Raw genomic sequence first — 55,283 nt, 5'->3', positions numbered from 1 at the left:
CGAGTCTCCCATGATCCGTACGACCGCTGACCGCAGCGTCGGCCTAGAAACCGCTGACCCGAAGCGTGAGGTTCAACCGGCCGGTCAGCCCCAACTCCGGCGGCGCCGTACCCGCGTACACCCGTGGCACCCCGTGATGTGCGAGCCGGGACGCGCCGCCGAACACGAACAGGTCCCCGCTGCGCAGCTCGACGTCGGTGTACGGCCGGGTCCGCGTCGCCGTGTTCCCGAAGCGGAAGAGGCAGGTGTCGCCGAGGCTCAGGGACACCACGGGCGCGTCCGACTTCTCGTCGCTGTCGCGGTGCATGCCCATCCGGGCGTCGGCGTCGTAGAAGTTGATCAGCGCGATGTCGTAGTCGACGGCACCGTCGTACGCCGCTGCCGTGGCCGCCTTTCGCCCCAGTTCGCCCAGCCACTCGGGGAACGGTTTCACGGGCGAGCCGTCGCCGTCGACGGCCGTACTCGCATAGCCGTAGGGATACCAGTGGCGGCCGAGACAGACCTGCCGGGCGGTCATCGTGCCGCCGCCGGGTGTCCGCACGGTGCGCAGGCCGGCGGGTGGGCGTGCCCAGTCGCGGCAGGCGTCCAGCAGCTCTCGTTGACGCTCCGCGTCCAGCCAGTCCGGCACGTGCACCGCGCCCGGCGCGATCTCCGTACGGGCTCTGGGGAACAGTTCGGCGTCCATGGTTTCCATCCTGCCCGACCGGGCCGACGGGGCGTGAGCTGCGGATCGGTAGGGTGGGGCCACGATGACCGACCGTATGGCGACTCCCTGGTCCGAGCTGACCCTGACCCGTTTCCCCGCCGATCCGCGTGAGCGGATGCGTGCCTGGGACGCATCCGACGACTACCTCCTCGGGTACCTCGCGGAGTCCGGGACCGATCTGTCCGGCACGGTCGTGGTCGTCGGCGACCGCTGGGGTGCGCTCACCACGGCGCTCGCGGCTCACCGGCCGACACAGATCACCGACTCGTTCCTGGCCCAGGAGGCGACTCGGGCGAACCTGCGGCGGGCAGGCGCGGACGAGGATTCCGTGCGGCTTGTCACCACCCAGGATCCGCCGCCGGAGCGGGTCGACGTGCTGCTCGTGCGGGTTCCGAGGAGCCTGGCGCTGCTCGAGGACCAGTTGCTGCGGCTGGCTCCCGCGCTGCACGAGGGCACGGTCGTCGTCGGCACCGGCATGGTCAAGGAGATCCACACCTCGACGCTGAAGCTGTTCGAGCGGATCATCGGCCCGACCCGGACCTCCCTCGCGGAGAAGAAGGCCCGGCTCATCCACGCCACCGTCGGTCCGTCGGTGGACCGGGGTGCCAGTCCCTGGCCGTACCGCTACGAGCTGCCCGACGGCATCGGCCCGGCGTCGGGTCACCCTGTCGTCAACCACGCGGGCGTCTTCTGCGCCGAGCGCCTCGACATCGGCACCCGGTTCTTCCTCCCGCATCTGCCGGAGCCGTCGGGCGCCTCCCGGGTGGTGGACCTGGGCTGCGGGAACGGAGTGGTCGGTACGGCGGTGGCGCTGGCCGCACCGGATGCCGAGCTGTTGTTCGTCGACGAGTCGTTCCAGGCGGTGGCCTCGGCGGAGGCGACGTACCGGGCCAACGGGTTGCCGGACGCGCGTGCCGAGTTCCGCGTCGGCGACGGGCTGGCCGGGATCGCGGACGAGAGCGTCGACCTCGTGCTCAACAATCCGCCGTTCCACACCCACCAGGCGACGTCGGACGCCACGGCCTGGCGGATGTTCACGGGCGCGCGGCGGGCTCTGCGGCAGGGTGGCGAGCTGTATGTGATCGGCAACCGGCATCTCGGCTACCACCTCAAGCTGCGGAAGCTGTTCGGCAACAGCCGGATCGTCGCGAGCGACGCCAAGTTCGTGGTCCTGGCGGCCGTGAAGCAGTGAGTTGAGTTCAGTTGGCCAGATGGTTCGGCGGTAGTCGGGTAAGTAGTCGGGCAGTGGATTTCGACCACTTCACCGAGTGGTCGTGGCTGTCTCGCCCCGCAGGGCGCGGGGTGACGCGCCGAGTTCTCGTCGGCATGCCTTGTTGAAGGCCTGCAGGTCGGGGATGCCTACGGAGGCGGCCACGGCGGGGATGGAGAGGGTCGAGGCGCGCAGCAGGTGGCGGGCGCGGTCGAGTCTGCGGCGGCGGACGTAGCCGACCACCGTGTCGCCGGTCGCGGCCTTGAACAGCCTGGTCAGATGGTTGTGCGAGACACCGGCAGCCTGGGCGACGGCGGGCACGGTGAGCGGGGCGGCCAGTCGGCCCTCGATGTACGCGATGGCGGCGCCGACCGCCGGGTGCGGGCCGGGTCCAGGGCATTCGGTGTCCGGGGCGAGGTGGGCGATGCGCCACAGCGCGGTCCAGATCTCGGCTCTCGTGTGCTCGGGTGCCCGCGGCACGGCGGCGACAGCCGCGAGCAACAGCCCTGTGAGGTTGGGGAGTTCGGGTCCGGCGTCCTGGACGACGGGTACCGTGCGGGACGGGCCGACGGCCGGGATGCGCAGGTGTGCGTAGAGATGCTCGGAGCGGCCCTGGTAGCGGAAGCGGACCGTGCTGCCGGGCGGTACGAGGCTGACCCGGCCCGGGCGGACCGCGTGCACTGTGCCGTCGACGGTGAGCTCGGCCTCGTACTGGTAGAGATGCAGCTGCCACAGCTCGGGCAGCCGGAAGACGTCGGTGCGGCTCGCGACGCCGTGCACGCCGACGCCGGCGTTCGCCACGTGGGGCGGCTCACCGAGGTACAGCTCCGTTTCGCGCATGGTGAAAAACTACCAGCACCCGTCGCTGTCAGCTCAGGACGCCGATGATCTGGGTCACCGCCCGCGCCATCGCCTCCCGGCCCACGCTGAGGTACCTGCGCGAGTCGACCGCCTCGGGGTGGGCGTCGAGGAACTCCCGGATGGCGCCGGTCATGGCGATGTTGAGGGCCGTACCGACGTTGACCTTGGTGATGCCTGCCGCGACGGCGGCCACGAGCTGGTCGTCCGGTACCCCGGACGAGCCGTGCAGGACGAGAGGGACGTCCAGGGTGGCGGACAGCTGTTTCAGGAGGTCCTGGTCGAGTGCTGCCGTACGGGTGGTCATGGCGTGCGAGCTGCCGACCGCCACGGCCAGGGCGTCCACTCCCGACTCGGCGACGAAGGCACGCGCCTCGGCGGGGTCGGTACGGGCACCGGGTTCGTGCGCGTCCAGCGGGGCCCGTCCGTCCTTGCCGCCGACCTGTCCCAACTCGGCCTCGATCCAAAGCCCTTGTGCATGTGCCCAGTCGGCGGCTGCCCGGGTCGCGGCGAGGTTCTCGGCGTAGGGCAGTCGGGCCGCGTCGTACATCACGGAGCTGAATCCGGCGCCGGGTGCCTGCCGCAGCAGGTCGTCGCTCTGTACGTGGTCGAGGTGCAACGCGACGGGAACGGCGGCGCGTTCGGCGGCCGAGACGGCGGCGCGAGCCAGCGGGAGGAGCCGTCCGTAGCGGAATCTGACGGCGTTCTCGCTGACTTGGAGGACGACGGGTGAACCCGCCTTCTCGGCACCGGCGATGACGGCCTCGACATGCTCCAGGGTGATGATGTTGAACGCGGCGACCGCCGAGCGCGCGGTGGCGGCCCGGGTGATGAGCTCGCCGGTGGTGACGATCGGCACCTGTCACTCCTTTCGGTCAACAACTGCGTGAGACGGGGATGTTGACGGGGCCTCAGGGTGTGAGGATCACCGAGCGGGTGAGGTGACGCGGGCGGTCCGGATCGAGGCCCCGCGCCGCCGCCACCGCGACCGCGAGTCGCTGCGCGCGCACGAGTTCGGCGAGCGGATCGAGAGTCCCGGCCACCCACAACGCCCCCGTGGCCCGCACCTGTTCGGCCAGCCCTTCCGGTGCCTCGCCGAACATCCAGGTCGCCGTACCCCGGGTGGTGACACTGATGGGACCGTGCCGGTACTCCATCGCCGGGTACGCCTCGGTCCAGGACAGGGACGCCTCTCGCATCTTCAGCCCGGCCTCGTTGGCGAGCCCCACCGTCCAGCCCCGGCCGAGGAAGGTGAACTGCGCGCACTCGACGAGTCCTTCGGGCAGCGGGGTCGCCAGCGCCGTACGGCAGGCGTCGACCACGGCCTCGTCGTGCAGTCCGAGGTGGGCGCGGAGAAGGGTGAGGGCGGTGGTGGCGAACCGCGTCTGCACGACGGACCGTTCGTCCGCGTAGCCGAGCACGACGAGGTCATCGGCGGCCTTCCTCACGGGAGTTCGGGGGTCGGCGGTTATGGCGGTCGTCCGCGTCCGCGCACCCCCGGGCGCGCCGCCCCGCAGTCGCCCGAGCAGTTCGAGCACCTCGGTGGTGGTGCCGGACCGGGTGAGGGCGACGACCCGGTCGTAGAGGCGGCCGTAGGGGAACTCGGAGGCGGAGAAGGCGTCTGTCTCGCCCTGGCCCGCCCCTTCCCGCAGGGCCGCGGCGGCCTGCGCCATGAAGTACGAGGTGCCGCAGCCCACGATCGCGACCCGCTCCCCCGCCACCGGCAGCGCGCCGGCGTGCCCGGCCGCCTCCGTGGCGGCGCGGGTCCAGCACTCGGGCTGGCTGTTCAGCTCGTCCTCTACATGGGTCATGCCCTGCCCCTCCACCAGCGAGTCAATGCGATGCTCATTTCTGCAAGATATAGCTAGCTTTCGAGCAAAATCAAGCATACGACTGAAGGAGTGGTGTGAACTTTCGGTGCGCTAGGGTCGCCGAAGATCGCCGAGGATCGAGGAACGGAGAGTCCGGATGTCCCGGGACGCCCGCTGGAAGACCCTGCTGGAGCTGCTGGTCGAGCAGGACCGGCTGGAGGTCGAGGAGGCGGCGGCCGAGCTCGGGGTGTCGGCCGCGACGATCCGCCGCGACTTCGACCAGCTCGCCGAGCAGCAGATGCTCGTGCGCACCAGGGGCGGCGCGGTCGTGCACGGCGTGTCCTACGAACTGCCGCTGCGCTACAAGACCGCTCGCCGCGCCTCCGAGAAACAGCGCATCGCGAGAGCGGTCGCGGGCCTGATCACCCCCGGTGAGGCGGTGGGCCTGACGGGTGGCACGACCACGACGGAGGTGGCGCGCGCGTTGGCCGTACGCAGCGATCTGACCGCTGGTTCGCCCGCGCTGACGATCGTCACGAACGCGCTGAACATCGCAGGCGAGCTTGCCGTACGGCCCCAGTTCAAGATCGTGGTGACGGGCGGGGTCGCACGCGCGCAGTCGTACGAACTGGTCGGGCCGCTCGCCGACGGTGTGTTGGGCCAGATCACGATCGACCTGGCCGTGCTGGGTGTGGTCGGCTTCGATGTCACGCACGGCGCGGCGGCGAACGACGAGGCGGAGGCCGCGATCAACCGGCTGCTGTGCGAGCGCGCCGAGCGCGTGGTGGTCGCCGCCGACTCCACCAAGCTGGGGCGCCGGGCGTTCGCCCGGATCTGCGCGGCGGAAGCCGTGGACACTCTGGTCACGGACACGGCGGCGGACGAGGAGACGGTGGGTCGGTTCGAGGAGGCCGGACTCAGGGTGATCACGGTCTGAGCGGCGGACCGGCGCCCGGTGCCCGGTGCCGAAGCGCTCAACTCCCTTGATTCACCCGGCACTTCTGGCGTTGTCGAGCCGTGCGACACGGGCCACGTTCTCCCGGTCCTCGGCGTCCCCGCTCGCCTCGGCGGCGAACCAGGCGTCGAGGATCTCCTTGAGCAGCGGCTCCGACGTCAGACGCAGGCTGAGCGCGAGCACGTTGGCGTCGTTCCAGCGGCGCGCGCCGTCCGCCGTGTAGGCGTCCGTGCACAGGGCCGCGCGCACACCTGGCACCTTGTTCGCGGCGATGGACGCGCCTGTACCGGTCCAGCAGCACACGACGGCCTGGTCGGCCCTCCCGGCGGCGACCTCGCGGGCCGCCGCCTCGGAGCAGGCGGCCCACTGCGGATCGTCGCCGGGGCTCAGCGCCCCGTACGGCACCACTTCGTGGCCGCGGTCGCGCAGTTGCCCGAGGAGCGCGCGAGCCACGGGTTCGTCCATGTCCGAGGAAACGGAGATCCGCATGCCCGGAGACTACCCAGCCGACCGGCTCCTACGGTGAGCAGCAGCCCTCGCGTCGCATCTGGCGGCTGACCTCCAGCCAGTCCTCGGCCGAGGCCGACTGCCGTGGGTCGAGGCCCCGTGCGGAGCTCGGCTCGAAGGCGTCGACCAGGTCCGCCTGCTCGAAGGGGATGCCGCCGCGCAGGACCGCCACGGTGCGGATCAGGGTGGCGAAGTCGGTGAACGGGTCGCCGTCCACGACCGTCAGGTCGGCGAGCTTGCCTTCTTCCAGCGTGCCGAGGTCCGCGTCGGCGCCGAAGACCCGTGCGGGCAGCAGGGTGGCGGTGCGCAGCGCCTCCGCCGGTGACAGTCCGGCGCGGTGCAGTGCGCGCATGGACAGGTGCAGGTGCAGGCCCACCGGGACGAGCGGCTGGTCCGTACCGAGCGCGACCAGGCCGCCCGCCGCGAGGATCCGCCGGTAGACGTCCAACTCCCGGTCCAGAGTCGCAAGTTGGGCCTCGGCGGGTGGCAGCCCCGCCTGTTGCCGGACGAGCGCGGTGTCCCACGGCGGCATGAGTGTGGTGACCCGCGGGTCGTCCGCGAGCGCGGGGTCGGCGCCGAGCAGCGGAAACGCCGTGAACGGGGTGGCGACGAGGTGGAAGTCGGTACGGGTGTAGATCTCCTCCACGTCCTGGTAGGCACGCCCCGTGGCCGTCGTCGCGTGCCCGAACTCCAGTCGCTGCGTGGCCTGCAGATGGGTCGTCAGATCCTGGCCCAACTGCACGCCGGGGCTGCACAGATGGCTGCCGCTGCGTACACCGAGCCGTTCGTGGGCGAAGTCGGCGGCCTCCTTCATCACCCAGCCGGGGGCTCGTACGTACGTCTTCACGAAGTCCCACTCCAGCGCCTCCGCACGTGCCAGTGAGCGGCGCAGGCCCTCGGGGGTGCGGTGGGCGCGGGCCATGCTGTAGGCGACTCGGTCCCCGTCGAGCAGTTCGCCGGTGGACAGCAGCCGGGGTCCGGCGAGTGCGCCTGCGGCGACCGCCTCCCGGATGCGGGCCTGCTCGTACGCGAAGCCGCCGAGGGAGACGGCTGTCGTGATGCCGTACGCGATCTGCAGCGCGGTCTGACGGCCGCCGTACGTGGACTGCCAGGGGTGGGTGTGCGCATCCCACAGGCCCGGGATCACGGTGCGTTCGCTCGCGTCGATCCGGCGCACGGCCGGGCGGCCGGCCAGGTGCGGCGCGACCTCCGCGATCCGCCCGCCCCGGACGACGACGTCGATGTCCTCGCGGACGTCCGGCCCGGTGCCGTCCCAGAAGCGGCCCGCGTGCACGACCGTGTCGGCCGGTCGGGGCCTGCGGTAGTCGAGCGGGACGCGGACGGTACGAGTGCCGCCGTCGGCGATGTCGATCAGGCGCAGGGTGCCCGCCGAGAGGTAGAGGAGGGTACAGGCATCGGCGGACCAGGACGGATGGTCGGCCGGTTCGGTGGTGAGCCTGCGGGGCTCCCCGTCGGGGGTGCCGTCGGCGCGGACCGGCAGCAGCCACAGGGCCGACTCGACGACGACCGCCATCCAGCGGCCGTCCGGGGACCAGACGGGGCCACAGGCGTAGCGGTCGGCGATCGAGGTGTGCGGGGCGACAGCGTGCAGGGCGGCGGTGCCGGTGGTGGTGTCGACGACCCGGATGAGGTTGTAGCCCTCGCGGAAGCGCTGGTTGACGCGGTTCCGGTCGCACAGGGCGACGTACCGGCCGTCCGGCGACCAACTGGGCCGGCCGGGCAGGCCACCGGCGCCGAGCGCTGCGGCGAGGACCCGTTCGGCGCCGTCGGGCAGGTCGCGCACCACGAGGTTGCCCGACATGTCCAGGCAGGCCAGCCGTGTCCCGTCGGGCGAGAGGGCGGGGAAGACCCGGCCGCCTCCGGCGAGCACGGTCTCCGCGCCGGAGGCGAGGTCGCGGCGCCGTACGGTGAACAGGCCGTCGCGGTCGTCGGCGTATACCAGCGCTGTACCGTCGGGCGTCCAGGTCGGCGCCAACACATAGCGTGTGGTGGGGACTTGGAGAATCCTGCGGGGCGGACGGCCGCCCTTGGTGCCCGCGGTCCACAGCGCGTTGAGCGCGGCGAAGGCAACGGAGCGGCCGTCCGGGGAGAGTGCGGGCAGGTGGAGGGCGCGGACGGGACGGGTGGCGGTGCCCTCGAAGTCGTACGTCTTGACGCGGTGGTCGGGCCGCTGCACGGGCAGCGTGGCCGTGAACGGGATCTCCTCGCTGTCGTCCGGCGCGGCCGGGTCGAGCAGGCGGAAGTGGCCGTCGATGTTCAGCAACAGCCGTTCGCCGTCCGCCCAGCGAGGCGGCGCCGGGAGAAGGTCGCCCTCGACGGCGATCGTCGTACCGTCCACGACGAGGGTGCAGGAGGCGGCCGGTGCGGCCGTGGTGCGGAGGTAGGCGAGGCGTCCGGCGGGCGAGACGGCGGGGGTCATGAGCTGGGCGCCGGAGCCGTCGGTGTGCTCCGTGGTGACCGGGCCCGAGCCGTCGGCGGCCACCGACGCCACGGTGGCCGCGCGGAGGGTGCCCGGTGCGGGGACGGTCCCGCGCACGAACAGCACCCGCTCGCCGTCGGGTGACCACGTGGGATCGAAGTCCTCCCAGGCGGTGTCCTGCCCGGGGCCCTGCTGTCCGGGGCGCCCGGTGAGCCGGGTCAGCGCGCCGGTGCGCACGTCCACGACCCACACGCGGTACGGGGCTCCGGTCACGGTGTCGCCCCCGCGCTCGGAGGCGAACGCGATCCGGTTGCCGTCCGGCGACCAGGCCGGCCCCCGGTCGTCCCACGGCCCCTCGGTGAGCTGCCGCAGCCCGCTGCCGTCGGGCCGCAGCGTCCAGAGGTGGAAGCCCCCGCCTCGGTAGGCGCACACGACGAGACGGCTGCCGTCGGGCGAGAACTGCGGGCGCGTGGGTTCGAGCCCGGGCGAGGTCAGCGCGACGGCGGTTCCGCCGCCACGCGGCACGGACCACAGCACGTTCTGGACCTCGGCGACCAGCCGGTCACCGGAGGGGGCGAGGGTCGCGGAGCCACCCGTGGCGGCGGTGAAGGTGAGACTGGTCGCCGCACGTGGCGCGGCGGTCGCGACCGGCGTACCGGCGTTGGCGAGCGCGGTGCCTGTGGCGGTGGCCTGGAGGAATCTACGGCGGGAGAGCGGGCCGGTCCGGGTGTCGTCCGGGGTGCTTGAGGTGTCTTGGGCGTCCAAGGGAGCTCCCGATGCACGGAGTTGGCGTGTCGGACAGGTCGGGCAGCAGCGTCCAGTGGGAAACGTACGGGGCGGAGCCCGTTTCCGGACCCCGCCCCGATGCTTCTCGGCCGATCTTCACCCGGTCCCCGGTCCCGGAAGCTGCGTGCCGGGTGTCAGCAACAGCGGCTCTGCGGGTGGGTCTCCCGGTGCCGGGTGCGCAGTACCTCGTACTCGCGCCGGGTCGGTACCGGGGCGTGCGGGTGGTGGCCGAGGTGGCGTTCGCGGAATCGGTCGTACTCGGCCTCTCCGGTCAGCTCGCGCAGATACCAGCGCACGTACCGGAACACGGCCCGCGCCCCGCTGCCTGCTCTCATGAGCGGGCCCCCACCAGCGGCTCGGCGGCGTCCTCCCGCACGTCGATGCGGGACTCGACGTACGGCGACTCGGTCGTCGGGAACGGGACGGGCGAGCGTACGGCTCGTACGCACACCACGGCCGCGTTGGCGATGACCACCACGACGAGGAGCAGGAACACGGCGATCAGGACGCCGTCGACCGTGGAGTTGGTGACCACGGTGTGCATGTCGTCGAGGGTCTTGGCAGGAGGCAGGACCTGACCGGCGTCGATGCCGTCGGAGTACTTGGCGCGCTGGGCGAAGAAGCCGACCCGGGGGTCGTCGGAGAAGATCTTCTGCCAGCCGGCGGTGAAGGTGATCGCGACCACCCAGGCGAGCGGAACGCCGGTGACCCAGGCCCAGCGCAGTCGGCCGGACTTGATCAGCACCGTCGTGCAGACGGTGAGGGCGATGGCCGCGAGCAGCTGGTTGGCGATGCCGAAGAGCGGAAAGAGCTGGTTGATTCCGCCCAGCGGGTCGGTGGCGCCGGAGTGGAGGAAGTAGCCCCAGGCGGCCACGACGAGTCCGCTGCACAGCCAGATGCCGGGCTTCCAGTTGACCCGGCCGATGGGCTTCCAGACGTTGCCGAGCATGTCCTGGAGCATGAAGCGTCCGACCCGGGTGCCCGCGTCGACCGTCGTGAGGATGAACAGTGCCTCGAACATGATCGCGAAGTGGTACCAGAAGGCTTTCAGGGCCGCCCCGCCGAAGATCCCGGAGAAGATCTCCGACATGCCGACGGCGAGGGTCGGCGCGCCGCCGGAGCGGGCGATCAGCGTCTGCTCCTCCACGGCCTTCGCCGCCTGCGTCAACTGGTCGGGAGTGATGGTGAACCCGAGTCCCGCCACCGCGTGGGAGGCGGATTCGGCGGTGGTGCCGAGCAGTCCGGCGGGGGCGTTCATGGCGTAGTACAGGCCGGGTTCGAGGGTGGCCGCGGCGATCAGGGCCATGATCGCGACGAACGACTCCATCAGCATGGCGCCGTAGCCGATCATCCTGACCTGGGACTCCTTCTGGATCAGCTTCGGAGTGGTCCCGGAGGCGACCAGTGCGTGGAATCCCGAGAGGGCGCCGCAGGCGATGGTGATGAAGAGGAACGGGAAGAGCGAACCGGCGAAGACCGGGCCGGTGCCCGAGGAGGCGAAGTCGCTCACCGCGTCGGCCCGCATGACGGGCGCGGCCACGACGACCCCGACGGCGAGCAGCGCGATGGTGCCGATCTTCATGAAGGTGGAGAGGTAGTCGCGGGGCGCGAGCAGCATCCACACCGGGAGGACGGAGGCGACGAAGCCGTATCCGACCAGGCAGAAGACCAGGGTCGTCGGGCTGAGGGTGAAGGTGTCGGCGAGCGAGGAGTTCTGGATCCAGCTGCCGCCGACGATCGCGAGCAGCAGCAGCGCGACCCCGATGAGGCTGGTCTCGACGACCCGGCCGGGGCGGATGACATGCATCCAGAAGCCCATGAACAGGGCGATGGGGATGGTCATGGCGACGGAGAAGGTGCCCCACGGGGAGTGGGCGAGCGCGTTGACCACGACCAGGGCGAGCACCCCGAGCAGGATGATCATGATGGCGAAGACGGCGATCAGGGCCGCCGCGCCGCCCGCCCGTCCGATCTCGTCCCGGGCCATCTGCCCGAGCGACTTGCCGTCCCGCCGCATGGACAGGAACAGCACCACCATGTCCTGCACCGCCCCGGCGAAGATCACTCCGGCGACGATCCACAGGGTGCCGGGCAGATACCCCATCTGGGCCGCGAGGACCGGCCCCACCAGTGGCCCGGCGCCCGCGATGGCGGCGAAGTGGTGGCCGAGGAGCACGCGGCGGTCGGTCGGCTGGAAGTCGACGCCGTCATCGAGGCGTTCGGCGGGTGTGGCCCGGCGGTCGTCCGGCTTCAGGACGCGCCGGACGATGAAGCGGGAGTAGAAGCGGTAGGCGATGGCGTACGAGCCGAGGGCGGCCATCACCAGCCAGACCGCGGAGATCTCCTCGCCCCGGGCCAGCGCGAGGACTCCCCAGCCGACCGCGCCGACCAGCGCGACAGCGGCCCACAGCAGGATCGAGCGTGGCGTCATCCGGGAGGGACCGGAGGGCGTGGACGGCGGGCCCTTCGGCGCCGGTAGGGCGGATTCGGGCATGGCTGATGCGGGCATGGCGGCTCCTCACCTGACGGTGATGGGTGATTGCTGGGATGCGACGGGCGTGCGCTGTTCAGCGAGGGTGGCGTGGGTGGCCGGCCGACCCGGTCAGGGGTCGCGGCCTTCTTTCCCGGTCAGCGCGTATGCGGCGAGCAGGCAGACCCCGCTCCCCGGTACCCAGGCGAGCTGGTACCAGTAGAAGAACGGCGTCCCGGCGAGATACGGGCTCTCACCGGCGTACCAGGGGACCCACAGCAGCCCGGCCGCGGGCGCGAGGAGCAGCACGGCGACGGCGACGTACCGTAGCCGCCGGTGTCCGGTCCGTGCCATGGTCTGCGCTCCCTTCCCGCTCGTTGTGGGTCTGTGCAAGAGTTGCCCACCCGACGGAAACGGTTGACATCGAATTTCCGTCAGATTTCCCGCCGGTTCCCTGTCCTCCGAACCGGCCCTCCGCGCAACTCTCCGGCGAGGGCTTCAGGCACACCAAGGACGGTGACCCATGGCGGACAGCGCCATGACCGCGACGTTCCTCGCCGTGATCGGCGGGGCGTCGCTGCTCGCCGTGACCGCGCGCCGTCTGCGCCCCAGCGACCGGCTGCCATCGCTGGAGGGCTGGGCACTGGCCGACCGGAGCCTCGGCCCGGTGTGGACCTGGCTGCTGCTCGGCGGCACGATCTTCACCGCGTACACCTTCACCGCCGTGCCCGGACTGGCGTACGGCAACGGGGCGCCCGCCTTCTTCGCGGTGCCGTACACGGTGATCGTCTGCCCGCTCGCGTTCGTCCTGCTGACCCGGCTGTGGGCGGTGGCCCGGCGGCACGGGTACATCACCGCCGCCGACTTCGTGCGCGGCCGGTACGGCTCGCCGCCGCTGGCGCTGGTGGTCGCGCTGACCGGGATCCTCGCGACGATGCCGTATCTGGCGCTCCAACTCCTGGGCATACGTGCCGTGTTGACCGCCGGAGGTCTCTATCCGCGAGGCGCTGCCGGGGACCTGGTGATGGTGGCGCTGTTCGCGGGGCTCGCGGTGGCGACCTACCGGCACGGGCTACGCGCACCGGCCGTCATCTCGGCGCTCAAGGCGGTGGCCGTCTTCGTCTCGCTCGGCGTGGTCTGCTGGCTGGTCCTCGACCGGTTCGGCGGGCCCGGGCCCGTCTTCGACGGGGCGGCGCTCCGCCTCGGCGGAACGGACACCGCCCACTCGCCGCTGATCCTGTCCCCCGCGCAGCAGCCGGCGTACGCCACGCTCGCCCTGGGCTCCGCGCTGGCGCTGCTGATGTATCCGCATGTGCTCACCGCCAGTTTCGCGGCCGACGGCACGCGCACCGTCCGCAAGGTCACCGTGGCGCTGCCCGCGTGGACGGGGTTGCTGGCGCTCTTCGGCTTCCTCGGCATCGCGGCCCTGGCGGCGGGGGTACGGGCACCGGAGGGCGGTGCCGAGGCGGCGGTGCCGATGCTGGTCGACCGGTTGATGCCGGGGCCGCTGGCGGGCCTGGTGTTCGGCGCGATCACCGTGGGCGCGCTGGTCCCGGCCGCGGTGATGTCGATCGCGGCGGCCACCAGCTTCGTACGCAATGTGTACGTCGAGTACGTGCATCCGACGGCCACGCCGAAGCGGCAGGTGCGCATCGCCAAGGCGGTGTCGCTGACCGCGAAGGTGGGGGCCGTCGCGTTCGTGTTCGGGCTGCGCGACCAGGACGCCGTCAATCTCCAACTGCTCGGCGGTGTCTGGATTCTGCAGATCTTCCCGGCCGTCGCCGTCGGGCTCTTCACCGGTCGGCTGCATCCGCGCGCACTGCTCGCCGGGTGGGCCACCGGCATGATGGCCGGAACGTTCATGGTCGTGCGGGAGGGCTTCTCGTCCATCGTGCCGTTCGGTCCCGCCGACCAGCCCCTGCAGATCTACGCGGGGCTGGCCGCCCTTCTGCTCAACCTGGCCGTCGCCGTGCTCGGCACCGCCGTCCTCGAACGTCTCGGCGTCCCGCGCGGCGCCGACGCGACCGACCTGCCGTCCTGCCTGACCGTCAGGCGGCGCCCCGAGACGGGAGCGAACACCCCGTGAGACGCAGACAGCACACACCCCTGCCGGTGATGCCACCGTTGGCCGCGGCCCTGGCCGAACCGGCCGTCACCGCGCCGCCACATCCACGGCCCGCCGCCCCGAGCGAGATCCTCGCCCCCGTGGCGAGCGATCCGGCCGAGGCCGAACGGGAGGCCGCCCTCGCCGGCCTCTTCGAGGTGCACTACGCCTCGATGCTGCGGCTGGCCGTCCTGCTCGGCGCGGACGACCCGGAGAACGTGGTGGCCGAGGCCTATTACCAGCTCTACCGGAAGTGGCGGCGGCTGCGGGAGACCGGGGCGGCGGAGGCCTATCTGCGCTCCACGGTGTGCAATCTGACCCGGATGCGCATCCGCCACCTCCAGGTGGCCCGCAGGCATGTGGAGAACCCGCCCCTGCCGGACGACGCGGTCGCCTCCGCCGAGAGCACCGCTCTGCTCCACGACGACCAGCGCGTACTGATCGGCGCCCTCCAGCAGTTGCCCGCCCGGCAACGCGAGGCGCTCGTCCTGCGGCACTGGCTGGGCCTCAAGGAGAGCGAGATCGCCGCCGCGATGGGGATCTCCTGCGGATCGGTCAAGACGCACACCGCACGCGGCATCGCCGCTCTCACCAAGGCGATGGAGACACGGCGATGAACGACACCAGCCCGGACCGGGCCGACGAGAACTTCACGGAACAGGACGTCACGGAGCCGGATCTCACAGAACAGGACCGAACAGAACGGCAGTTGCGCGCCGCCCTGGAAACACTGGCCGGCGGGGTGAGCGCCGCCGCCTCCCCCGACGCCTACCGCACGGCGCGCGGCGACTGGCTGCGACGGGAGCGACGCCGCCGACTCGTCCTCGCGGTGCTGATCACCGTCGTCTTCACCCTCGCCGTACTCATCGGCCTGTGGGTCCTCAACCACGCCCCGACCGACCCCGGCGTCATCTTCTCGGGCACACGGAACGCGGTGGTTCCCGGGGCGGTCTCGGGCGTCTCGCCCTGAGCGTCACTCTTGCCCCTATCGCCGATCTCGCCCTAGCCTCATTTTGTGTCACAAATAAACAAAACCCGAACACACAACCCGGTGCCGGGAAACTCCCTCACCCGACTCCGTATCGCCCTCACCGTGTTCTTCGCCCTCGACGGCTTCGTCTTCGCCGGCTGGGTCGTGCGCATCCCCGCCGTCAAGGAACAGACCGACGCCTCCGCCAGCGCCCTCGGCCTCGCCCTCCTCGGCGTCTCCGGCGGAGCCGTCGTCACGATGATCCTCACCGGCCGCCTCTGCCGTCGCTACGGCAACCACCAGGTCACCGTCGCCTGCGCCGTCCTCCTCTGCCTCAGCGTCGCCCTGCCACCGCTCACCCACTCCGCCCTCGCACTCGGCGCCGTCCTGCTGATCTTCGGCATGGCCTTCGGCGGCATCAACGTCGCCTTCAACAGCGCCGCCGTGGACCTGGTCGCCGCACTGCGCCGCCCGGTCATGCCGAGCTTCCACGCGGCGTTCAGCCTCGGCGGCATGATCGGCGCCGGACTCGGCGGACTCGTGGCCGGCGTCCTGTCCCCCACGCGCCATCTGCTCGGCCTGACCGTGTTCGGTCTGCTCGTCACCCTCTTCGCGGGCCGCGTCCTGCTGCGCCACCAGCCGCCGGGTCCACCGGAGAGCTCGGCGCAACAGGCCGGCACCTCACACCGTACGGACCCCCGCGTACGTCGCCTGGTGATCGTCTTCGGTCTGATCGCCCTGTGCACGGCCTACGGCGAAGGAGCCCTGGCCGACTGGAGCGCGCTGCACCTGGAGCAGGACCTGGACGCCACACCGGGTCTCGCGGCGATCGGCTACTCCTGCTTCGCGCTCGCCATGACGATCGGCCGCCTGACCGGTACGACGCTCCTCGAACGCCTGGGCCAGACCCGCACCCTGGTGTACGGCGGTACGACCGCGGCGGCCGGCATGCTGCTCGGCGCGCTCGCGCCCTCCCTGTGGCCGGCGCTTCTCGGCTTCGTCATCACCGGTCTCGGGCTCGCCAACCTCTTTCCCGTCGCCGTCGAACGCGCCGGCGCCCTGGCCGGACCCGACGGAGTCGCGATCGCGTCCACCCTCGGCTACGGCGGCATGCTCCTGGGCCCGCCTGCCATCGGGTTCATGGCCGACTGGTTCTCCCTGCCCACCGCCCTCACCAGCGTGGCCGTGCTGGCGGCCCTCGCCGCCCTGATCGGCGTGACGACGCGACACGCGGCGACGAACTGACGGCACGTCGATCGGCGCCCGGAGAATCAGCCGACGACGCGGGACCCGGTGTCGTACGTGGTCTCGTCGAAGTCGGCGTGCAGGCCCGCGCCGGTGAGATCCCAGGCCCACAGGCCGACGAACGCGCCGGTGAACCCCAGTGACCGGATCTGACCGTCCACGATCTCCTCGGCGTGTTCGTCGGACAGCACGGTGGCGTCGAGGGACGGGCCGAGGGAGCGCCAGCCGGGGCCGGTGTCGTAGCGGAAGCGAAGTGCGGCGCCGTCGAGGTCGAGGCCCAGCCGGAGCCCGGTGGTGTCGCCGAGGCGTACCTCGTCCGCTTCGTCGACGCTCACCGCGCCACGGTCGCAGCTCGCCACACGCAGCACCGTCTCGCCCTGGTCGTCGGCGGTGAGATGCAGGAAGTACCAGGCGCGGGAGTTGTAGTACGCGGTGATCCCGGCCAACTGCTGGACGCCGTACGGCCGGTACTCCACCGTCGCCTCGAACACGCAGCGCGCGGCGGTCACCCGGCGGGCGACCAGGCTCACGCCGGTCAGGCTCTGCGGTGAGCGTCCGCCGCGCAGCCGCAGGTGCGACGGGCGCTCGGTGAGGGAGAGCCAGTCGGGAGCGGCGGGGCGGCGCAGGGTGGACCAGTCGGGGCCGAGGGTCGGCCGGTCGAAGCCGTCGTACTGCCTCGGGCGCGTGTCGCCGCCGCCGTGGGGGGCGTCTTCGGGGTCGGTGGGCGGCAGGTCCGGGGCGGGTACCTCGACGGCGGGCAGGCCGGTCGGGGTGCGGGGCCAGCCGTCGGCGGTCCAGGTGATGGGGGTGAGCGCGGTCTCGCGGCCCAGTACGCACGGCCCGTGGCGGCCGAGGGGCCGGGCGACGAGATACGCCATGTACCACTCACCGCCGGGCGTCTGCACCAGGCTGCCGTGCCCGGCCTTCTGGAGGGGCAGGTCGGGGTGGTCGCGGGCGGTGATCAGCGGGCCGAAGGGGTCACGTTCGTAGGGGCCGGCCAGGGTGGCCGAGCGGGCCACGGTGACCTGGTGGTCGTAGCCGGTGCCGCCGTCGGCGGTCAGCAGGTAGTACCAGGCACCGCAGCGGTAGAGGTTGGGGCCCTCGATCCAGCCGGCCTGGGGCGGCAGCACGATCCTGACCGGATCGCCGGTCGTGCGGCGCGCGGCACGGTCGTACGCGGTCGCCTCAAGTCCCGCCGAGCCGCCGCGCCCCGGACGCCAGTCGTGAACCATGTTCACAAGCCAACTGCGGTCTCCGTCGTGAAACAGGGACGCGTCGAAGCCACGCGCGTGCAGCGACACCGGGTCGGACCACGGGCCGTCGATCGACGGGGCGGTCGTCAGGTAGTTGGGGCTGTCGGTGAAGCCGCCCGTGTACGTCGACACGTTGCTGTAGACGAGGTGGAACAGGCCGTCCACGTGGCTCAGACTCGGCGCCCACACCCCGCCTGAGTCCGGCCGCCCGGTCAGCTCCAGCAGCCGCGCGCTGTCGAGCGCCCCGCCGAGGGACCGCCAGCGCACGAGGTCTCTGGAGTGGTGCAGTCGTACGCCCGGGAACCACTCGAACGTCGACGTCGCCACATAGAAGTCCGGTCCCACCCGGACGATGGACGGATCGGGGTGGGAACCGGCCAGGACGGGATTGCGGATGACCCGTGCGGTCGGCTGCCCCATGAACGCCCACTCCCTGACCTGCGCCGGACCAGCCCTGCCAGATGACGGGCCGATGATCGGATACTCGGATGATCAAGGGGACCGTAGTGTCGAACACGTTCGCAAGCAACGCCCTGTCCACAGTCCGGTCCTGCCCAAAACCCGGTTGCCCGGCCGGAACGGCGCTGGGACAGTCATGACCATGTCTGTCTTCTCCGCGTACGACGGAACCAAGCTGGCCTGTCGAGAACTCGGGGAGGGACCGCCGCTCGTCTGTCTGCCCGGCGGCCCGATGCAGGACTCCGTCTATCTCGGCAACCTCGGCGGCCTGTCCGCGCACCGTCGCCTGATCATGCTCGACCTCCGGGGCACCGGCCGGTCGGCAGTACCGGAGGACTTCGCGTCCTACCGCTGCGACCGCCTCGTAGGGGACGTCGAGGCCCTGCGCGAGCACCTCGGCCTGGACCGGCTGGACCTGCTCGGCCACTCCGCCGGCACGAACCTGGCCGTGCTGTACGCGGCCCGGCACCCCGAGCGCGTCGGCAGACTCGCGCTGATCACCCCGAGCGTGGCGGCCCTCGGCATCACCGTCTCCGGCGACACCCGGATCGGGACGGCGCGGTTGCGCCGGGACGAGCCGTGGTTCCCGGAGGCGTTCGCGGCCCTGGAGGCGCTCGTCGCCGGCCGCGGCGACGCCGACACCTTCCAGGCCATCGCCCCTTTCTGGTACGGCCGTTGGGACGAGACCGCCCGCACCCACCGGGCCGCGGAGGACGGGCAGCGCAATGCCGAGGCCGCGGCCGTCTTCGCCGGCGAGGGTGCCTTCGACCCGGCCGGCACCCGGGCGGCACTCGCCCGTCTCGCCTCACCGGTCCTCGTACTGGCCGGGGAGGTCGACCTCAACTCCCCACCGCCCGCGATGGCCGAGCTCTCGGGACTGTTCCCGCACGCCCAACTGGTCGTCCAGGACGCGGCCGGACACTTCCCGTGGCTCGACGACGCGAAGCAGTTCGTGGCAACCACCGAAGCGTTCCTGAGACAGGGAACCGACTCGGCCACCTCGATCCCAAAATGGAGACTGTCTTGATGGAGACCGCACGCTTCGTGGAAATCCTGGACACGGAGGGCCAGTTGCTGGCCGCTGCCGCCGAGCAGGCGGGGACCGACGCGAAGGTACCGACCTGCCCGGACTGGCAGGTGCGCGACCTGGTGCGGCACGTGGGCGCGGTGCACCGCTGGGCGGCCTCGTACGTCGCCGAGCGCCACACGTCGCCCCAGCGCCTCGGCGACCTGACCGACCTCGACGGCGGCGACCTGCTCACCTGGTTCCGGGAGGGCCATCGCACCCTCGTCGACACCCTCGCCGCGGCTCCTCCCGACGTCGAGTGCTGGAGTTTCCTGCCCGCCCCCTCACCGCTCGCGTTCTGGGCCCGGCGGCAGGCTCATGAGACCGCGGTCCACCGGGTGGACGCCCAGTCCGCCCTCGGCACCGCGCCCTCTCCGCTCGCCCCGGACTTCGCCACCGACGGCATCGACGAACTGCTGCTCGGTTTCCACGCCCGCGCCAAGAGCCGGGCCCGCACGGACGAGCCCCGGGTACTGCGGGTGCGGGCGACCGACAGGGACGACGCGGTGTGGACCGTACGGCTGTCGTCGGAACCGCCGGCCGCCGAGCGCACCACGGATCAGGCCGACCAGGCGGCCCCGGAAGCCGACTGCGAGGTGACCGGCTCCGCCGCCGCCCTCTACCTGGCGCTGTGGAACCGGCAGCCGTTCCCCGGCGTGAACGGCGATCCCGCGCTCGCCGCCCTGTGGCAGGAGAAGTCCGCGGTCTGAAACCGACCTCTTACATCTATCGCGCTTGTTCATTGCACGAGCATTACATGCACTTGCATTCGATGCATACGCATGTACTGTCTCTGTCATGACCTCTCCGCTCAACACCCCGGCGACCGACGGACGCTGGACTCCCCGACTGTGGGGCACCCTGCTGGTGCTCTGCGCCGCGATGTTCCTGGACGCGCTGGACGTGTCGATGGTCGGTGTCGCGCTGCCGTCCATCGGCTCCGAACTCGACCTCTCCACCTCGACGCTGCAATGGATCGTCAGCGGCTACATCCTGGGATACGGCGGACTCCTGCTCCTCGGCGACAGGACCGCCGACCTGCTCGGCCGCCGTCAGGTGTTCCTGGTGGCGCTCGGCGTCTTCGCCCTCGCCTCGCTGCTCGGCGGGCTCGTCGACTCGGGCCCGCTGCTGATCGCCAGCCGCTTCATCAAGGGGCTCAGCGCCGCTTTCACCGCCCCGGCCGGCCTGTCCATCATCACCACGACGTTCGCGGAGGGCCCGCTGCGCAACCGGGCCCTGTCCATCTACACCACCTGCGCGGCCACCGGCTTCTCGATGGGGCTGGTGCTCTCCGGCCTGCTCACCGAGGCGAGTTGGCGCCTGACGATGCTGCTGCCGGCGCCGGTCGCCGTACTCGCCCTGATCGCGGGCCTGAAGCTGCTGCCGCGCAGCGAACGCGAGAAGGACCACAACGGTTACGACGTCCCCGGCGCGATCCTCGGCACCGCCTCGATGCTGCTGCTGGTCTTCACCGTCGTCCAGGCCCCGGAAGTCGGCTGGGCATCGGCCCGCACCCTGTTGTCCTTCCTCGCGGTGGCCGTGCTGCTGACCGTCTTCGTCCGCGTCGAGCGGCGCTCCGCCGGGCCGCTGATCCGACTCGGTGTGCTGCGCTCCGGCCCCCAGATCCGCGCCCAGCTCGGTGCGCTGACGCTCTTCGGCTCGTATGTCGGTTTTCAGTTTCTGGTGACCATCTATATGCAGTCCCTGCTCGGCTGGTCGGCGCTGCACACGGCGCTCGCCTTCCTGCCCGCAGGTGCGGTCGTCGCGCTGTCCGCGACGAAGATGGGCGCGATCGTCGACCGGTTCGGCACCCAGCGGCTGATCGTGACGGGCTTCGCCCTGATGATCACCGGGTACGCGCTGTTCCTGCGCGTCAGCCTCGACCCTGACTACGCCACCCTGATCCTGCCGTCGATGGTGCTGATCGGCGGGGCCTTCGCACTGGTCTTCCCCTCTCTCAACATCCAGGCCACGAACGGCGTCGAGGACCACGAACAGGGCATGGTCTCCGGCCTGTTGAACACCTCGGTCCAGGTGGGCGGCGCGATCTTCCTGGCCGTCGTGACGGCGGTGGTCACCGCGGGCACCCCCGAGAACGCCTCGCCGCAGGCCGTCCTCGACGCCTACCGGCCCGGGCTGATCGTCGTGACCGGCATCGCCTTCGCCGGCCTGCTCGCCACGCTCCCCGGGCTGCGCACCCGGCGCCCGGGCCGGTCCGTCGTGGTCGCCAAGTCCCTTCAGCAACAGGCGGAGACGGTGACCGAACCGGTGGCGGCCCGCGACTAAAAGAGCGTTTTTGCCACCGTGCCCGGCCGGGGCCGCTTGCCCGGCCGGGCACCCGCCTGTTTGACTCGGCGGATGGACAACTACGGGGGACACATAGGGCAGGGCCGCGCGCGGGACTCCCAGGCTCGGCGGGACGCGGTCACCGTGGAGATCGGGTACGCCCTGTGCAGCGCCCTGTTCCTGGCGGTCGTCGTCTTCGGGGTGGTGGCCGGTCCCGCGTTGGCCTTCGAGCTGTCGGACACCGTGCAGGGCACACTCGTCGCCTCGGGCGCGACCCTGGGAGCCGTCCTGTTCACGGTGCGCGTGGTGAGCGTACTGAACCGCTTCGCCCGCGAGGGCGACAGCACCGATGGGGATCAGCCGAGCCAGCCCGGCCGTACCAACCCCGACTCGTAGGCCAGCACGACCAGTTGGGCCCGGTCGCGGACGCCCAGCTTCACCATCGTGCGGCTCACATGGGTCTTCGCGGTGAGCGGGCTGACGACCAGTCGCCGGGCGATCTCGTCGTTGGTCAGGCCGAGTCCGACCAGGGCCATCACCTCCCGTTCCCGCTCGGTGAGCCGGGCGAGGACGTCCGCGGCGGCCGGTTCCTTCGAACGGGCGGCGAACTCGCCGATCAGGCGCCGGGTGACTCCCGGCGAGAGCAGCGCGTCGCCCGCGACCACCGCCCGTACGGCGCGCAGGAGTTCGTCCGGCTCGGTGTCCTTCACCAGAAAGCCGGAGGCACCGCAGCGGATTGCCTCGAACACGTACTCGTCGAGTTCGAAGGTGGTCAGCATGACCACCCTGACACCGTTCAGCGCCGCGTCACCGGTGATCCGACGGGTCGCGGCCAGCCCGTCCAGCACGGGCATCCGGATGTCCATCAGGACGACATCGGGGCGCAGTTCGCGTACCCCGCGCAGCGCCTCCTCACCGTCCGCGGCCTCCCCGGCCACCTCGATGTCGGGCTGCGCGTCGAGCAACGCCCTGAACCCGGCGCGGACCAACGACTGGTCGTCGGCGAGCAGTACACGGATCACCGGTCCTCCCTCACCTTGAGCGGCAGCACCGCCAGCACGCGGAAACCGCCGTCCGCGCGCGGTCCCGCTTCGATCGTGCCACCGAGGGCGGCGGCCCTCTCCCGCATCCCGGCCAGGCCGTTCCCGCTGCCACCCGCGTCGGCGCCGGTCGCGGGCCCGTCGTCGTCGACGCACAGCCGCAGGGCGCCGTCGGCCTCGTCGACCCGCACGCGCGCGTGCCGCGAACCGGAATGCCGTACGACATTGGTGAGGGCCTCCTGGACGATACGGAAGGCGGCCAGATCCGTACCCGGCGAAAGCTTCCGGGCCGCGCCCCGCACCTCGACGGTCAGCCCCGCACCCGCCGCCTGCTCCACCAGCTCGGACAGCCGGTCGAGCCCCGGCGCCGGAGCGCGCGGCGCGTCCCCCGGCGTGCGCAGCGTGTGGAGCACCTGGCGCACCTCCCCGAGCGCCTCCTTGCTCGCCGCCTTGATGGTGGTGAGCGCGCTGCGGGCCTGCTCGGGGTCGGAGTCGAGCAGCGCGAGACCGACTCCGGCCTGCACGTTGATGACCGAAATACTGTGCGCGAGTACGTCGTGCAGCTCGCGCGCGATCCGCAGCCGCTCCTCGTCGGCGCGCCGCCGGGCGGCCTGGGCGCGCTCGGCACGCTCCCGGTCCCACTGCTCCCGCCGCACCCGGGCCAACTCGGCCACCGCCACGACGGCCGCCACCCAGGCGGCGACGACGAGCTCCTGCCCCCAGGAGGCGGCCTGGTCGCCGGACGGCGGCAGCCACCGGTACAGCCGGTGCGCGATCAGTACGTGGCCGGCCCAGAGCATCCCGACGGCCGTCCACGCCGCCTTGCGGTGCCCGGCGACGACAGCGCTGAAGCAGCCGAGGGCCACGGTAAGGAAGACCGGCCCGTACGGGTACCCGGCGCCGAGATAGACCATGGCCGCCGCGGCCGTGGCGAAGACGACGAGCACCGGGTACCTCTGCCGCCACAGCAGCAGTCCCGAGCCGGCGACGAGCAGGAGACGCGCGAAGAGGTCCAGGTGGGCGCGGTCGCCCACCTGTTGGTCGGCGGCGAACTTCGAACCGGCGAGCACGAAGGCGGTCAGCAGGAGGGTGGAACGCCAGGGCCACCGGCCGACGTCCCCGTCCGTCCCGGGCGGCCCTTCCCCGTCTCGGCGCTCCCGCCATGGGGGCCCGTGCCCCCATCGCTGGGGTGGGCCTCCCCCGCGTTCGCGTACCCGCTGCTCGTCCATGTCCGCCACGCTAGACGGCACCGCACGGCGACGGCGTCCACCGGGCGAGGTGATCACCTGTACTCCCCGGGGAGTACAGGGCCGGAGCCGCCCTCGCCTGCACCCCTACTCCTTCTCGGGGAACACCAGTCCCACCCCGTGGGCGATCCGGGTGACGGCATACCGGAAGAACGTCTCCCGGTCCTCCACCACACGGTTGAACTGGCCGAACAGCTCGAACCCGACCAGTCCGTACACCTGCGCCCAGGCCGCGACGAGCGCCATCGCGACTTCCGGCGGGAGGTCGGGGGCGAGGTCGGCGGTCAACCGCTCGGCCTCGGGGCGCAGTTCGGCGGGGATCGGGGTACGCGCCACACCGACGCTCTGGTGGGCGTCGCGCACGATGCCGGTCAGCAGCAGGCCCACCCGGGAGGCGGCCGGCACGGTCGTGTCGGGCGCCTTGTAGCCGGGAACCGGCGAGCCGTAGATCAGCGCGTACTCGTGGGGATGGTCCAGCGCCCAGACGCGCGCCGCCTCGCACACCGCGACCCAGCGCCGCAGCGCGCCGGTGTCCGCGGCGGCTGCGTGGGCGGCCTCGGCGGCCTCGCCGAGAGAGTCGTAGGCGTCGATGATGAGAGCGGTCAACAGGTCGTCGCGGCTGGGGAAGTAGCGGTACAGGGCGGAGGACACCATGCCGAGCTCGCGGGCGACGGCCCGCAGCGAGAGCTTGGGGGCGCCATCCGCCGCGAGCTGTCTGCGCGCCTCGTCCTTGATCGCCGAGGTGACCTCGATCCGGGCGCGGGCGCGGGCTCCTTGTGCGGTGCTCATGGGTGTGAGTGTTCCACGTTTTCGGAGCAGTGCACACAAATAAGAGCGCCGATCCGAAACAAGAGCAGTGCTCTTGCGTTGGATCACCGATCTCCGGCAGACTGTTCTCAAGCGAGAGCAGTGCTCTCGCAAGCAACACTCCCGCACTCTCCGACTGCCGGGATTTGCCAGGTCTCCAGGAGGACACCATGCCGTCAGCGTCGACCCATTACCTGAAGCCCAAGGCGTTCGACAAGGCCATGAACGGGTTCATCGGCTGGCTCGCACGCCACGGCGTGAGCCTCATGGGCACCGCCGAACTCTCCGTGCTCGGCCGCAAGAGCGGCGAGTGGCGCCAGGTACCCGTCAACCCGCTGCCCTACGAGGGCGGCCCGTACCTCGTCTCTGCGCGCGGCCACTCCGAATGGGTGCGGAACATGCGCGCCGCCGGCGGCGGACAGCTCAAGGTCGGCCGCCGGGTACAGGAGTTCACCGCGGTCGAGCTGCCCGACGCGGAGAAGCCGGTCGTGCTGCGCACCTACCTCAAGAAGTGGGGCTGGGAAGTGGGGCGCTTCTTCGGCGACGTGGACGTGAACTCCACCGACGAGGAACTGCTCGCCGCCGCTCCCAAGCACCCCGTCTTCCGGATCACCGTCAAACCGTGAACGCCCCGCGGGACCTGTCCAACACCTCAGGGCCGGTCGAGCGCGGTCAGGACGCGCCCCGCCATCGGGTGGGTGCGCACCAGCTCACCCAGCGAGGTGGAGCCGCGCGTGATGTCCCGGAAGGCGTTCCACGCGGGACGGAAGCCGGTCAGGGCGGCGTGGAACATGCCGGGGCGCCGCTCGAACGCCTTCAGCATGCTCCGGCCGACGGCCATCTCGACGCCGAGCCCCGCCTTGATCGCGAACGCGTAGTTCAGGGCCTGGCGGCGCGTGTCCACGGCGTCGTGCGCCTCCGCGATCCGGACCGCCCACTCCCCCGCGAGCCGTCCCGAGCGCAGCGCGAACGAGATGCCCTCGCGGGTCCACGGCTCCAGCAGGCCCGCCGCGTCGCCGCAGACCAGCACCCGGCCCCTGGAGAGCGGCGAGTCGTCGGCGCGGCAACGCGTCAGGTGGCCGGAGGAGATGCTCGGTTCGAAGCCGGCCAGCCCCAGCCGGGCGATGAAGTCCTCCAGGTACCGCTTGGTGGCCGCACCCTCACCACGCGCGGAGATCACGCCCACCGTCAGCGTGTCCCCCTTGGGGAACACCCAGCCGTAACTGCCGGGCATCGGACCCCAGTCGATGAGCACCCGCCCCTGCCAGTCCTCGGCGACGGTCTCCGGCACGGGGATCTCCGCCTCCAGGCCCAGATCCACCTGGTCGAGTTTCACCCCGACGTGTGCTCCTATACGGCTGGCGCTGCCGTCCGCGCCCACGACGGCGCGCGCGAGGACGGTCTCGCCGCCCTGCAGGACGACGGCGACCGTCCGCCGGTCCGGCACCGCTGAGCCGTGCTGCTCGACCCGCAACACCGTGACACCCGTACGCAGCTCGGCGCCCGCCTTCTGGGCGTGCTCCACGAGCTGCTGGTCGAACTCGGGCCGGTTGATGAGGCCGAACAGCATCTGCTTCGAGCGGCGGGTGCGGGTGAAGCGGCCGTTGTTGGAGAACGTGACCGCGTGCACCCGGTCCATGAAGGGCAGTTCGAATCCGGGGGGCAGGGAGTCCCGCGAGGGGCCGATGATCCCGCCGCCGCACGTCTTGTAGCGCGGCAGTTCCGCTTTCTCCAGCAACAGCACACTGCGGCCCGCGACCGCCGTCGCATACGCGGCCGAAGCCCCCGCGGGTCCCGCGCCCACCACAACGACGTCCCACACTTGCGCCACGTCGTCCGCCGAAGAGTTCTCGCTGCTCACGATGGTCTGCTGCTCCTGATCCATCCGCCTGCCGCACCTGTTCCTCCGCATCCTACGGCGGGCGTCGCCACAGTCCGCTGTGGGAGGATCACAGGACTTCTCTCGTACAACGTCGCACCCACAAGGAGCGTGCCCATGTCCTCGAATCCGGTCGCCGAGACCGTCGCCTCCCTCATGCCGAGGGCACGGGCGGAGCTCACCGAACTGGTGGCGTTCAAGTCGGTGGCGGACTTCGAGCAGTTCCCGAAGAGCGAGAGCGAAGGCGCCGCGAACTGGGTCGCCGACGCACTGCGCGACGACGGGTTCCAGGACGTGGCCCTGCTCGACACCCCGGACGGCACGCAGTCGGTGTACGGCTTCCTGCCCGGCCCCGAGGGCGCGAAGACGGTTCTCCTCTACGCCCACTACGACGTGCAGCCGCCGCTCGACGAAGCGGGCTGGGTGACCCCGCCGTTCGAGCTGACCGAGCGCGACGGCCGCTGGTACGGGCGCGGCGCCGCCGACTGCAAGGGCGGCCTCATCATGCACCTGCTCGCGCTGCGTGCCCTGAAGGCGAACGGCGGCGTCCCGGTCGACGTCAAGGTGATCGTCGAGGGTTCGGAGGAGATGGGCACGGGCGGTCTGCAGCGGTACGCCGAGCAACACCCGGAGCTGCTCGCCGCCAGCGCGATCGTCATCGGCGACTCCGGCAACTTCCGGCTGGGCCTGCCGACGGTCACCGCGACGCTGCGCGGCATGGCCCTCGTACGCATCCGCATCGACACTCTCGAAGGCAATCTCCACTCGGGCCAGTTCGGCGGTGCCGCGCCCGACGCGCTGGGCGCGCTGATCCGCGTACTCGACTCGCTGCGGGCCGAGGACGGTTCGACGACGGTCGACGGGCTCACGGACGAGGCGTCGTGGGACGGACTCCGGTACGACGAGGAGCAGTTCCGCACGGACGCCAGGGTGCTCGACGGTGTGGAGCTGATCGGCTCCGGCTCGGTCGCCGACCGGATCTGGGCGCGTCCGGCGGTCACGGTCCTCGGCATCGACTGCCCTCCGGTGGTCGGCGCGACCCCGTCCGTGCAGGCGACCGCCCGCGCGCTGGTCAGCCTGCGGGTGCCGCCGGGCGTGGACGCGGCGGCGGCGACGAAGCTCCTGGAGGCGCACCTGACGGCCCACACGCCGTGGGGCGCGCGGGTGAGCACGGAACAGATCGGCGAGGGCCAGCCGTTCCGTGCCGACACCACCAGCCCGGCGTACGCGGCGATGGCGGAGGCGATGGCGGTCGCGTACCCGGGCCAGGAGATGCAGTACGCGGGCCAGGGCGGCTCGATCCCCCTGTGCAACACGCTCGCGTCGCTCTACCCGGGGGCCGAGATCCTGCTGATCGGCCTGAGCGAGCCGGAGGCGCAGATCCACGCGGTGAACGAGAGCGTGTCCCCGGAGGAACTGGAGCGCCTGTCGGTGACAGAGGCCCTGTTCCTCCGGAACTACGCCGCATCCTGAGCCCGCCAGGAACCCCTACTCCACCTCGGGCTGTCCCACCGCCACCCCCGCCTCCAAGTAGAGCGCGGCACCCCGCTCGCGCGCCCGCAGCGCCCCGCGCAGGCGCTCGTAGCGGACAGGCGGGAGCAGGTCGGCGGCCTCCTCCTCGGTGACGAAGCGCCAGCCGCGCAGTTCGGGGCCGGGCAGCAGCAGCCGCCCGGCCTCGGCGCTGTCGAGCCGCCCGCCGTCGAAGAGCAGGCGCAGCCCGCCGTAGCCGGGCGGCGCGGGAGGCTCCCAGTCGATGACGAGGAGCCGGGGTACGTCGGTGAGGTGGATGCCCGTCTCCTCGGCGACCTCGCGGATGCCCGCGCGCGCCGGTGCCTCGCCGCGCTCGACGACTCCGCCGGGGAACTCCCAGCCGGCCTTGTAGGTCGGGTCGACGAGCAGGACCCGGTCGTGTTCGTCGAAGAGCAGGACCCCGGAGGCCACCGTCTCGCCGACGGGTTCCGGGGTCTGCACGATGTCGCACACGGGCGCGGTCCCGGTGCCGACGGCCTCGGCGATCCGCACGGCCGTCTCGTACGGGGTGAGGGCACTGGTGTCGACCGGGTGGGCGTCGGCGGTGAGCCAGGAGGCGAGGGCCGTCCGGTACGGCTCTATCTGGTCGTACGACCACTGCCGTACGCGTATCTCTCCGTCCGGGAGGTCCGGTGGGATCTCCCGGGTGGCTATTCGCTCGCGCAGGATCGTTTCCGCCGGAGCGAGGAGCACATGGCGGACCGCGATCCGGCGGGCGGCGAGACCGCCGAAGATCTCGTCGCGGTACTCCTGGCGGAGCAGCGTCATGGGCACCACCAGGGTCCCGCCGAGCTCGGCGAGCATGGCGGCCGCTGTGTCCACGACGAGCCGCCGCCAGATCGGCAGGTCCTGGAAGTCGCCGACCTCGGCGAGGCGCTTGGGCGGCAGCAGATGCGCGAGTGCGCCGCCGATGACCTCGGGGTCGAAGAGCGTGCTGTTCGGGATCAGTTCGTTCAGTTCCCGTGCGGTGGTGGTCTTCCCCGCACCGAACGCGCCGTTGACCCAGACGACGATCACATTTCCCCCTCTTCTGTTGGACCCCTGAGGCTTGCCCGCTCCACCCTGCCACGGAAACCAGATCCAGTTGAGGCCGCCGACACAGTGGCGCCGGTGCCCCGTCACACGGGTACACCGGCGCCACTTCGACCCCTTTTGTGCTCGTCAGCCAGTGGTGCCGTTACCTCCCAGCGGGCTCTCGTCCACGGCCAGGCTGTCGCTGGCGACGGTGTGGTCGAGGGCGCTGAGCGTGTCGTCCACGTTCAGATCACCGAGGGCGTCGGCCCCGAGACCGTGGGAGGGGGTGATCGCCGCGACGACGAACCCGGTGGCGAGGGAGGCGATGGCGAGCATGCTGCGCTTCTTCATGCCCGGTTCAACTGCCGAACCGGGGCCGGGGTCACGGCGTCCGGTGCAGCGAGATCTTCATCGGCCGGTTCGCCGACGGGCGGATCACCGAGATCCGGGGCGTCGCCGACGTCCTCACGCAACCGCGCCGGCCCTGCGCCCTGCCGGCCTGACGTCGCACGGCATGACCGGACCCCCTGGCGCGGCCGGGCACCGACACCGCGGCTGCCGCCAGGACGTCCTGCCGTTCGCGTCACTTCACCGGTTCCCACCCGGATCGGACGATCGGCTCGTGGCTCTCAGACGCTCGCCTCGGCCGTGTCGTCCGCCCTGCGCGTCAGCGCCGCCGCTGCAGCGCCGACCAGGCCCGCGTCCGTGCCCATCTGCGCCGGTACGATCTCCAGGCGCTGGACGAACGACAGCGTGGCGTAGGTCTTCAGGGCCGCACGCAGGGGCGTGAACAGGACGTCGCCGGCTTTGCCCACGCCGCCGCCGATCACTGCGACGTCGATCTCCACGAGGGCAGCGGTGGCGGCGATGCCCGCCGCGAGCGCCTGGGCCGCCCGCGTGAAGGAAGCGACGGCGATCGGGTCGCCGGTCCGTGCCGACTCGGCCACGGCGGCGGCCGAGATGTCGCCGCCGGAGCCCGGCTGCCAGCCGTTCGCCAGCGCGCGGCGCGCGATGTTGGGGCCGCTGGCGATGCGTTCCACGCAGCCGCGGGAGCCGCAGGCGCAGGGGTCACCGTCGAGTTCGACGCTGATGTGCCCGATGTGGCCGGCGTTGCCGGTGGGTCCGGGGTGCAGCCGTCCGCCCAGGACCAGGCCGCCGCCGACGCCGGTCGAGACGACCATGCACAGCGCGTTGTCGTGGCCTCGGGCGGCACCCTGCCAGTGTTCGGCCGCCGTGATCGCCACGCCGTCGCCGATCAGTTCGACGGGCAGGCCACCGGTCACGGCCCGGACGCGTTCGACGAGCGGAAAGCCGCGCCAGCCGGGCACGTTCACCGGGCTCACCGTGCCCGCGGAAGCGTCCACCGGGCCCGCGCTGCCGATACCGACGGCCGTCGCGCGTACCCACAACGGCGGTCCGGTCAGCTCGGCGACGACCTCCTCGACGGCCCGCATCACGCTCTCGCCGGCCTCCAGCGCGGGCGTCGGGCGCTGTGCGCGCAGCAGGATCCGGCCGTGGCCGTCCACCAGCGCTCCGGCGATCTTGGTGCCGCCGATGTCGAGCGCGGCCACGAGGTCGGTGTGCATCAGTGTCTGATCTCCCTGTCAACCATGGCAAAAGCGGGCAGGCCGGTCTGATGGTGGGGACACAGGCCGGAGTTGGCGGTGGACAGTGTCTCCTGGATCTGACAACGTTGTCCAGGCTCTATGCTCGACGCCACATCCTCATACACAACCTGGGACGACGCATCCCCCGTACGCATCACGGTCCGGGCCATCGCAGTGGACCGCTGTGGACCGCCGTGGACCGGCCGTCATCCCGTGGACGACAGGACAGGACAGCGCATCGTGGCCGACACCGCCCGCCGCCCGGAGAACCGCTACGGCAACCGTCCGACCATGAAGGACGTGGCCGCTCGCGCCGGGGTCGGTCTGAAGACGGTCTCGCGTGTCGTCAACGCCGAACCGGGGGTCACCCCGGAGACTGAGCGGCGCGTCCAGGAGGCCATCGACGCGCTGGGATTCCGCCGCAACGACAGCGCGCGGGTGCTGCGCAAGGGCAGTACCGCGAGCATCGGCCTCGTCCTGGAGGACCTCGCAGACCCGTTCTACGGCCCCCTGAGCCGGGCGGTCGAGGAGATCGCCCGGGCGCACGGCGCCCTACTGATCAACGGGTCGAGCGCCGAGGATCCGGACCGCGAGCAGGAGCTGGTGCTGGCGCTGTGCGCGCGGCGCGTGGACGGGCTGGTGATCATTCCGGCCGGTGACGACCACCGGTACCTGGAGCCCGAACTGAAGGCGGGCGTCGCCACGGTGTTCGTGGACCGGCCGGCCGGGCAGATCGACGCCGACGTCGTCCTGTCGGACAGTTTCGGCGGCGCCCGCGACGGCGTGGCCCATCTGATCGCGCACGGCCACCGCCGGATCGGCTTCATCGGCGACATGCCCCGTATCCACACCTCGGTCGAGCGGCTTCGCGGATACCGCGCCGCGATGGAGGACGCGGGCATACAGGTCGAGGACGCGTGGATGTCCCTCGGCGTCACCGACCCGGAGCGGGTGCGCCGCGCGGCCGAGGAGATGCTCACCGCACCGTCCCCGGTCACGGCGGTCTTCGCGGGCAACAACCGGGTGACGGTGACGGTCGTCCGGGTCCTCAACGAACAGCGCCGTCCCGTCGCCCTCGTGGGCTTCGACGACTTCGAACTCGCCGACCTGCTCCGGCCGGGCGTCACCGTCGTAGCCCAGGACGCGGCCCAACTCGGCCGCACGGCCGCCGAACGCCTCTTCCGCCAGCTGGACGGCACTCTGCTCACCCCGGAGCGCATCGAACTCCCGACCCGTCTGATCACCCGGGGGTCGGGAGAACTGCCGCCGGTGGACTGAGACCGGGGATGCCCGCACTTGAGTCCCTCGGCCTCGCCAAGGCGCCGCGCGAGCACCCGCTCACCTGTCCGGGCGTCCGGCCGAGCGAGTCCGGGATCCTGGACGGCGACCGTTTCCTCCCCCCTCCCCGCCGGCCCGCCGCCCGACTTTCCCCACCTCTTCCCCGACCGCGTCCCCGTCCTCGCCGTCGGCTCCAACGCCTGCCCCGGTCAACTCCGCCACAAGATGGCGGAGTTCGACATGCGCGAGCCGCTCCCGATGACGCGGGCGCTGGTCACCGGGATCGAGATCGGCGTTTCGGCCCATGTGAGCCGACTGGGGTACGTCTCCGCGTCGCCCTTCAACGCCCCCGGGAACGTACGGGAGTTGTTCGTCACCTGGCTCGACGCGGACCAGTTGGCCGTCATCGACGCCAGCGAGGGAGTGCCGGTGCCGACAGGTCCGTACGACCGTGCGTGGCTTCCCTCACCGGACGTCGGCGTCGAGTTGGAGTCCGGCGAGCGCCTCTCCGGCGTGTACGCCTACGTCAACCGGCGCGGGGTGCTGCACGACGGGTCGGGAACTCCGCGCCTGCATCCGGGAGAACGCCGGCTGCTCACCGAACTCCTGGGCGGGTCAGCGGGGTTGAGGGACCTGTTCGGCGGCACGCCCGAGGAGTTCTGCGCCCGGGCCCGCTTCGACCGGGACCGGTGCAATCGGGGCACCCGGCTGTTCGCGGCGGAGGGGCTGGTGGTCGCGTCCGGTCTGGAGCCGTACGTGCGGGCTCAGCAGACCGGGAGTCCCGGCACCGCGGCGTCGTTGTCGCCGCCCCTGAGGTAGACGTCACTGACGTAGACACCGGCGTTGCCACTGTCGTCGTCGGTCTTCGCCCACCAGACGTTCGTCCACTCGCCGTAGGTCTCGCGCCGGCCCAGGTTCTGCTGGCAGTAGAAGTAGTTGGTGCCCGAGTTGAGGACACCGACCTCGGTGCCGGACGCGGTGTACGACTTGGCTGTGCGCCAGACCTCGCAGTTGTACTTGCCGTCGCCGATCGACACGCACGCGGGGTCGGGGGTGGAGGTCGCGCCACCGCTCGTGGTGCTCCCGCCGGTGGTGTCGGTTCCTCCGGTCGTCCCGGTTCCTCCGGTCGTGCCCGAACCTCCGGTCGTGCCGGTTCCGGTGTCGCCGGAGGTACCGCCCGAGGTGCCGCCGCCTGTCGTGCCGCTTCCCGAGGTCTTCGAGGCCGCCGGGGAAGCCGCGTCGTCCCCGGGTTCGGCGGCAATCGTCCTGCCGGGCGCCGTCGGGGACGGGGACTTCCCGGTGTTCTTTCCGGTGGGCGTGGGATCCGAGAGGTCCAGGTCGGCCCGACCACTGCCCGTGGAGGGCGCGGCAAGGCTGTCCTCCGACGCCGCCGGCCGGGTGCTCGCCTCGCTGTCGTCCTCGCCGCCGAGCAGCGCCACGGTGACTCCGGCGGCGGCGAGGACCACGGTGACGGCCACGGCGGCGAGCAACGCGCGTCCCCTGCGGCGGGGTTGGGCGGACGCGGAAGCCTGGGTGGAGAAGGTGGTCGGGGCCGCGAGGTGGCCGGGGTCCGGTGCGCCGGGGGCGGGCAGAGGCCCGGCGGGGCCGAAACCGGGCGTACCGGATGTCATCGGCTGGGGCGGGCCGAAGCCGGGGGGCGCCTGCTGTGGCTGTACGGACTCGAGGGCGGGCGATGCCTGCTCGGCGGGACCGAACCCCGGGGGCACCGGCGGCGCACCGGACTCCGCCGCCTCCCCCGCCTCATCGTGCGCACGCGCCTTGGACGCCTCGGGCACCTCAGGCACCTCGGGTATTCCGGCCGCAGCCACCACGTGCGGTCGCAGGCCCGTGGTGGGTGTGTCCGTCGCGCCGCTCGTGGCCGACGCCACCGCCTCCAGCAGGCCGCGCGCCGTCTCCGCGTCCGGGCGGTCCTCCGGCGCCTTGGCCATCAGCTGCCGCAGGACCGGGCCCAGGGCACCGGCCTGGCGAGACTCAGGGAGAGGATCGGCCACGATCGCGGTGAGAGTGGACCAGGTCGACGTACGGCGGAAGGGCGAGGTGCCTTCGACGGCCGCGTACAGGGTGGCGCCCAGGGCCCAGATGTCGGAGGCGGGGCCGGGGTCGTTGCCCTGGGCCCGCTCGGGGGCCAAGTAGTCCAGGGAACCCACGAGTTCGCCGCTGCGGGTGAGGTTCGTGGCCGAGCCGTCGCCCGGATTCTCCATCGTGGCGATGCCGAAGTCCGTCAGGACGACCCGGCCCGAGGTCTCCAGCAGGATGTTGCCGGGCTTCACGTCACGGTGCAGGACGCCGACACGGTGGGCGGCGGCCAGCGCGTCCATCACCTGGGCGCCGATCCGGGCGGCCTCGCGCGGGTCCAGGGTGCCGTGCTCGCTCAGGACGTCGTCGAGCGAGCGGCCGTTCACCAGCTCCATGACGATCAGGGGGCGGCCGTCGATCTCCGTGACATCGTGGACGGCGACCACTCCGGGGTGGCGTATTCGGGCCGCCGCGCGGGCCTCTCGCTGCATCCGCAGCCGCAGGGCGGCCAGTTCGGGCGCGGCGGCGTCCGTGAACGTGCGCAGTTCCTTGACCGCGACCTCGCGGCCGAGCACCTCGTCGACCGCGCGCCAGACGATGCCCATGCCACCGCGCCCGAGCCGGTCCACGACCCGGTAGCGGCCGGCCAGCAGACGACCGGTCCCGGCCGTCTCCTCCCCCGCCCGCTCCGTCGACTGCTCCTCCGGCTGCCCGGCCGCCTGCCCGTGTTCCCCCGAAGACACCACTGCCCCGTTCTAGTGACCCACTCGTACGTCCGTACAGATTACGGGGCGGGTGTGACACCAGGAGACCATGGCCACTGTTGTGACAAGGGCGCTACCTGGGCGACGCCGTGAGGTCGGCACGTCGCGGGCGCGCGAAGCCGTCCAGGTCGGTCCGGGTCAGGCCGTCCGTCGCCCGGGTCACCTCCGCGACGTCGAGGGCGCCGCAGTCCAGGCCGCGCAGCAGATAGCCGCTGAGGGCCTTGGCGGTGGCGGGCTCGTCCATGACGTCGCCGCCGGCGCGGTTGGCGTAGCGGGAGAGGCGGGCGGCGGCCTGTTCACAGCCCTCGCGGTAGAAGGCGAAGACGGCCGCGTAGCGGGTCGGGATGTGCCGGGGGTGCATGTCCCAGCCCTGGTAGTAGGCGCGGGCCAGGGCGCGGCGGGTGAGGCCGTAGTGCAGGCGCCAGGCCGCGTGGACCTGCTCGGCCGGGCCGACCGGCAGGACGTTGGTGGAGCCGTCCGAGACGCGTACGCCGGTGCCCGCCGCCGCGACCTGCATGATCGCCTTGGCGTGGTCGGCGGCCGGGTGGTCGCTGGCCTGGTGGGCGGCGGAGACGCCGAGGCAGGCGCTGTAGTCGAAGGTGCCGTAGTGCAGGCCGGTGGCGCGGCCCTCGGCGGCCTGGATCATCCGGGCGACCGTGGCCGTGCCGTCGGTGGCGAGGATGGACTGGCTGGTCTCGATCTGGATCTCGAAGCCGATCCGGCCGGGCGAGAGGCCGCGCGCCTTCTCGAACTCCGCCAGGAGCCTCACCATGGCGGTGACCTGCTCGGCGTAGGTCACCTTGGGCAGGGTGAGGACCAGCCCCTCGGGGAGTCCGCCGGCCTCCATCAGGCCGCTCAGGAAGATGTCGAGGGTCCGGATGCCCCGGTCGCGCACCGGCGCCTCCATGCACTTCATCCGGATGCCCATGTACGGGGCTGCCGTGCCCTTCTCGTACGCCTCGGCGATCAGCCGGGCCGCGCGGGCCGCCGCCTCGTCCTCCTCGGCGTCCGGGCGCGGGCCGTAGCCGTCCTCGAAGTCGACGCGCAGGTCTTCGATCGGCTCCCGCTCCAGTTTGGCGCGGACCCGGTCATGGACTGATTCCGCGAGGTCACCGGGCAGACCGAGGACGGCGGCGAAGGAGACGGCGTCCGGGGCGTGCTCGTCGAGCGCGGCGAGGGCCTGGTCGCCCCAGGAGCGGATGGTGTCGGCGGCGAACGCGTCCCCGGGGACGTACACGGTGTGGACGGGCTGGCGGGTGCCGGGGTCTCCGGGGTAGCGGCGCTCCAGCTCCGCGTCGACCGGGGCCAGGGAGGCGCTGATTCCCTCGCTGACGGCACCCGCGAGGCTCGTCACGACCTTCTCCTGCTTGCCCTGCCCCATTCCATGCCCTCCATTTTCCGCACTACGGAATCAACAATCCGCATACCGAAGCTAACTGTCGATCTTCGCCCCGGTCAACACCGTCTCGAAGTGGGATTCCCCATGACCTCTCCCTGGTCACGGCCGACCCGGCGCCTTCTTCCGTATTCAGTGTGCAAGGTTCATCCTGACTCCGAAGGGGAGGGGATCGCGTGCCGAAAGAGGTCGGAGTGACGCGTCGCCAAGGACTCAAGTCCGTGGCGGTCGCCGCCATCGCCGTGCCGTTTCTGACCACGGCGGGCTCGTCGAAACCGGCGTCCGCCGACGAGCACGCGGGCGCCCTGAACGTCATGACGTTCAATGTGCGCTTCGCGACCGTGGTCGACAAGTCACCGCGCTGGACCGTGCGCCGGCCGGTGATGCGGGAGCTGCTGCGCCGCGAGCGCCCGCACATCATCGGCACTCAGGAGGGGCTCTACCAGCAGGTTCGCATGATCGAGAAGGATCTCGGCGAGCACTACGACTGGATCGGCACCGGCCGGGGCGGTGGCAGCAAGGACGAGTTCATGGCGATCTTCTACGACACCCGAAGAGTCGAGCCGCTCGAGTTCGATCATTTCTGGCTGTCCGACACCCCGTACACGATCGCCTCCAACACCTGGAAGGCGGACTGGCTGCGCATGGTGACCTGGGTGAGATTCGCCGATCTCGCCGACGGGGGGCGGGAGTTCTACGTCCTCAACACCCATCTGGACAACGTCAGCCAGTACGCCCGGGAGCGCTCCGCGGGGCTCATCGGCAAGACGATCGCCGGGTGGGACCCGTCGACGCCGGTGATCGTCACCGGCGACTTCAACTCGGCCGCCCACGAGAACCGGGTGTACGACCTGATGCTGGCGAACGGGCTCGTGGACACCTGGGACGCGGCGGCCTCCCGCAGCCCTCTGTACGGGACGCTCAACTCGTACCGGGCGCCCAAACCCGGCGGTCGGCGCATCGACTGGATCCTGACCTCACCCGGGGTGACCACGCACTCGGCGGCGATCAACACCTTCTCCGTGGACGGGATGTACGCGAGCGACCATCTGCCGGTGCAGGCCTCGATGACCCTGGGATGAACCGAGGCCCCCGCGACCGGTCGTACGGTCGCGGGGGCCTCGGACGGCTCAGGAGGCTCAGCCCTTGCGGGTGTTGATCTCCTCGGTGAGCTGCGGGACGACGTCGAAGAGGTCGCCGACGACGCCGTAGTCGACGAGGTCGAAGATCGGGGCCTCGGCGTCCTTGTTGACGGCGACGATGGTCTTCGAGGTCTGCATGCCGGCGCGGTGCTGGATGGCGCCGGAGATGCCGTTGGCGATGTACAGCTGCGGCGAGACGGACTTGCCGGTCTGGCCGACCTGGTTGGTGTGCGGGTACCAGCCGGCGTCAACCGCGGCGCGCGAGGCGCCGACGGCCGCGCCGAGGGAGTCGGCGAGGGACTCGATGATGGCGAAGTTCTCCGAGCCGTTGACGCCACGGCCGCCGGAGACGACGATCGCGGCCTCGGTGAGCTCCGGGCGGCCGGTCGACTCGCGCGGGGTGCGCGCGGTGACCTTGGTACCGGTGGCCTGGGCGGAGAAGGTGACATCGAGGGTCTCGACCGTGCCGGCGGCCGGGGCGGCCTCCACCGGGGCGGAGTTCGGCTTGACCGTGATGACCGGGGTGCCCTTGGCGACACGGGTCTTGGTGGTGAAGGACGCGGCGAACGCGGACTGCGTGGCCACCGGGCCCTCGTCGCCGGCCTCGATGTCGGTGGCGTCGGTGATGATGCCGGAGCCGATGCGCAGCGCGAGGCGGGCGGCGATCTCCTTGCCCTCGGCGGAGGACGGGATCAGTACGGCGGCCGGGGAGACGGCGGTGTACGCGGCCTGGAGGGCGTCGACCTTCGGGACGACCAGGTAGTCGGCGTACTCGGCGGCCTCGTGGGTGAGGACCTTGACGGCGCCGTGCTCGGCGAGCGCGCCGGCGGTGGCGGCGGCGCCGTTGCCCAGGGCGACGGCGACGGGCTCACCGATGCGGCGGGCGAGGGTCAGCAATTCCAGGGTGGGCTTGCGGACGGCGCCGTCCACGTGATCGACGTAGACGAGAACTTCAGCCATGGGACTTCTACTCTCCTGCTTGCGGAAGATGAGGGGCGGTCTGCGGGGCGGGGCTCAGCACGAGCCTCGAACGGGGCCTAGATGAACTTCTGGCCCGCGAGGAACTCGGCGAGCTGCTTGCCGCCCTCGCCCTCGTCCTTGACGATCGTGCCGGCCGTGCGCGCCGGGCGCTGGGTCGCGGAGTCGACCACGGAGTACGCGCCCTCAAGGCCGACCTCCTCGGCTTCAAGACCGAGGTCGGACAGGTCCCAGGCCGCGACCGGCTTCTTCTTGGCGGCCATGATGCCCTTGAAGGACGGGTAACGCGCCTCACCGGACTGGTCGGTGACCGACACGACGGCCGGGAGGGAGGCCTCCAGCTGCTCGGAGGCGGAGTCGCCGTCGCGGCGGCCCTTGACGACACCGTCCTCGACGGAGACCTCAGACAGCAGGGTGACCTGCGGGACGCCCAGCCGCTCGGCGAGCAGCGCCGGTACGACGCCCATCGTGCCGTCGGTGGAGGCCATGCCGGAGATGACCAGGTCGAAGCCGGCCTTCTCGATCGCCTTGGCCAGCACCAGGGAGGTGCCGATGGCGTCGGTGCCGTGCAGGTCGTCGTCCTCGACGTGGATCGCCTTGTCGGCGCCCATCGACAGGGCCTTGCGCAGCGCGTCCTTGGCGTCCTCGGGGCCGACGGTAAGGACCGTGATCTCCGCGTCGTCGGCCTCGGCGGCGATCTGCAGCGCCTGCTCGACCGCGTACTCGTCGAGCTCCGAGAGCAGACCGTCCACGTCGTCACGGTCGACGGTCAGGTCATCGGCGAAGTGCCGGTCGCCAGTGGCGTCGGGCACATACTTCACAGTGACAACGATCCTCAAGCTCACGCCGGCTCTCCTACTGCATCGTCTGTTCCGGGCTGCCTTCCTGCAGGCAGCATAGGCGCCTCAAAGCGGCAGATCCCGATGGGGGCGACCCACGCTCCGAACGAAATATTACTCGCCAGTAGACCCACTTCGCGCCCACTGAGCAAGCGCTTTGACATGTGACCTTCGCAACGCAGCGTAACCGGAACCGGGCAGCCCCGCAGCATCGCCAAAATCACATTGTACCGATCGGTCGAACACCGTCCGTCAGTCCCGGAGCCCGTTGAAGCGGCCCTGGTGATAGAGAAGCGGCCGTCCAGAACCCGCGGGATCGCCCAGCACGACCTCGGCCAGCACGATCCGGTGGTCCCCGGCCGGCACGCGCGCGACGGTCCGGCACACCAGCCACGCCAGGACACCGTCGAGGACGGGCACCCCCTCGGGACCCTCGCGCCAGGCGGTGGGCACGCCGAACCGGTCCGCGCCGCTGCGGGCGAAGGTCGCGGCCAGCTCGTGCTGGTGCTCGCCGAGTATGTGGACGCCGACATGGTCGGCGCCGGATATCGCGGGCCAGCTGGAGGCGCCGGTGCTGATACCGAAGGAGACGAGCGGGGGCTCGGCGGAGACGGAGGCGAGGGAGGTCGCGGTGAAGCCGACAGGGCCGGCACTCCCCCGGGCGGTGATCACCGCGACCCCTGCCGCGTGCTGCCGGAAGACGGAGCGCAGGAGGTCGGGAGAGGCGGGAACGGTGGACTGGGGGGTACCGAGAGCGGGCGTGGCCGTCATGGAGTTGTCCTTCTGCGGGAGGCGGCGAGCTGGGCGATGGCTGCTCAACGGCCCGGACAGCGCGCGCTCGCGGTGCGCACGAGGTCCACATGGACGCGCGCGTGGAGAAGGAGTTCCGGAGGCATAGGGTCAGGCTGACGATAGATGGTGGGCGCAGTCAAGTGGCTTCCGGCATCTGGGAGATGCGTCACCGAACGCACCATCAGCGGCGGTATCGGATACCCCGACGGCCTCAAACGGCCTCCCCCAGCGCGGCGATGACCTCTTCCTTGCGCGGCTGCCCGGTCGCCCGCCGCACGATCCGCCCGTCGGCGTCGAGGACCAGCACGGTGGGCGTCTTGAGGATGTCGAGCCTGCGTACGAGGTCCAGATGCGCCTCGGCGTCGATCTCGACATGGGTGACGCCGGGGACGAGGCCGGCCACCTCGCCGAGGACGCGGCGGGTGGCCCGGCAGGGCGCGCAGAAGGCGCTGGAGAAGTGGACGAGTGTCGCCCGCTCGCCGAGGCTCTCGCCCAACTCGGCTGCGCCGAGGCGTTTTCCGTCGTCGCGCACGCGCACGCGTACTCTCCCGCTCCGCCGCCGATGCAGCACTCCGAAGGCGCTCGCCGCCGCGAGCACTGCCACGCACATCACGATTCCGGTCATCCTCGACTGCAGCGTTCATCAGACTGCAAAGATTCCCGCCTGCTCGAAACCTTTCTGTTGCGGAATGATCGCTTCATGGACATCGATGTGAGGGGGCCGCGTTTCGGGGCGGCCGTGACGACCGTCGTGCTGGCGGTCGTGCTGGTCACCGGGAGCGCATGGCTGCTGGCCTGGCAGACGCTGGCGTTCGCGCTGGGCGCGGCGGGCGGGGTCGGCCGCTCCCCGTACGGCTTGCTGTTCCGCAAGGCCGTCCGTCCGCGGCTCGGCCCGCCGACGGAGTTCGAGGCGCCCGAACCGCCGCGGTTCGCGCAGGCGGTCGGACTCGTCTTCGCGGGCGTGGGGCTCGCCGGGTACGCGCTGGGTGTGGAGTGGCTGGGGCTCGCGGCGACCGGCGCGGCTCTGGCGGCGGCGTTTTTGAACGCGGCGTTCGGGTACTGCCTGGGGTGCGAGATGTACCTCGTCGTACGACGGGTGACGGTACGCGCGGAGTAAAGGCGGTTTAAAAGCCCGAGGTGGATCAAGGGGTTACGTGACGATTATCTCGCCCGGCACTGGCACGAGGGCTGGCCACTCGTCCGTTCTTGGGGCACGATCTGCGCAAAGCTGTAAAACCTACGGCTGCGTAACTTCCCGCCGGGAACCGCCTTCCCAGGGAGAGCAGAGAGAAGGGTCATCCCCGTCCATGGCTGAGCTTGTCTACCGTCCCGTCATCGGTCTCGCCCAGACATTGTTCAAGGCCTGGGACCTGAAGATCGACCTCAAGGGATCGGAGAACATCCCGCGCTCGGGCGGTGCGGTGCTGGTGAGCAACCACATCGGCTACCTGGACTTCATCTTCGACGGTCTCGCGGCTCTCCCGCAGAAGCGTCTGGTGCGTTTCATGGCCAAGGAGTCGGTGTTCCGGCACAAGGTCTCCGGCCCGCTGATGCGCAGCATGAAGCACATCCCGGTGGACCGCAAGAACGGCGAGGCGGCATACGCGCACGCTCTGGACGCGCTGCGCTCCGGCGAGATCGTCGGCGTCTTCCCCGAGGCCACGATCTCGCAGTCGTTCACGCTGAAGAGCTTCAAGTCCGGCGCCGCGCGGATGGCCCAGGAGGCGGGCGTCCCGCTGATCCCGATGGCCGTGTGGGGCACACAGCGCCTGTGGACCAAGGGGCATCCGCGCAACTTCAAGCGCAGCCACATCCCGGTCACGATCCGGGTCGGCGAAGCCATCGAGGCGTCCCGCGACAAGTACGCCGGTGCGCTCACGCGGCAGGTGCGTGAGCGCGTGAATGAGCTTCTGGAGGCGGCTCAGCGGGCGTACCCGGTTCACCCCCAAGGGCCGGACGACACCTGGTGGATGCCGGCGCACCTCGGTGGGACGGCCCCTACGCCGGAAGAGGTTCGGGAGACCGAGGCGCAGCCCCCCGGGGGAAGTGCGGGCAGGTAGTTCGTTTGCTGCGGGCCGGTGGGGGCTTGTCGCGCCCACGCGGCGGAGCCGCAGATCGAATACAGCCCCGCGCCCCTATGGGGCGCTCACCTGATCGTGATCTCTGCACCCGGGCTGAACTTCTCCAGCAGTTCGGCGAGTTCCGCGCCGGCCGCCTCCGCTTCCGCGGCCGTCATCGGGGACAGGCATTCCAGGAGGAAGATCGCGGACGTGGACTCCTCGGTGAGCCTCGTGCGCGGGCCCTGGCGCCAGTTCCAGCGGCGGCACGTCACGCCCGCGTCGTCGCACCACACGACCTCACCGGCGTCGGGGTGCTCGACGGTCTCCTCGCCCCCGGCCACGGTCACGAAGTCCTCGGCGCCGGTGGCACGCACGAGCCGCATCCCGCCCTGGACGCGGTCGAGGTCCTCGCCGCCGACCGGGACCAGGTGCGCCACGCTGATCGCGTTGTAGAGGTCGACCAGGACGTTGATGCGGGGCAGGCCGGCATCCGTCAGAGCCCTCTTCGCGAGCGCCTCGGCCGAGTTGCGGGTGCGCGACGGCTTGGAGCCGAACGCCGTGTACGTGTCCCGCCAGGCGACCATGTGCGGGTCCTCGTGCGGGGCCCGGCCATCCAGGCGTGCGACGAGCCGACGGGCCGCATCGTCAAGGAGTGCCGAACTGGCTTCGGTGCTGGGCCCGTTGACGAGACCGTGCGCCTCGATCGCGACGTGGGTGAAGCCGGGCGCGAGCGTGCGCACCTCGTCGGACACGGTCAGGGTGAGTGTCATCGCCTGCCTCAGAGTGCGGTGGGGAGCGTCTTCCAGAGAAACGGCCTGTCGGGCGCGGCCTTCAGCACGTCCAGCACGACCGGATGAGGTTCAGCGTACAGTACTGGATAGTCCATCTCATTGGACTTCACGTCCGGAATCCACGCCAGCCGCTCACCGTCGAGAGAGAACTGCGCATCCACGCCCGCCTTGTTGCCCCGCGGGTCCTGACGGTGCCAGGCGCCGTTGAACCGTACGGCGACCAGGCCGTGCACGACGTGCCCTCCCCCGCCGTCGCCCGCCAGCCGCTGGTAGCACAGCCCCGTGGGGATGTCCTCGGCGCGCAGCAGAGCGGTCAGCGCGTGGGCCTTGGCGTGACAGATGCCGGTGCGCTGCTCCAGGACGGCGGAGGCCCGCCAGGTGACCCGCGGGTCACCGCTGTCGGCGGAGTGCGGGATGGCGTCGCGCACGAACTCGTACGCCGCCCGCGCATAGGCATACGAGTCGGCCGCTCCCTTGGCGAGCCGCGCGGCAGTCTCCCGCACGAGCGGGTGATGATGGTCGATGACCTCGTCGGCCGCCAGATACGCGGACAGGTCGGGGTTGTTCTGGATCAGCTCCATGAGCCCAGAGCATAGAAAAGCGATCACCCAACAGTCAATGACTTTTCAGGTGACCGCATATCTATGCATCGAGGAGAGTGCTAGCGCGCCATCTCCTCCTTCAGCGCCGCCACGAACGCGTCGACGTCGTCCTCGGTCGTGTCGAACGCGCACATCCACCGGACGTCGCCCGCGGTCTCGTCCCAGAAGTAGAAGCGGAAGCGCTTCTGCAGGCGTTCGCTCACGTCGTGCGGAAGGCGGGCGAAGACCGCGTTCGCCTGGACCGGGTAGAGGATCTCGACCCCGTGCACGGCCCGTACGCCCTCGGCCAGTCGCTGCGCCATCGCGTTGGAGTGGCGGGCGTTGCGCAGCCACAGGTCCTTGGCGAGCAGCGCCTCCAACTGCACCGAGACGAAGCGCATCTTGGAGGCGAGCTGCATGGACAGCTTCCGCAGATGCTTCATGTGGCTGACGGCGTCCTGGTCGATGACGACGACCGCCTCGCCGAACAGCGCACCGTTCTTCGTCGCGCCGAGGGAGAGGATGTCGACGCCGGCCGCGTTGGTGAACGTCCGCATCGGGACGTCGAGCGAGGCAGCCGCGTTGGCTATGCGGGAGCCGTCCAGGTGGACCTTCATGCCGTGCGCGTGGGCGTGGTCGCAGATCGCGCGGATCTCGTCCGGGGTGTAGAGGGTGCCCAGTTCCGTGCTCTGGGTGATCGAGACGACCTGCGGCATCGCGCGGTGCTCGTCGTCCCAGCCGTACGCCTGCCGGTCGATCAGGTCGGGGGTCAGCTTGCCGTCGGGTGTGGGCACCGTGAGCAGCTTGAGGCCGCCCATGCGTTCGGGGGCACCGCCCTCGTCGACGTTGATGTGCGCGCTCTCGGCGCAGATCACGGCGCCCCAGCGGTCGGTGACCGCCTGGAGTGCGACGACGTTCGCCCCGGTGCCGTTGAAGACGGGGAACGCCTCCGCCGTGGCCCCGAAGTGGCTGCGGACGAGCCGCTGGAGGTTCTCCGTGTAGTCGTCCTCGCCGTACGCGACCTGGTGCCCACCATTGGCCAGGGCCAGCGCGGCGAGCACCTCGGGGTGGACCCCCGCGTAGTTGTCACTGGCGAAGCCTCGGGCCTCCGGGTCGTGATGACGGCGTGCGTCGGTCCTCGGAGGGTTCACGGCTTCTCGGTCAGCCACAGACGTTTCCCGTTCACTTCGGCGGCGGGCCGCTCCCAGACGCCGACGATGGCCTCGGCCAGCTCCTTGACGTCGGTGAAGCCCGCGAACTTCGCGTTGGGCCGCTCCGCGCGCATCGCGTCGTGCACCAACGCCTTCACGACCAGGATCGCAGCCGCCGATGTCGGCCCCTCGGCGCCCTCGGCCGCCCCGGCCTTGCGGAAGTAGTCGGCCATGGCGAGCGTCCACGCCTCGGCGGCGGCCTTGGCGGCTGCGTACGCGGCGTTGCCCGCGGTGGGGCTGCTCGCACCGGCGGCGCTGGTCAGGACGTACCGGCCGCGGTCGCTGCGCTGGAGCGCCTCATGGAAGGCGAGGGAGGTGTGCTGCACGGTGCGGATGAGCAGCAGTTCCAGCAGGTCCCAGTCGTCGAGGACCGTCTTGGTGAAGGTCTCGCTGCCGCGCCAGCCGCCCACGAGGTGGACCAGGCCGTCGACGCGCCCGAAGTCCTTCTCGATACGGGTGGCCCAGTCCCGGGTCGACTGGAGATCGAGCAGGTCGACGGTGTCGCCGACGACGGTGGCACCGCCGTACGCGTAGCTCGCCGCGTCCACGGCCTCCGCGAGCCGCTCCGGGTCGTTGTCCGAGCCGACGACGGTCGCGCCCGACTCGGCGAGCCTGAGCAGCGTGGCCCGGCCGGCCGGGCCGCCGGCGCCCGCGACCGCGATCACCGCACCGCTGAGAGAACCGTTCCGCATGTTCATCGCCTCCTGAGCAGTGTTTTCGGTGGCACGGTCGCTCACGCGGCGATCCGCTCGGCGCTCTCCGCGGTGATCCCCCTGGTGGAGGCGATCACGCTCTTCAGCTTCTTGGAGAGTGCCTCATAGAACATGCTCAGCGGAAACTCGTCCGGAAGCACGTCGTCCACGAGCTTGCGCGGCGGCTGGCTCAGGTCCAGGGCGTCGGGGCCCTTGGCCCAGCGGGAGCCCGGGTGCGGGGCGAGATGGCCGGCGACCAGCTCGTACGCCTTGAACCAGTGGACGAGCTTGGGCCGGTTGATGCCCTCGCGGTACAGGGTCTCGATCTCGGCGCAGAGCTGGTTGGTGACCTGCGGGGCCCGCTGCCAGTCGATGTGCAGCGTGTTGTCGGTCCAGCGGATCACGTCGTGCTGGTGCAGGTACGCGAAGAGCAGCTGCCCGCCGAGGCCGTCGTAGTTGCGGACGCGCTCGCCGGTGACCGGGAAGCGGAACATCCGGTCGAACAGCACCGCGAACTGCACGTCACGGGCCTGCGGAACGCCTTCCGCCTCCAGCTTCACGGCCTCCTTGAAGGCGGTGAGGTCGCAGCGCAGCTCCTCCAGGCCGTACATCCAGAACGGCTGGCGCTGCTTGATCATGAAGGGGTCGAAGGGCAGGTCGCCGTGGCTGTGGGTGCGGTCGTGGACCATGTCCCACAGGACGAACGCCTCCTCGCAGCGCTTCTGGTCGTGGACCATCGCGGCGACGTCCGCGGGCAGTTCGAGGCCGAGGATGTCGACGGCGGCGTCGGTGACACGGCGGAAGCGGGCGGCCTCGCGGTCGCAGAAGATGCCGCCCCAGGTGAATCGTTCCGGCGCCTCACGCACGGCGATGGTCTCCGGGAAGAGGACGGCCGAGTTGGTGTCGTACCCGGCCGTGAAGTCCTCGAAGGTGATGCCGCAGAACAGCGGATTGTCGTAGCGCGTGCGCTCCAGCTCGGCCAGCCAGTCGGGCCAGACCATGCGCAGGACAACCGCTTCGAGGTTGCGGTCGGGGTTGCCGTTCTGCGTGTACATCGGGAAGACGACCAGGTGCTGGAGGCCGTCCGCGCGGCTCGCGGCGGGCTGGAAGGCCAGCAGCGAGTCGAGGAAGTCCGGCACCCGGAAACCGCTGTCGGACCACCGGCGCAGATCCTTGGCGAGGGCCTGGTGGTAGTCGGTGTCGTGCGGGAGCAGCGGGGAGAGTTCCGCGACGGCGTCCACGATCCGGCGTACGGCGAGATCGATGTCCGCGGGGTCCGGGGCGTCCTCCCGGTCGAAGTCGATCGACCCGTCCTTGGCCTGCCATGGCCGGATCTGCTCCACGGCATCCTTGAGCACGGGCCATGCCGGGTGCTCCACCACCCTGCCGAGCGCGGTAAACCGCTCGTCCATAACCGCCTGCACAAGAATTTCCGTCATTTCCCATCCTCCACGGGAGAACCTCGCGTCAAGACACCGTATGTGCACGAGGTTCCCGAACACAAGGCGAGATAGGAGAGATTATCCTGCACACTCCCATGGTCACCGCGTTTTTTCCTGCCGGAAACCTTGAGGACGGTGACTTCCATACCCGACAGCGTCCCGTTCACACTCCTTCCCGGGCGACTGCTTCCGGCCACCTGTTCCGGCGCGTCCGTACGGGTTCAATGCCGGGCCGGACGGTTAGGCTGCGGCAGCCGAGCGCCGTCGACGGAAGCGAGTTGACCTTGAACTTTCTGACCATCGGGCACCGCGGGATCATGGGCGTGGAACCGGAGAACACCCTGCGTTCGTTCGTCGCCGCCGAGCAGGCGGGCCTCGACATGATCGAACTCGATCTGCGTCTCAGCAGGGACGGCACCCTCGTCGTCATGCACGACGCCGACCTGGACCGCACGACCGACGGCACCGGGCCCGTCGCCGACAGGACCCTCGCCGAACTGCGCGCCCTGGACGCCGGCCGCGACGAGCGCGTCCCGGTCTTCGAGGAGGTCCTGGACGCCGTCGCCGTACCGCTCCAGGCCGAGATCAAGGACACAGCGGTGGCCCGGGCGCTGGCCGAGGTGATGGAACGCCGGGAGCTGACCGCACGGGTCGAGGTGTCCTCCTTCCACGAGGACGCGCTCGCCGAGATCACCCGCCTGGTGCCCGGGGTACGCACGGCGCTCATCGCCGGCCGCTACGGCACCGACGTCGTGGACCGCGCCACCCGCGTCGGCGCCTCGACCGTGTGCCTCGACATCCGGCGCCTCACCCTGGAGATCGTCGAGCTCGCGAGGAAGTCGGACCTGCGGATCATCGGCTGGGTGGTGAACACCCAGGACCAGCTGCGCCTCGCACGCGCCCTGCAACTGGACGGCGCGACCACCGACCACCCGCAGATCAAACGCACGGGCCGCTTCACCGCGTAGCGAGCCCGCCGGAGATCACACCAGTTCCTTGACCAGCAGCTCGAACTGCAGATCGTCACGCTGCGGCACTCCGAACCGCTCGTCGCCGTACGGGAAGGGGCTCATCTCTCCCGTACGGCGGTAGCCGCGCCGCTCGTACCAGGCGATCAGGTCGTTCCGTACGGAGATCACGGTCATGTGCATCGCCCGCGCGCCCCAGGTCTCGCGCGCCGAGCGCTCGGCCTCGGCGATGATCACCTTGCCGAGGCCCGCGCCCTGGAGGGCCGGGCTGACCGCGAACATGCCGAAGTAGGCGTGGTCGCCGCGGTGTTCGAGCTGGCAGCAGGCGACCACCCGGCCGTCCTGCTCGACGGTCAGGAGCCGGCTGTCGGCGGACTTGATGACGTCGAGTACACCCTGCGCGTCGCTCCGCTGCCCTTCGAGGATGTCCGCCTCGGTGGTCCAGCCGGCCCGGCTGGAATCTCCCCGGTACGCCGACTCGATCAGCGCGACGAGGACGTCGACATCGGCCTCGGTGGCGTCACGGAAGGTGGGTCCGGTGGCTGCGGTGTCCATGGCGGCGGTTCTCCGAGTGCTCGGGTTGCTCCTACGGCGCGGGCACCGACGATCGTAACGCCCGTCGCGGGCGGGCCCACTAGGCTCCGGTTGCATGGTGCATGTACTGAGCAGCCGGGTTCTCCTCCGTCCCCTGGACCCGGAGCGCTCCCGGGTCTTCTACGGCGAGCACCTGGGCCTCGCCGTCCACCGCGAGTTCGGTACGGGGCCGGAGCGGGGCACGGTCTACTTCCTCGGCGGTGGGTTCCTCGAACTCTCGGGGCGGGCCGAGGAGCCCCCGTCGCCGTCCGTACGGCTGTGGTTGCAGGTGGCGGACGTGACGGCCGCGCACGACGAGCTGGCATCCCGGGGCGTCGAGATCCTCCGGCCGCCGGTGCAGGAGCCGTGGGGGCTCGTCGAGATGTGGATCGCCGACCCGGACGGCACGCGGATCGTGCTGGTGGAGGTACCGGCGGACCATCCGTTGCGGTACCGGCCCGGTATCTGACGCCCGCCCGGTGCCGAGGCCGGGACGAACGGCCTCACCTGCGGTGCTCCGGCCTGCGCTCCCCCCGCGTACACCCTTGCGCTCGTATGCGCACCGCCCTGCGCGGGCATCCCTCCAGCGGAGGTCTCGGGGGTCCAGGGGGAGGTACGTGTGCACGGTCCGGTTTCGCCCGGGTGGCTGCTGGTCGCGCTGTGCGTGGCGACCGGGGCGTACTGCCTGCTGCGGATGCGCAGCACCGTCGAGGAACAGCGCCGGGCCGCGGGCGGCGAGGCGCTGATGGGCTTCGGTATGGCCGCGATGGCCGTACCGGCCGCTGTACTCACCCCGCCGCGCTGGGCCTGGCTGGTGTACACGGTCGTGTTCGGCAGTGCCGCGCTGCGCGCCCTGTGGGCGGCCCGCACCGGGCCGCACCATCTGCACCATCTGATGGGCGCGTCCGCCATGGCCTACATGGCTGCCGTGATGGCCGCCGCTCCCGGTCACCACCACGGGTCCGGCGGCTCCGGCGTCCCCTTGCTGACGACGACTCTGCTCCTCTACTTCACCGGGTACGTGCTGCTGTCCGGCGCCCGACTGGTGTCCGTGCCCGTCCCGGCCGTCGGCGGCGGGTTCCGGACGGGCTCGCTCGGCTGGGGCGACCGGCCCGAACTGGCGCGCGCCTGCCGACTGTCGATGGGCATGGCGACGGTCGCCATGCTGATCACGCTCTGACTGTCGGACTGTACGAAACCGTGGTCTGCGTCACTTTGCCGCGGCGGACCGTAGGTCCGGGCGCCGCCCCGCTCATAGGCTGCACCCATGATGGTCCCCGCGGCACTGCTGCTGCTCGGCGCGCTGACCGCCGTCGTCGCCCCGCGGCTGCTCGCCCGCGCGGACTGGCCGGACCGCGAACCGGTGGTCGCCCTGTGGGTGTGGCAGTGCGCGGTTGCCGCCGTACTGGTGTGCTGCGCGCTGTCGATGACGCTGAGCGCGGCGGCTGCCTGGCAGGCCGTGCGCGGCCATGTGTTCGCCCCGGCACCGCACGAGGTCGTCGAGGCCTACGTCCTGGGCGCCTCCCGTCCCTGGGCCGCGACGACGGCCGTGGCGCTCGCCTGCGGCGGGCTGTGGACCGCGGCGATGCTCGTCCGTGAGGTCGTGCGGGCTCGCAGTCGGCGCAGGCTGCGGCGTACCGAACTCCTGGTCCGCGCACCGCTGTTGCCCGGCGAGGAACCGCGCCCCGACCGGCTCGTGGTCCTGGAGGGCGAGCGCGCCGACGCCTGGTGGCTGCCTGGCGCCGCACCCGGGCTCGTCGTCACCACGGCCGCGCTGCGCCGCCTCAAGGGGCGTCAACTGGACGCCGTGCTCGCCCACGAGCAGGGGCACGCGCGGGCCCGCCACGACTGGCTGCTGCACTGCTCGGGCGCGCTGGCAGGCGGGTTTCCGCAGGTGCCGGTCTTCGCATCGTTCCGGGACGAGATGCACCGGCTGGTGGAACTCGCCGCCGACGACATGGCCTCCCGCCGCTTCGGCCGTCTGACGACCGCACTCGCCCTGGTCGAACTCAACGAGGACCGGGGCGTGTTCGGCCCGTCCCCGACCCCGCAGGCGCACGTCTCGCTGCGCGTCCACCGGTTGCTGGCCGCACCGGACCGGCTGACGCCGGGCCGAAGGCTTCGGCTGACGGCGGCTGCGGCCCTCGTTCCGGTGATCCCGGTGCTGGTGGCGTTCGTGCCGGGGCTGCGGGCACTCGGATAGCGCGCCGCCGTACGCCTCGGCTGGCCTCCCGCCCGGAGCGTCGGCGAGGATCGCATCATGCGCACCTCCCACCTCACCCCCCGGCTCCGGCGCCCGGTCCCGTACCCGGCCGTCCGGGTCATCGTCGCCCTGGCCCTTGCCTCCGGGCTGCTGCTGACCCTGGTCGCGATGGACTGGCATCCGCTGATCACTCTCGACGGCGACATCGCGCGTGCCACCCATCGCCGGGCGGTCGACGAACCCGGGCTCACGCACGTCTTCCGGATCCTGACGGACTGGGTGTGGGACCCGCTGACGATGCGCCTGCTGGTCGCGGCCGTGACGGTGTGGCTGGTGTGGCGGCACTCGGCATGGCCGCTCGCGCTGTGGCTGGTGGTCGCCTGTGCGCTGGGCACGGTGCTCCAGCAGGGCCTGAAGGCGGCGGTCGGCCGCGCCCGTCCCGTCTGGCCCGACCCCGTCGACTCCGCGCACTACGCGGCCTTCCCCTCCGGCCACGCCATGACCGCCACTGTGGTGTGCGGCCTCCTGCTGTGGCTGCTGCGCCGGTACGGCGCCGGACGCGTCCTGTGGTGTACGACGGTCACCGTGGCGGTGGTCTCGGTCGTGGGCGTCGGTCTGACCCGGATCTGGCTCGGCGTCCACTGGCCGTCGGACGTGCTGGGCGGATGGCTCCTCGGGGCGCTCGTGGTGGCACTGACGGTGGTGTCGTACGCACGGTTCGAGCGGAGGCCTGAGCGGCACTGACCCCGAGTAGGGTCCAGCGCATGGCTGCCGTGCTGTTCGACTTCTCCGGGACCCTCTTCCGCATCGAGTCCACCGAGGCCTGGCTGCGCGCCGTGCTCGCCGAGCGCGGGCTCGCCCTGCCGGAGCCGGAACTCGTGGTGTCCGCAAGGGCGTTGGAGGCGGCGGGGGCCCTGCCGGGCGGGGCCTCTCCGGCACGGTTGCCGGAGGAGCTGGCCGCTGTGTGGGGGATCCGTGACGAGAGCGCCGAGCTGCACCGGGCCGCGTACACCGGGGTCGCCCGGCAAGTGCCGCTTCCCGAACCGGCGTTGTACGACGCGCTGTACGAGCGGCACATGACGCCGGCCGCGTGGACCCCGTACGCCGATGCCGTCGAGGTGCTGGGCGCGCTGCGAGAGCGCGGGATCTCCGTCGGGGTGGTGAGCAACATCGGCTGGGACCTGCGTCCCGTCTTCCGGGAGCACGGGCTGGACCCGTACGTCGACGCCTACGTCCTGTCGTACGAGCACGGCATCCAGAAGCCGGACCCTCGCCTGTTCAAGGTCGCCTGCGACGCGCTCGGCGTCGTCCCGAACGACGTGTTGATGGTCGGCGACGACCGGCACGCGGACGGGGGCGCGGCGGCCCTGGGATGCGCGGTGCACTTCGTGGACCATCTGCCGGTGTCGCGACGGCCGGACGGACTGCGGCCGGTGCTCGGCCTGATCGGCTGAAACCACCCTGTGAGACGGGCACGCCTGTCTGAGGTGATCCCCCGCGTCACCCCAGACAGGCGGCCGCCCGAAACCGCCCGCACGGGGCCGCTCCGGCTGCGTCGGCCATTGCCAACTGACAAAATGTCAACGCAGAAGTAACAGCATGTCCCCACCCGGCGCCTCGGTCAATGAGGAATCACAGCGGTGTTCTCGGACATGCGCGTCCCGCTGGGCACCGAGGTGCCCAGCGGGACGCGCGTCAAGGGCTTTGCCGGTGACGTCAGTCGAAGTAGTCCGGCTGCGTCTGGACGTTCAACTCACGCACGCGGACCTTCTTGGCCGGATCCGTGCGCCGGTCGTCGAGCTTCAGGACGTCGAAGCCCTTGGCGATGTCGTTCGAGTAGATGTAGCCGTTGTAGTAGTACGCCGACCAGGAGCCGCCGCCCACCAAGGTGGTTGTGGAGATCGGACCGCGCTCGAAGTAAGCGATCTCCCTGGGCTTCAGGGAGTTGGTGAAGTCCCAGACGGAGAGGCCGCCCTGGTACCAGGCCTGGACCATGATGTCCTTGCCCTTGACCGGGATCAGCGAGCCGTTGTGGGCGACGCAGTTCTCGGTGTCCGCCTGGTGGCGGGGGATCTTGTAGTAGCTCTTGAAGACGAGCTTGCGCTTGTCGCCCTTGCCAACGATGTCGTAGATACCGTCGGCGCCGCGGTTCGGACCGATCCGCGCGTTGCAGGTGGCCGCGCCGCCGCCGCCCAACTCGTCGGTGAAGACGACCTTGTTGGCCTTCTGGTTGAAGGTCGCCGAGTGCCAGAACGCGAAGTTGACGTTGTCCTGGACCTGGTCGATGACCTTCGGGTGCTCCGGGTCCTTGATGGAGAACAGGATGCCGTCGCCCATGCAGGCGCCCGCCGCGAGATCCTCGGAGGGCAGCACGGTGATGTCGTGGCAGCCGGTGGTCTTGGACACACCCGGGTTGGTGGGCGAACCGGGGTTGCCGCCGCCGTCGGGGCCCTCACCGGGGAACAGCACCGGGAAGCCGACAACTGCCGCCTTCTCGGGGGCGTTTCGCGGCACCTTGATGATCGAGATGCCGTCGTGCGGCGGCTGGCAGTCGGGGAAGGCGGCGCTCGGCGAGTACGAGGAGACGTACACGTAGACGTTCTTGCGCTCGGGCACCAGGGTGTTGGTGTGCGAGCCGCAGGCGGTCTCCACGGCGGCGACGTACTTCGGGTTCGCCTTGTCCGTGATGTCGAAGATCTTCATGCCCTCCCACGACGACTTCTCGGTCGCGGGCTGCGTGACGCTGTTGCAACTGCTGTCGTTGCGCGAGGAGTCGGTGGACAGGAAGAGCAGGTTCCCGGAGACGGAGATGTCGTTCTGGCCGCCGGGGCACAGCACCTGGGCGACGGTCTTCGGGGCCTTCGGGTTGCTGATGTCGAAGACGCGGAAGCCGTCGTAGTTGCCGGAGAAGGCGTACTTCCCCTGGAAGGCGAGGTCCGAGTTGGTACCGGGCAGCGCGTCCTTGGGGATGTTGGTGAGGTGCGTGATGTTGTCGGAGTGGACGATCTCGTCCACCCCGGGTATCTCACCCTCGGCCAGGGCTTCCTCGACCTGGGTCTCCACGCTCTTGGAGATCTTCTCCGGCACCGTCGGGCCGTCCCCCGGGTCGGGGGTCGCGGCCGCGGGACCTGCGGTCAGCATCGCGGCCAGGAGTCCGGCCGCTGCGGCGGCAACTCCCAGACGTCTGTGCCGCGTTCGGGGATCGTTCAACAGGGTCACTGCATCCTCCCTGGTAGCCGTTCGAGTCAGAACGGTTCACGGTCCTCCGAAGTATCGTCTTTATCATGCACTGATCAACAGTAGGCAATGCACTCGTCATGAAAGTTTCCGATCACCGGCGAATGGAAGCGTGCTAGGACGGACACAGCACTCACGAGGTGCGCCTGCTCTCACAAGGTGTCCGCCAACCCACCTGACACTGGAGGTCGTTGTGCCCGTCCGCCGCGCGTCCCGTACCTTTCGCCCGGTCCTGGCCGTGCTCGCGCTCACCCTCGCGCTCGGCGCCTGCGACTCGGACTCGTCCCCCGACGCGGATGCCGGGTCCGTGAAGGCGACAGGTCCTTCGGTGATCGCGCCCGGCCTGCCCGGCGAGGCGGCCCGGACGCTCACTCCGGAGGAGGCCAAGGCGCAACTGCCGGACGACTCGCCCAACTCGGCGGACATCTCGTACGCCCGCCGGATGATCGAGCACCACGCGCAGGCGATCGAGATCACCGAACTGGTGCCGAAACGCGCCGAGTCGACACCCGTGAAGCTGCTGGCCGAGCGCATCGCCGCCGCACAGGGTCCCGAAATCGCCGCGATGCAGGGCTGGTTGGAGGACAACGGCAGCGACGACAAACCCACCGGGCACACCCACGAGGCGATGCCCGGCATGGCGACCGAGGCTCAGCTCGCCACATTGCGCACGGCTGAGGGGAAGGCGTTCGACAAACTGTTCCTGACGTTGATGATCACGCACCACGAGGGGGCCGTCGCCATGGCCACCGAGGTGAAGGGGCAGGGCAACAACGTCCGGATCGAGGAGATGGCCGACGACGTGATCGCGCAGCAGACGGCCGAGATCAACAGGATGCGCGGAATGTAGTCGGCGTACGCCGAGTTGCGCGGGCCTCCCCCGGAAAACCCCTGCTCAGCGCCGGGCATGACGAGGCGTCAGGAACCCCGCGTCGCGGGCCTGCGAGATCAGCCTGAGGGATCGGCGTCGGCTGTGCCCGGTCGCGCACATCACGGCGAGAACGGGGTCGGCGCCCTCCTCCTGGGCCGCCCGGTACTCCTCCGAGACCAGCCACCGCCCCTCGACGCCACGCGGCCAGGCGGGCCGGGCACGACGGGGCCGCAGGCCCGCCTCGGCCTCCCCGGCATTCGCGGGCCCGTCGCCGCACGCCTCGAAGAGCGGTCCCTCGATCCAGTCCGCGAGGGCCGCCAGATCGTCGAGCGACAGCGCCGGCTGCGCCCGTACGTCCTCGATGGAGACGCCCGCGTGAGTGACCACGGCGAGTACGTCGACGCAGGCGCCGTCGGTGAAGGCGAGCCGGACGTCGAACCATGCCGTCGTCGCCGAGCCCTCGTGCTCCTGTACTTCCCAGGCGGGCCGTACCGACACCGCGCCCTCCGTCGGACAGCGACCGGAAAGATTAAGAAAGGATGCTTCTAGCACATACGGAACGTAACCGCATCATCACATTCCATACGAACGGACACGCACGCCCGTCCCGCCCCGCACCCTGTCAGCGCAGCTCCGGGAGTGCGATCCTGAAGGTGTCAGCAACAGGGAGTTCCACAGCGTCCCGCAGTGAGGGGTTCCGCCGTGTTGCGTGTCGCCGTCGTGGGTTCGGGTCCGAGTGGGGTCTACACCGCGCAGAGTCTGGTCCAGCAGGACCCGGAGGTGCTGGTCGACGTCCTCGACCGGCTGCCGGCGCCGTACGGACTGGTGCGGTACGGCGTGGCACCGGACCACGAGAAGATCAAGTCGCTGCAGAACAACCTCCGCACGGTCCTGGAGCATGACCGGGTGCGTTTCCTCGGCGGTGTCCGGATCGGCCGCGGCCCCGGCGAGCTGCCGGGCGCCCGGCTGCGGGAGCTGTACCACGCGGTGGTGTACTGCGTGGGCGCCGCCACCGACCGCCACCTGGGGATTCCCGGCGAAGAGCTGCCGGGGAGCTGGTCGGCGACACAGTTCGTGTCCTGGTACAGCGCCCACCCGGACGCCGTCGACGACGGCTTCGTCCATGGGGCGCGCTCCGCCGTGGTCATCGGCGTCGGGAACGTGGCGGTGGACGTGGC

The 55,283-nt window shown here is 71.0% G+C and carries 55 protein-coding genes and 1 pseudogene (1 of these 56 only partly in view); 25 read left to right on the top strand and 31 right to left on the bottom strand.

Annotation, left to right across the window (positions count from 1 at the left end; genetic code table 11):
- Window positions 1-43 precede the first annotated feature (43 nt).
- Window positions 44-685, bottom strand: coding sequence for an alpha-ketoglutarate-dependent dioxygenase AlkB (locus tag G3I71_RS24545; RefSeq protein ID WP_164317283.1), 642 nt, complete (start codon window positions 683-685; stop codon window positions 44-46).
- 76 nt (window positions 686-761) lie between these two features.
- Between G3I71_RS24545 and G3I71_RS24540 the strand changes: the two genes are divergently transcribed.
- Complete coding sequence (locus tag G3I71_RS24540; RefSeq protein WP_164317331.1) at window positions 762-1,898, top strand: methyltransferase; 1,137 nt, start codon at window positions 762-764, stop codon at window positions 1,896-1,898.
- 69 nt (window positions 1,899-1,967) lie between these two features.
- Here the strand turns inward: G3I71_RS24540 and G3I71_RS24535 are convergent, their stop codons facing one another.
- From G3I71_RS24535 to G3I71_RS24525, 3 genes are read right to left on the bottom strand one after another with little or no spacing between them, the layout of a single operon-like run.
- Window positions 1,968-2,756, bottom strand: coding sequence for an AraC family transcriptional regulator (locus tag G3I71_RS24535; protein WP_164317281.1), 789 nt, complete (start codon window positions 2,754-2,756; stop codon window positions 1,968-1,970).
- 28 nt (window positions 2,757-2,784) lie between these two features.
- Window positions 2,785-3,633: a class II fructose-bisphosphate aldolase gene (locus G3I71_RS24530; RefSeq protein ID WP_164317279.1), complete on the bottom strand. Its 849-nt coding sequence runs from the start codon at window positions 3,631-3,633 to the stop codon at window positions 2,785-2,787.
- 52 nt (window positions 3,634-3,685) lie between these two features.
- Entirely contained in the window at window positions 3,686-4,585 is a 900-nt protein-coding gene (locus G3I71_RS24525; protein ID WP_164317277.1) for an SIS domain-containing protein, read from the bottom strand.
- Window positions 4,586-4,742: 157 nt separating this feature from the next.
- On the opposite strand from G3I71_RS24525, the gene G3I71_RS24520 reads away from it, so the two are divergent.
- Window positions 4,743-5,522 carry a DeoR/GlpR family DNA-binding transcription regulator gene (locus G3I71_RS24520; protein WP_164317275.1) on the top strand — a complete coding sequence of 260 codons (780 nt, stop codon included), beginning with the start codon at window positions 4,743-4,745 and terminating at the stop codon, window positions 5,520-5,522.
- A 51-nt stretch (window positions 5,523-5,573) separates the two neighbouring features.
- On the opposite strand, the gene G3I71_RS24515 is transcribed toward G3I71_RS24520, so the two are convergent.
- The 5 genes from G3I71_RS24515 to G3I71_RS24495 all read right to left on the bottom strand — a co-directional run bounded on the left by G3I71_RS24515 (window position 5,574) and on the right by G3I71_RS24495 (window position 12,097).
- On the bottom strand, window positions 5,574-6,029 hold the full coding sequence (locus G3I71_RS24515; RefSeq protein ID WP_164317273.1) for an RpiB/LacA/LacB family sugar-phosphate isomerase: 456 nt from the start codon (window positions 6,027-6,029) through the stop codon (window positions 5,574-5,576).
- A gap of 28 nt (window positions 6,030-6,057) precedes the next feature.
- Complete coding sequence (locus G3I71_RS24510; RefSeq protein WP_164317271.1) at window positions 6,058-9,252, bottom strand: amidohydrolase family protein; 3,195 nt, start codon at window positions 9,250-9,252, stop codon at window positions 6,058-6,060.
- 155 nt (window positions 9,253-9,407) lie between these two features.
- Window positions 9,408-9,608, bottom strand: a complete 201-nt coding sequence (locus tag G3I71_RS24505) for a YbdD/YjiX family protein (RefSeq protein WP_164317269.1) — start codon at window positions 9,606-9,608, stop codon at window positions 9,408-9,410.
- On the bottom strand, window positions 9,605-11,782 hold the full coding sequence (locus tag G3I71_RS24500; RefSeq protein ID WP_164317267.1) for a carbon starvation CstA family protein: 2,178 nt from the start codon (window positions 11,780-11,782) through the stop codon (window positions 9,605-9,607). Before G3I71_RS24500 ends, G3I71_RS24505 begins: the two co-directional genes overlap by 4 nt.
- Before the next feature lie 93 nt (window positions 11,783-11,875).
- On the bottom strand, window positions 11,876-12,097 hold the full coding sequence (locus G3I71_RS24495; protein ID WP_164317265.1) for a DUF3311 domain-containing protein: 222 nt from the start codon (window positions 12,095-12,097) through the stop codon (window positions 11,876-11,878).
- Window positions 12,098-12,266: 169 nt separating this feature from the next.
- Between G3I71_RS24495 and G3I71_RS24490 the strand changes: the two genes are divergently transcribed.
- From G3I71_RS24490 to G3I71_RS24475, 4 genes are all read left to right on the top strand, one after another.
- A complete protein-coding gene (locus G3I71_RS24490) occupies window positions 12,267-13,829 on the top strand; it encodes a sodium:solute symporter (protein WP_164317263.1) in 1,563 nt (520 codons plus the stop codon).
- Entirely contained in the window at window positions 13,826-14,464 is a 639-nt protein-coding gene (locus tag G3I71_RS24485) for a SigE family RNA polymerase sigma factor (RefSeq protein ID WP_343243063.1), read from the top strand. Before G3I71_RS24490 ends, G3I71_RS24485 begins: the two co-directional genes overlap by 4 nt.
- Window positions 14,461-14,817: a hypothetical protein gene (locus tag G3I71_RS24480; protein WP_239149327.1), complete on the top strand. Its 357-nt coding sequence runs from the start codon at window positions 14,461-14,463 to the stop codon at window positions 14,815-14,817. Before G3I71_RS24485 ends, G3I71_RS24480 begins: the two co-directional genes overlap by 4 nt.
- Before the next feature lie 81 nt (window positions 14,818-14,898).
- Window positions 14,899-16,062, top strand: a complete 1,164-nt coding sequence (locus tag G3I71_RS24475; RefSeq protein ID WP_164317261.1) for an MFS transporter — start codon at window positions 14,899-14,901, stop codon at window positions 16,060-16,062.
- 26 nt (window positions 16,063-16,088) lie between these two features.
- On the opposite strand, the gene G3I71_RS24470 is transcribed toward G3I71_RS24475, so the two are convergent.
- Window positions 16,089-17,735, bottom strand: a complete 1,647-nt coding sequence (locus G3I71_RS24470; protein WP_164317259.1) for a family 43 glycosylhydrolase — start codon at window positions 17,733-17,735, stop codon at window positions 16,089-16,091.
- Window positions 17,736-17,916: 181 nt separating this feature from the next.
- Between G3I71_RS24470 and G3I71_RS24465 the strand changes: the two genes are divergently transcribed.
- The 4 genes from G3I71_RS24465 (at window position 17,917) to G3I71_RS24450 (ending at window position 21,522) form a co-directional block, all read left to right on the top strand.
- Window positions 17,917-18,801, top strand: a complete 885-nt coding sequence (locus G3I71_RS24465; protein WP_203731192.1) for an alpha/beta fold hydrolase — start codon at window positions 17,917-17,919, stop codon at window positions 18,799-18,801.
- Window positions 18,801-19,550 (top strand): maleylpyruvate isomerase family mycothiol-dependent enzyme, encoded by a 750-nt coding sequence (locus G3I71_RS24460; RefSeq protein ID WP_164317255.1) that lies wholly within the window; start codon window positions 18,801-18,803, stop codon window positions 19,548-19,550. Before G3I71_RS24465 ends, G3I71_RS24460 begins: the two co-directional genes overlap by 1 nt.
- A gap of 88 nt (window positions 19,551-19,638) precedes the next feature.
- Window positions 19,639-21,126, top strand: a complete 1,488-nt coding sequence (locus tag G3I71_RS24455) for an MFS transporter (RefSeq protein ID WP_164317253.1) — start codon at window positions 19,639-19,641, stop codon at window positions 21,124-21,126.
- Between the two features lie 72 nt (window positions 21,127-21,198).
- Window positions 21,199-21,522: a DUF6332 family protein gene (locus tag G3I71_RS24450; protein WP_164317251.1), complete on the top strand. Its 324-nt coding sequence runs from the start codon at window positions 21,199-21,201 to the stop codon at window positions 21,520-21,522.
- Here G3I71_RS24450 and G3I71_RS24445 read toward each other — a convergent pair.
- From G3I71_RS24445 to G3I71_RS24435, 3 genes are all read right to left on the bottom strand, one after another.
- Window positions 21,483-22,148 carry a response regulator transcription factor gene (locus G3I71_RS24445; RefSeq protein WP_164317249.1) on the bottom strand — a complete coding sequence of 222 codons (666 nt, stop codon included), beginning with the start codon at window positions 22,146-22,148 and terminating at the stop codon, window positions 21,483-21,485. The genes G3I71_RS24450 and G3I71_RS24445 overlap by 40 nt on opposite strands.
- A complete protein-coding gene (locus G3I71_RS24440) occupies window positions 22,145-23,395 on the bottom strand; it encodes a sensor histidine kinase (RefSeq protein WP_203731189.1) in 1,251 nt (416 codons plus the stop codon). Before G3I71_RS24440 ends, G3I71_RS24445 begins: the two co-directional genes overlap by 4 nt.
- A gap of 105 nt (window positions 23,396-23,500) precedes the next feature.
- On the bottom strand, window positions 23,501-24,202 hold the full coding sequence (locus G3I71_RS24435; protein ID WP_164317244.1) for a TetR/AcrR family transcriptional regulator: 702 nt from the start codon (window positions 24,200-24,202) through the stop codon (window positions 23,501-23,503).
- 188 nt (window positions 24,203-24,390) lie between these two features.
- Here G3I71_RS24435 and G3I71_RS24430 point away from each other — a divergent pair, with 188 nt between their 5' ends.
- Window positions 24,391-24,846 (top strand): nitroreductase family deazaflavin-dependent oxidoreductase, encoded by a 456-nt coding sequence (locus tag G3I71_RS24430; RefSeq protein WP_164317242.1) that lies wholly within the window; start codon window positions 24,391-24,393, stop codon window positions 24,844-24,846.
- 26 nt (window positions 24,847-24,872) lie between these two features.
- Here the strand turns inward: G3I71_RS24430 and G3I71_RS24425 are convergent, their stop codons facing one another.
- Window positions 24,873-26,081, bottom strand: coding sequence for a geranylgeranyl reductase family protein (locus G3I71_RS24425; protein ID WP_164317326.1), 1,209 nt, complete (start codon window positions 26,079-26,081; stop codon window positions 24,873-24,875).
- A gap of 135 nt (window positions 26,082-26,216) precedes the next feature.
- On the opposite strand from G3I71_RS24425, the gene G3I71_RS24420 reads away from it, so the two are divergent.
- Window positions 26,217-27,572: a dipeptidase gene (locus G3I71_RS24420; protein WP_164317240.1), complete on the top strand. Its 1,356-nt coding sequence runs from the start codon at window positions 26,217-26,219 to the stop codon at window positions 27,570-27,572.
- A gap of 15 nt (window positions 27,573-27,587) precedes the next feature.
- Here the strand turns inward: G3I71_RS24420 and G3I71_RS24415 are convergent, their stop codons facing one another.
- From G3I71_RS24415 to G3I71_RS24405, 3 genes are all read right to left on the bottom strand, one after another.
- Complete coding sequence (locus G3I71_RS24415) at window positions 27,588-28,646, bottom strand: NUDIX hydrolase (protein ID WP_164317238.1); 1,059 nt, start codon at window positions 28,644-28,646, stop codon at window positions 27,588-27,590.
- Between the two features lie 144 nt (window positions 28,647-28,790).
- Complete coding sequence (locus G3I71_RS24410) at window positions 28,791-28,994, bottom strand: hypothetical protein (RefSeq protein WP_164317236.1); 204 nt, start codon at window positions 28,992-28,994, stop codon at window positions 28,791-28,793.
- A gap of 278 nt (window positions 28,995-29,272) precedes the next feature.
- Window positions 29,273-30,229: an ROK family protein gene (locus G3I71_RS24405; RefSeq protein ID WP_164317235.1), complete on the bottom strand. Its 957-nt coding sequence runs from the start codon at window positions 30,227-30,229 to the stop codon at window positions 29,273-29,275.
- A gap of 234 nt (window positions 30,230-30,463) precedes the next feature.
- Here G3I71_RS24405 and G3I71_RS24400 point away from each other — a divergent pair, with 234 nt between their 5' ends.
- On the top strand, window positions 30,464-31,528 hold the full coding sequence (locus tag G3I71_RS24400; RefSeq protein ID WP_164317233.1) for a LacI family DNA-binding transcriptional regulator: 1,065 nt from the start codon (window positions 30,464-30,466) through the stop codon (window positions 31,526-31,528).
- Window positions 31,529-31,536: 8 nt separating this feature from the next.
- A pseudogene (locus G3I71_RS24395) lies at window positions 31,537-32,347 on the top strand (hypothetical protein).
- Here G3I71_RS24395 and G3I71_RS24390 read toward each other — a convergent pair.
- Complete coding sequence (locus G3I71_RS24390; protein WP_343243066.1) at window positions 32,293-34,194, bottom strand: protein kinase; 1,902 nt, start codon at window positions 34,192-34,194, stop codon at window positions 32,293-32,295. The pseudogene G3I71_RS24395 and the gene G3I71_RS24390 sit on opposite strands and share 55 nt — an antisense overlap.
- Before the next feature lie 208 nt (window positions 34,195-34,402).
- Window positions 34,403-35,710, bottom strand: coding sequence for an aldolase/citrate lyase family protein (locus G3I71_RS24385; RefSeq protein WP_164317230.1), 1,308 nt, complete (start codon window positions 35,708-35,710; stop codon window positions 34,403-34,405).
- A gap of 191 nt (window positions 35,711-35,901) precedes the next feature.
- Here G3I71_RS24385 and G3I71_RS24380 point away from each other — a divergent pair, with 191 nt between their 5' ends.
- Window positions 35,902-36,807 (top strand): endonuclease/exonuclease/phosphatase family protein, encoded by a 906-nt coding sequence (locus G3I71_RS24380; protein WP_164317227.1) that lies wholly within the window; start codon window positions 35,902-35,904, stop codon window positions 36,805-36,807.
- Window positions 36,808-36,864: 57 nt separating this feature from the next.
- On the opposite strand, the gene G3I71_RS24375 is transcribed toward G3I71_RS24380, so the two are convergent.
- From G3I71_RS24375 to G3I71_RS24360, 4 genes are all read right to left on the bottom strand, one after another.
- Window positions 36,865-37,827 (bottom strand): electron transfer flavoprotein subunit alpha/FixB family protein, encoded by a 963-nt coding sequence (locus G3I71_RS24375; protein WP_164317226.1) that lies wholly within the window; start codon window positions 37,825-37,827, stop codon window positions 36,865-36,867.
- 77 nt (window positions 37,828-37,904) lie between these two features.
- Window positions 37,905-38,690 (bottom strand): electron transfer flavoprotein subunit beta/FixA family protein, encoded by a 786-nt coding sequence (locus G3I71_RS24370; RefSeq protein WP_164317224.1) that lies wholly within the window; start codon window positions 38,688-38,690, stop codon window positions 37,905-37,907.
- Window positions 38,691-38,936: 246 nt separating this feature from the next.
- The gene (locus G3I71_RS24365; protein ID WP_164317222.1) at window positions 38,937-39,455 is read right to left on the bottom strand and encodes a flavin reductase family protein; all 519 of its coding nucleotides are present in this window, start codon (window positions 39,453-39,455) and stop codon (window positions 38,937-38,939) included.
- A gap of 232 nt (window positions 39,456-39,687) precedes the next feature.
- On the bottom strand, window positions 39,688-40,101 hold the full coding sequence (locus tag G3I71_RS24360; protein WP_164317220.1) for a thioredoxin family protein: 414 nt from the start codon (window positions 40,099-40,101) through the stop codon (window positions 39,688-39,690).
- 75 nt (window positions 40,102-40,176) lie between these two features.
- On the opposite strand from G3I71_RS24360, the gene G3I71_RS24355 reads away from it, so the two are divergent.
- Window positions 40,177-40,593: a DUF4395 domain-containing protein gene (locus tag G3I71_RS24355; RefSeq protein WP_164317218.1), complete on the top strand. Its 417-nt coding sequence runs from the start codon at window positions 40,177-40,179 to the stop codon at window positions 40,591-40,593.
- A gap of 190 nt (window positions 40,594-40,783) precedes the next feature.
- Window positions 40,784-41,536 carry a 1-acyl-sn-glycerol-3-phosphate acyltransferase gene (locus G3I71_RS24350; RefSeq protein WP_164317216.1) on the top strand — a complete coding sequence of 251 codons (753 nt, stop codon included), beginning with the start codon at window positions 40,784-40,786 and terminating at the stop codon, window positions 41,534-41,536.
- 86 nt (window positions 41,537-41,622) lie between these two features.
- On the opposite strand, the gene G3I71_RS24345 is transcribed toward G3I71_RS24350, so the two are convergent.
- The 5 genes from G3I71_RS24345 to G3I71_RS24325 form a co-directional block, all read right to left on the bottom strand.
- Window positions 41,623-42,306 (bottom strand): B3/4 domain-containing protein, encoded by a 684-nt coding sequence (locus G3I71_RS24345; protein ID WP_164317214.1) that lies wholly within the window; start codon window positions 42,304-42,306, stop codon window positions 41,623-41,625.
- Between the two features lie 8 nt (window positions 42,307-42,314).
- Window positions 42,315-42,908, bottom strand: coding sequence for a transglutaminase family protein (locus G3I71_RS24340; RefSeq protein WP_164317212.1), 594 nt, complete (start codon window positions 42,906-42,908; stop codon window positions 42,315-42,317).
- Window positions 42,909-42,988: 80 nt separating this feature from the next.
- A complete protein-coding gene (locus tag G3I71_RS24335; RefSeq protein WP_164317210.1) occupies window positions 42,989-44,059 on the bottom strand; it encodes a low specificity L-threonine aldolase in 1,071 nt (356 codons plus the stop codon).
- Window positions 44,056-44,811: an SDR family NAD(P)-dependent oxidoreductase gene (locus G3I71_RS24330; RefSeq protein WP_164317208.1), complete on the bottom strand. Its 756-nt coding sequence runs from the start codon at window positions 44,809-44,811 to the stop codon at window positions 44,056-44,058. Before G3I71_RS24330 ends, G3I71_RS24335 begins: the two co-directional genes overlap by 4 nt.
- 41 nt (window positions 44,812-44,852) lie before the next feature.
- Complete coding sequence (locus G3I71_RS24325; RefSeq protein WP_164317206.1) at window positions 44,853-46,250, bottom strand: DUF6421 family protein; 1,398 nt, start codon at window positions 46,248-46,250, stop codon at window positions 44,853-44,855.
- A 287-nt stretch (window positions 46,251-46,537) separates the two neighbouring features.
- Between G3I71_RS24325 and G3I71_RS24320 the strand changes: the two genes are divergently transcribed.
- Complete coding sequence (locus G3I71_RS24320; RefSeq protein WP_164317324.1) at window positions 46,538-47,221, top strand: glycerophosphodiester phosphodiesterase family protein; 684 nt, start codon at window positions 46,538-46,540, stop codon at window positions 47,219-47,221.
- Window positions 47,222-47,236: 15 nt separating this feature from the next.
- Here G3I71_RS24320 and G3I71_RS24315 read toward each other — a convergent pair whose 3' ends face one another.
- Window positions 47,237-47,776 carry a GNAT family N-acetyltransferase gene (locus tag G3I71_RS24315; RefSeq protein ID WP_164317204.1) on the bottom strand — a complete coding sequence of 180 codons (540 nt, stop codon included), beginning with the start codon at window positions 47,774-47,776 and terminating at the stop codon, window positions 47,237-47,239.
- Between the two features lie 94 nt (window positions 47,777-47,870).
- Here G3I71_RS24315 and G3I71_RS24310 point away from each other — a divergent pair, with 94 nt between their 5' ends.
- The 5 genes from G3I71_RS24310 (at window position 47,871) to G3I71_RS24290 (ending at window position 51,451) form a co-directional block, all read left to right on the top strand.
- Complete coding sequence (locus G3I71_RS24310) at window positions 47,871-48,263, top strand: VOC family protein (RefSeq protein ID WP_164317201.1); 393 nt, start codon at window positions 47,871-47,873, stop codon at window positions 48,261-48,263.
- A gap of 150 nt (window positions 48,264-48,413) precedes the next feature.
- A complete protein-coding gene (locus G3I71_RS24305; RefSeq protein WP_164317199.1) occupies window positions 48,414-48,974 on the top strand; it encodes a DUF5134 domain-containing protein in 561 nt (186 codons plus the stop codon).
- Between the two features lie 87 nt (window positions 48,975-49,061).
- Entirely contained in the window at window positions 49,062-49,997 is a 936-nt protein-coding gene (locus tag G3I71_RS24300) for a M56 family metallopeptidase (protein WP_164317197.1), read from the top strand.
- Window positions 49,998-50,054: 57 nt separating this feature from the next.
- Window positions 50,055-50,741 (top strand): phosphatase PAP2 family protein, encoded by a 687-nt coding sequence (locus tag G3I71_RS24295; RefSeq protein WP_164317195.1) that lies wholly within the window; start codon window positions 50,055-50,057, stop codon window positions 50,739-50,741.
- Window positions 50,742-50,761: 20 nt separating this feature from the next.
- Window positions 50,762-51,451, top strand: a complete 690-nt coding sequence (locus G3I71_RS24290; RefSeq protein WP_164317193.1) for an HAD family hydrolase — start codon at window positions 50,762-50,764, stop codon at window positions 51,449-51,451.
- Between the two features lie 262 nt (window positions 51,452-51,713).
- Here the strand turns inward: G3I71_RS24290 and G3I71_RS24285 are convergent, their stop codons facing one another.
- Entirely contained in the window at window positions 51,714-53,216 is a 1,503-nt protein-coding gene (locus G3I71_RS24285; protein ID WP_164317191.1) for a hypothetical protein, read from the bottom strand.
- 211 nt (window positions 53,217-53,427) lie between these two features.
- On the opposite strand from G3I71_RS24285, the gene G3I71_RS24280 reads away from it, so the two are divergent.
- Complete coding sequence (locus G3I71_RS24280; RefSeq protein ID WP_164317189.1) at window positions 53,428-54,084, top strand: DUF305 domain-containing protein; 657 nt, start codon at window positions 53,428-53,430, stop codon at window positions 54,082-54,084.
- A gap of 45 nt (window positions 54,085-54,129) precedes the next feature.
- Here the strand turns inward: G3I71_RS24280 and G3I71_RS24275 are convergent, their stop codons facing one another.
- Window positions 54,130-54,603, bottom strand: coding sequence for a DUF6214 family protein (locus tag G3I71_RS24275; RefSeq protein WP_164317187.1), 474 nt, complete (start codon window positions 54,601-54,603; stop codon window positions 54,130-54,132).
- Window positions 54,604-54,807: 204 nt separating this feature from the next.
- On the opposite strand from G3I71_RS24275, the gene G3I71_RS24270 reads away from it, so the two are divergent.
- Window positions 54,808-55,283, top strand: the 5' end (the start) of a protein-coding gene (locus G3I71_RS24270; RefSeq protein ID WP_164317185.1) for an FAD-dependent oxidoreductase. Its footprint extends 877 nt past the window's final position; 476 of the gene's 1,353 nt are visible here — the first part of the coding sequence; it begins with the start codon at window positions 54,808-54,810; its stop codon lies off the right edge, out of view.

This window comes from Streptomyces sp. SID12501 (genome assembly GCF_010550245.1).
In the GTDB taxonomy this organism is placed as follows: domain Bacteria; phylum Actinomycetota; class Actinomycetes; order Streptomycetales; family Streptomycetaceae; genus Streptomyces.
The sequence above is the reverse complement of the archived record's forward strand: the minus strand, read 5'-3'. Positions and strand labels throughout refer to the sequence as shown.

Excerpts from the sequence above, each read along its gene's own strand:
- G3I71_RS24545 (WP_164317283.1), bottom strand. The coding sequence starts at position 685 with ATGGACGCCGAACTGTTCCCCAGAGCCCGTACGGAGATCGCGCCGGGC.
- G3I71_RS24540 (WP_164317331.1), top strand. The coding sequence starts at position 762 with ATGGCGACTCCCTGGTCCGAGCTGACCCTGACCCGTTTCCCCGCCGAT.
- G3I71_RS24535 (WP_164317281.1), bottom strand. The coding sequence starts at position 2,756 with ATGCGCGAAACGGAGCTGTACCTCGGTGAGCCGCCCCACGTGGCGAAC.
- G3I71_RS24525 (WP_164317277.1), bottom strand. The coding sequence starts at position 4,585 with ATGACCCATGTAGAGGACGAGCTGAACAGCCAGCCCGAGTGCTGGACC.
- G3I71_RS24520 (WP_164317275.1), top strand. The coding sequence starts at position 4,743 with ATGTCCCGGGACGCCCGCTGGAAGACCCTGCTGGAGCTGCTGGTCGAG.
- G3I71_RS24515 (WP_164317273.1), bottom strand. The coding sequence starts at position 6,029 with ATGCGGATCTCCGTTTCCTCGGACATGGACGAACCCGTGGCTCGCGCG.
- G3I71_RS24505 (WP_164317269.1), bottom strand. The coding sequence starts at position 9,608 with ATGAGAGCAGGCAGCGGGGCGCGGGCCGTGTTCCGGTACGTGCGCTGG.
- G3I71_RS24500 (WP_164317267.1), bottom strand. The coding sequence starts at position 11,782 with ATGCCCGCATCAGCCATGCCCGAATCCGCCCTACCGGCGCCGAAGGGC.
- G3I71_RS24495 (WP_164317265.1), bottom strand. The coding sequence starts at position 12,097 with ATGGCACGGACCGGACACCGGCGGCTACGGTACGTCGCCGTCGCCGTG.
- G3I71_RS24490 (WP_164317263.1), top strand. The coding sequence starts at position 12,267 with ATGGCGGACAGCGCCATGACCGCGACGTTCCTCGCCGTGATCGGCGGG.
- G3I71_RS24480 (WP_239149327.1), top strand. The coding sequence starts at position 14,461 with ATGAACGACACCAGCCCGGACCGGGCCGACGAGAACTTCACGGAACAG.
- G3I71_RS24470 (WP_164317259.1), bottom strand. The coding sequence starts at position 17,735 with ATGGGGCAGCCGACCGCACGGGTCATCCGCAATCCCGTCCTGGCCGGT.
- G3I71_RS24465 (WP_203731192.1), top strand. The coding sequence starts at position 17,917 with ATGTCTGTCTTCTCCGCGTACGACGGAACCAAGCTGGCCTGTCGAGAA.
- G3I71_RS24460 (WP_164317255.1), top strand. The coding sequence starts at position 18,801 with ATGGAGACCGCACGCTTCGTGGAAATCCTGGACACGGAGGGCCAGTTG.
- G3I71_RS24455 (WP_164317253.1), top strand. The coding sequence starts at position 19,639 with ATGACCTCTCCGCTCAACACCCCGGCGACCGACGGACGCTGGACTCCC.
- G3I71_RS24450 (WP_164317251.1), top strand. The coding sequence starts at position 21,199 with ATGGACAACTACGGGGGACACATAGGGCAGGGCCGCGCGCGGGACTCC.
- G3I71_RS24440 (WP_203731189.1), bottom strand. The coding sequence starts at position 23,395 with ATGGACGAGCAGCGGGTACGCGAACGCGGGGGAGGCCCACCCCAGCGA.
- G3I71_RS24435 (WP_164317244.1), bottom strand. The coding sequence starts at position 24,202 with ATGAGCACCGCACAAGGAGCCCGCGCCCGCGCCCGGATCGAGGTCACC.
- G3I71_RS24430 (WP_164317242.1), top strand. The coding sequence starts at position 24,391 with ATGCCGTCAGCGTCGACCCATTACCTGAAGCCCAAGGCGTTCGACAAG.
- G3I71_RS24420 (WP_164317240.1), top strand. The coding sequence starts at position 26,217 with ATGTCCTCGAATCCGGTCGCCGAGACCGTCGCCTCCCTCATGCCGAGG.
- G3I71_RS24410 (WP_164317236.1), bottom strand. The coding sequence starts at position 28,994 with ATGAAGAAGCGCAGCATGCTCGCCATCGCCTCCCTCGCCACCGGGTTC.
- G3I71_RS24405 (WP_164317235.1), bottom strand. The coding sequence starts at position 30,229 with ATGCACACCGACCTCGTGGCCGCGCTCGACATCGGCGGCACCAAGATC.
- G3I71_RS24385 (WP_164317230.1), bottom strand. The coding sequence starts at position 35,710 with ATGGGGCAGGGCAAGCAGGAGAAGGTCGTGACGAGCCTCGCGGGTGCC.
- G3I71_RS24375 (WP_164317226.1), bottom strand. The coding sequence starts at position 37,827 with ATGGCTGAAGTTCTCGTCTACGTCGATCACGTGGACGGCGCCGTCCGC.
- G3I71_RS24365 (WP_164317222.1), bottom strand. The coding sequence starts at position 39,455 with ATGACGGCCACGCCCGCTCTCGGTACCCCCCAGTCCACCGTTCCCGCC.
- G3I71_RS24360 (WP_164317220.1), bottom strand. The coding sequence starts at position 40,101 with ATGACCGGAATCGTGATGTGCGTGGCAGTGCTCGCGGCGGCGAGCGCC.
- G3I71_RS24355 (WP_164317218.1), top strand. The coding sequence starts at position 40,177 with ATGGACATCGATGTGAGGGGGCCGCGTTTCGGGGCGGCCGTGACGACC.
- G3I71_RS24350 (WP_164317216.1), top strand. The coding sequence starts at position 40,784 with ATGGCTGAGCTTGTCTACCGTCCCGTCATCGGTCTCGCCCAGACATTG.
- G3I71_RS24345 (WP_164317214.1), bottom strand. The coding sequence starts at position 42,306 with ATGACACTCACCCTGACCGTGTCCGACGAGGTGCGCACGCTCGCGCCC.
- G3I71_RS24340 (WP_164317212.1), bottom strand. The coding sequence starts at position 42,908 with ATGGAGCTGATCCAGAACAACCCCGACCTGTCCGCGTATCTGGCGGCC.
- G3I71_RS24330 (WP_164317208.1), bottom strand. The coding sequence starts at position 44,811 with ATGCGGAACGGTTCTCTCAGCGGTGCGGTGATCGCGGTCGCGGGCGCC.
- G3I71_RS24325 (WP_164317206.1), bottom strand. The coding sequence starts at position 46,250 with ATGACGGAAATTCTTGTGCAGGCGGTTATGGACGAGCGGTTTACCGCG.
- G3I71_RS24315 (WP_164317204.1), bottom strand. The coding sequence starts at position 47,776 with ATGGACACCGCAGCCACCGGACCCACCTTCCGTGACGCCACCGAGGCC.
- G3I71_RS24310 (WP_164317201.1), top strand. The coding sequence starts at position 47,871 with ATGGTGCATGTACTGAGCAGCCGGGTTCTCCTCCGTCCCCTGGACCCG.
- G3I71_RS24300 (WP_164317197.1), top strand. The coding sequence starts at position 49,062 with ATGATGGTCCCCGCGGCACTGCTGCTGCTCGGCGCGCTGACCGCCGTC.
- G3I71_RS24295 (WP_164317195.1), top strand. The coding sequence starts at position 50,055 with ATGCGCACCTCCCACCTCACCCCCCGGCTCCGGCGCCCGGTCCCGTAC.
- G3I71_RS24290 (WP_164317193.1), top strand. The coding sequence starts at position 50,762 with ATGGCTGCCGTGCTGTTCGACTTCTCCGGGACCCTCTTCCGCATCGAG.